Below are 56514 nucleotides of genomic sequence, written 5' to 3' on the forward strand. Positions count from 1 at the left end.
TTTTAGCTAACTGGACCGCTTTCTTCGTGAAGCGGGCAATCTTCGACATAGAGCATCGGCGGTTTCCCGCTTCAACTTCCTAGTTCTGACGGTCGAAGCCGACGCTGTCCAGCGATTCACCAGAGCCCACTCTTGTATATTGACTATACCGAACAGAATCTCGGTTGCTCTGGTTCCTGACGCGCTGGCCGGTGCGTGGCTAAGGCCTACGGACAGAGCGCAGAGGGTATGTTGTTGTCGTCAGGAGTATTCCCCGCGCTAGCAAGCAAGCCCGATTCGGAATTAACGAACATAGCTAAAATTCAAGTCGCTCGAAGGGGTTTCAGGGGGATTCACAGCACTCGCCACGACCGGTTGACTCAGGTAGAGGGCGTCTGAAACGCGACTCCACATCGGTGAGTCGCCGGTGCTGTCTCTGGGACATATACCTGTAACAACGCTCTGCAGAAGTGCCCATAGTATTTGAGATATGTGAATACTACTCACCGCTGGCGGCTGCGGACTCCAAATTGATCTCGATGATGTTTGCTGCCTCCATTACCGATTCAGGGAGGTCATTGTAGAGGTAGTCACCGGAGAGCCGCGTTTTCGGTGCGGTCACACTGATTGCTCCACAGACCGTACCGTCCACGTCTTGAATCGGAGCGCCTACAGACCGCATGCCCCGAATTTCCTCCTCATCGTTTACCGCGTACCCCCGCGCTCGAATTTCTTCGAGTTCTTCCCGTAGCTCGTCGGGGTCAGTGATTGTCTGCTCTGTCTGCTGAACAAGTCCTTCGGTAGCCACTGTTTCAGTGACCCGATCGTCATCGAAATATGCCAGCAGCGCTTTTCCGGTCGCAGTACAGTGGAGGTACTGTGGGGATTCCCTGGTTCGCCGTTGATAGTCCACAGCGACAGTTTCGCCCCCATTATGCTCGTACAGCGTCACCTCTCTGCTCCGGTACGCAACTGTGAGATGGACCCATTCGTTTGTCTCTTCGGCTAGGCGATTTACTTCCTCTTTTCCGAGCTGATAGAGGTCGATCCGATTCCGAACGCTTTCACCGAGTGGTATGAACCGCAGCCCCAACCGATATACCCCGTCTGACTTATCGATAAAGCCCTCAGCAACGAGTGTCTGTAGGTACGTATGTAGTGTACTTTTGGCAACATCTATATTCCCACAGAGATCGGAAAGCGTCGCCTCAGACTGTGACTGAAGTTCACGCAGGACCTCACTGGCAGTCTGCATTGACTTGATTCGTCGGGTTGGTGGCTCGCGTTCAGTCATGTGCTGATTCTCGTTTATCATGGTTATATGATTTTGGTATATCGAATGCACAGTCTATTGCTGTAGCCCTCTTCGTCTAAGATATATGCGCCAGATTGGGATGGTCCGCCCCAGTGGACTGGATCTCGAAGCACAATCCAATCCGACCCGGATATATCGACTGTCAGCAGCACTCCCCTACATGAACTTTTATTAATTATGATGTCGATGGAGCAAACGACATGCGCTGTTGCCATAGTCGGTGTAGTCGCCAAACTGGCCGTATAGCGACTGAAAAGCCGATACGGACCTCATTGGCAGGAACAGATTTTGATGCAGATACAGCATTGCGCAACGAGCGGAATGGCGATACGTAACCGAATCAATAAGAATGAGTTCTGAATTCGACATCAAGCTGTACGACGACATTGACCCCGAGGACCGACCCTCTCTGGTAGAGGCGCTGATACCGATTATTGGGATGCTAACCGCACTGGGTATCGGGATTGGAATTTACGGGCTTGACCCGCAGTTCCCCCTCCTCTGGGGGATTGCCTTCACTGGCCTGTTCAGTTACTTCCGATTCGACATCTCCTGGGACGAGATGTACTCCGGGATCACACACACGTTGCTGATGGGCATTCAGGTCGTGTTCATCCTGTTTATTGTCTATGCGCTCATCTCGACCTGGATACAGGCCGGAACGATTCCGACGCTCATGTACTATGGCCTTGACCTGCTGCACCCGATAGTGTTCCTCCCGCTCACAGCGATCATTACTGCGGCGATAACGTTTGCTATCGGGTCATCGTGGACCGCGGCGGGGACGCTCGGCGTTGCCTTCATCGGAATCGGTTCTGGACTTGGACTCCCTGAACCGATGACTGCAGGGGCAATCCTCACCGGCGCATACACGGGTGACAAGCAGTCACCGCTCTCGGACACGACAAACCTCGCTTCGGCGGTGACGAACACTGATCTGTACGATCATATCAATGCGATGCGGGCAGGGACGTTCCTTGCCTTCTCCATCGCTGTCGTCCTATACGCCGGCCTCGGCATCCGCGCATCAGGGGCTATTCCTGTTGACCGGATCGCTGAGATCCAGACGGCGCTTACGGGCTCGTTCACGATCTCACCGCTTGCTTTCTTCCCGCTTCTCGTGACATTCGGACTGGCCATCTACGGCATCTCTGCAATTCCAGCTCTCGGTGCTGGTGTCTTTGCCGGCGCGATAACCTCGGCCGTGCTTCAGGGCAACTCGTTCACGTCGGTCTGGACCGTCGCACAGAGTGGGACAAGCCCGGAAACAGGGATGGAACTCGTAAACGGCCTCCTCGCAAGCGGTGGCATGGTTGGCGGTGCATGGGCCGTAACAATTGCCATCGCCGCACTCGCACTGGGTGGGCTGTTTGAGTGTACTGGAATTATCGCCGTTCTAGCCCATCACCTCGGCCAGCTCAGCAAGAGCGTTGGTAGTCTCACTGGTATTACGGTCCTGTCGTCAGTCTCGATGAACGTCCTTGCGGCAGAACAGTACATAAGTATCGTTGTTCCCGGCGTGACGCTGGGCAGTCTCTACGAGGAGAAGGGGCTCAAGACAGAGAACCTTTCGCGGGCGATTGAGTCCTCCGGGACCGTCACAAGTGCGCTCATTCCATGGAATAGCGGCGCAGTGTTCATGGCTGGCACGCTTGGTGTCAGCACGTTCCAGTATGCGCCGTATTACTTCCTGGGCTTCCTCTCGCCGCTCATCCTCATCCTCATGGGAGTTACCGGCTGGCAGATCACATACACTGAGGCCGAGGCTGACGACCATATGACGAGTAACGTGGCTGCACCGGCAGATAGTGACTGATCACACTATTCGAAGAGTGACCATGTGAGAACCCAGATCCTATCTGGAATACACAGTGCACCTCCGGTCTCGCAACCTGCTGCCTACTGGGTCGAGTGTAGCAGTGAGTGAAATACAGTAACTGACACAGCCTGATCGAAAAGGTTGGAAAAACTGAAAATATAGGTTTTGATACTATATCTGATTAATTGAGAAATGCACTAAACACGCCTTCGACGTGTAGAATTAAGCGGCTATTCTTTGAAGATTAAAACCGCAGCATCTCACAATCTAGCGTCCTACTGCCAACTATTACGAGTTTTACGCTCAGTATGCCGATTTAAGCAACTCAATAGTACAATGCCACTAGGTATAGTGGAAAAGTAACGTTGTGAGCAAATCTGTATAAAAAGAGCACGAGGAGCGCTAAACGAACTGAATGACGCAATCTCATTCGGTGCTGATAGACCAGTTGAACTTGAGTTAGTGTCTCGTCGCGTTACGGGAGACGGCACAATGAACGGAACTGTTCTCCAAATAATAACATATCTTACTTATATTGGAATATTACACGACTACAGAATGGAACGTGCTGCTTGAAGGAGGCTGTGTTTTACTCATGCCACTGCTTTGTGGCTGGTGGGTCGACACCTGTAAAGTGTTCGCCGCGTGAAAACGCCTGATGTAGGTGGCAGTAGCACTTGAATGGGCCGCACTGACAGTAGCTACTGCAACCCAGTTCACAACACGTTACCGGGCACTGGTTCAGTTGCTGCCCCGTTCAGACCACCACAACACGGTCGGTCTGCCAGCAGCCTCGAAACTCACCGACGGACTGCACTGACAGACCGAACTCGTACGTGGTTGTTCGGCCATCCGGCCCTGTCACCGTCACCCGCTGTTCAGCATAGTTCTCATCCCGCTCGACAGGGCCCCGCACAGCCTCCTCAAAGTCGATCATCGGCCGGTACTGTGGTGACTGGACCATGGCTATGAACCGGTCAAGCGGGCCAGTAGAGCGGCGGTTGGCCGGGGAGGCGAAGTTGTACGCCGTCATGATTCCCGCGTTCTCAAACGGGTCGTCATTTGTTTCCAGCGCGTCAAGCTGCAGGGAAATGGCGTCGCCGGGGCTGTACGTCTCACGAGGCGTCGGAAGGTCGGCCACCGGATATTCGCGTTCAGACATTGGTATCGTAGGGACGAGCGCGTACCTGCAACAGGTGCTGTATCAGCATGAATGGCACGCCTGAGCAGCCATAGGCCGGACATCGACGGGAGTTTGTGTTACCGCTAACTACAACAGCCAACTGCGAACATGGCCCCACTCAGGGACGCACTTATCGACTGTATGCTGCTAGATGAGGAGAGATTTCGCCGTCGGCTTCCAGACATTGTCGAAACACACAATCTCCAGAGTGTTGACCTGGAACTCGCTGACGAGTCACCGACTGACATCCTCCAAGACCTCGATGGGTTCGAGCCCAGCTCTGTGACGGCGTTTGAGCGGGAACGCATCGCCAGAATGGTGCGACTCGGGACGGTCCCGCTGGGTCTGACGCTCACTGGCCCGGCGTATCAGGATAATCCAGTCCGATACGCGACACAGACGTTTCAGGAGATGACCGGGTACTCGCTAGCAGCGCTTCGCGGCGAGAACCTTCGATTGCTGCAGGGGCCAGCAACTGACGCCGATGCAATCGCAACGCTTCAGGAAGGGATCGATATCTGGGAACAGCGGACCGTCGAACTGTGGAACTACCGAGCGGACGGGACACGCTTCAGAAACCGAGTGACGATAGTGCCGCTTACCGGCCCCGATGGTTCCATCACGAACTGGCTCGGGGTGCAGAAAGCTATCGACACGCCGGACACCTGACTGTCGGTGGCACCGCTCAGAACGCGTCTCTGACCGGTTGGCCGGTCAGCTTGCGATGTAGAGGAGATGCACCAGCACAGCTGTCATCCCGGCAGCAATCATCAACGCCCATCCAGTCCGCCGGACACGCTGCCCGTACTCGCTTAGGTCGTTGTCTTCAGTTCCGAGTATCGTGATGAGCCGACTCGGATGCCTGAATGGACTCGGCGGCTTCGGGTCTGGGAGTCGCCGCCGGAGTTGCTGGTACTCGGCGAACGACCAGCCGCCGTACAGGCACAGTGAGAGGATCATCCCGACCCAGAAGCTGAACCCCGCGAGCATCGGGAGCCCGATCGGCCCCAGAAGTTCTGCCTGAATCTCCTGTGGCGGGCCTCCAAATTCACCGGGGGTGTTGAGAAGGCCGAACACCAGCGCGACCATCGAGAGCCAGAACCCGACGAAACAGACACCGAGTCCCTGTTTCGATAGCCGGTGGAGTATCTCGCCGTGACTGTCAACCCACGTCTCTCGTGGCGCTGGCTGCCCCTCACTTGCCGGACGGAGCTCTTGCTGACCCGGGTTCTTCGCCCCCAGCCCGGCCAGTACCCCGATGACGGAGAGGAAACCACCGACTGCAATGGCTCGCAGTGGGAACGGCGTCCGCTCTCGAATCAGGAACGCGTCGTCCGGGTCGGCTGGTGAGACGTATGCGCGGGCCGTCGTTCCCGGCTCGTAGGACTCGACCACCGACTCTGCTTTCGACCGGTCGGAGTACGTCCGGACGCCTGTGCTCGGGAACACCTGCTCGCTGGTGTAGGTCTCCCCCTGATATTTGTACGTGTACTGAATTTCCGGTTCGTAATCGATTCCTCGCCCGCCGTCCATTCGATCGACACTGGAATCGGTGATGGTTGCCTGGACGGCAACGGCGTTGTCGACCGCCTGTGACTGCTGGACGTAGTCGTACCCGCCGAACCCGAGCAGACCGGTGGCAAGGAGCAGCAAAAGTGCGCTCTTCTGTGAAAGGTGGAGGGTCGTGATTCCGACCGGGACCTTCATATCAATACACAGTATTGTATCCCATTCGTATGAGCGTAGCGCTCGAAACACGCCACTCCACAGCCCGGTCGCGTTCTATCAGGGAGCAACCGAATCGAGACGCTACCCCTCGTCTGCCTTCCCATCGCGTCGGTCACGCTCTCTCGCTTCCGGGTCCCGCTCTGCTGGGTTGCCGTGTCCGCCGCCGCCGGGCGTTCGGACGGAGACGGTCGTCCCAGCCTCGACATCAATGGAGGCCTTGGCAGGGACTGGCTCGCCGTCGACCAGATTCTCCCCTGTTGTGCCGTCCTCGCCGCCAGCGATTCCAGCAGGGGCCGTCCGCCGGCGCTCCGTCAGCAGTGACACGGTGGCGTCGGTCTCGACGGTGACGGTGCGTTCGAGCCCCAGCCCGCCGCGGTATCGACCGTCGCCGCCGCTTGACGGACGCAGCGCGTACCGCTCGACCCGGAGCGGATACTCTGTCTCCATCGCCTCGACGGGCGTATTGAGCGTGTTCGTCATGCCGACCTGCACGCCGTCCATCCCGTCTTTCTCGGGTCGGGCACCGAACCCACCGCCGATGGTCTCGTAGTAGGTAAACTCACCAGTTCGGTCGCCGATGATGAGGTTGTTCATCGTTCCCTGTCCACCGGCGGGAACTCTGTCGGGGACTGCCCTGGCGAGCGCCGCCAGTGTGACGTCCATGACTCGCTGGCTCGTCTCGACGTTGCCACCGACAACTGCGGCTGGCGCATCCGGGTTGAGCACCGACCCCTCGGGTGCGGACACAGATACCGGCTCGTAACAGCCGTGGTTTGGCGGGATTTCCGGGTCGGTGATGGCTCGGACGACAAAGTAGACCGCGCTCTTTGCGACCGAGAGCGGCGCGTTCAGGTTGCCCGCCACCTGGTCGGCAGTCCCGGTGAAGTCGACAGCTATCGAGGCCCCATCGATGGTGACGGCCACGTCAATCGGGATGTCGGTATCGGTCACACCGTCACCTTCGAGGATATCCTTCGCGCGATACGTTCCGTCCGGGAGAGCATCGAGTTCAGCCTCGACCCGCTCGCGGGAGTACTCGATGACGGCATCGAACGCGTTGAGCAGCGTCGGCCCGTGTTCTTCGAGGAGTTCACCGACGCGTTCCTCGGCCCGGGCGTTGGCGGCGCGCTGGGCCCGGAGGTCTGCCTCACGCTCGTCTGGCGTCCGGACGTTGGCACGGATGAGGTCGTGGACCGCCTCGTTGGGTTCCCCGCCGTCGACGAGCCGAACTGCCGGCAGTCGGAGTCCCTCCTCGTAAATCTCCTGTGCGCCCGGTGGCATACTCCCCGGCGAACTCCCGCCCACGTCGGCGTGATGAGCCCGCGAGACAGCGTATCCAATCACCTCGTCGTTTGGTGCGATCGTCGAGACGAGCGTGATGTCCGGAAGGTGCGTCCCGCCGGCGAACGGGTCGTTGACGATGAACACGTCGCCCGGTTTCGGGTCTTTTTCGAGGACAATATCCACCGCATCGGGCATCGCGCCGAGGTGGACCGGGATGTGTTCCGCCTGTGCGACCATCCGACCCGACGCGTCGAAAAGCGCCGTCGAACAGTCCTGTCGCTCCTTGATGTTCGGGGAGTACGCCCCGCGGATGAGCACGTGGCCCATCTCGGTTGCGACACTCTCCAGCTGGTTCCTGAGGATTTCCAGCGTTACAGGGTCGATTGTCTCCTGTCCGTCACTCGATGTCGTAGCTTCGTCGTTCATATGTCGCTCACCGCCGCTGTCAGTGTCCCGTCATCGCGCACCTGGACGTTCCACGCCGGTGGAATGACGATTGTGCTCTCATCGCCCTCGACAATCGCGGGGCCGTCGATGCTATTCTGTGGTTGCAGTTTCGCTCGCTCGTAGACCGGGGTTTCGCGGACCTCGTCGGCGAACACCGCCTCCCGAGAGCCCTTCTGTGGGTCGCCTTCGGCAGTGTATTTGACCGGCGGCGCGCTCCGTTCGACGGTCGTCGTCACGCGACAGTTCACCAGGTCGACCGACTCGTCCGCCCGATAGCCGTAGGCAGACTCGTGGGCTTCGGCGAACCGCTCGCGGGCGTCTGCGGTGTCAAACGGTCGGTCGACATCCACGGTAAGCTCGAAACTCTGGCCGGCGTACCGGAAGTCGGCGGAGTACCGTACTGTCGCCGCCTCGCGGTCACTGACCTCAGCCAGCAGTTCTTCGGACAACTCCTCGTAGACTGTGTCAACATTCTCTGGGTCGACCGCGTCGAGTGACCGCTGATACGTCCGTACTGCGTCGCGCTTCTCGTCGGCCGCGAGCAGGCCGTATGCCGACAGCACACCTGAGGCGCGTGGAATCACCACCCGGTCGATATCGAGGCTATCCGCGATGGATACCGCGTGCATCGGCCCGGCACCCCCGAACGCGGCGAGCTCGAACTTCCGCGGGTCGTACCCACGCTCGACGGTCACAGAACGGATGGCCCTGGTCATGTTCGCGTTTGCGACGCGGTAGACGCCACGGGCGGCTTCTACGGGCCCGTCGAAACCCGCCTCGTCGGCGAGATCTGCAAGCGCGTCGTAGGCCGCATCCGAATCGAGCGAGAGTTCGCCACCCAGACTCGTGCTCTCACCAATATAGCCCAGCACGAGATTCGCGTCGGTGACCGTCGGCTCAGTTCCGCCCTTCCCGTAGCAGGCAGGGCCGGGGTCGGCTCCGGCAGAGCGCGGTCCGATGCGGAGTGCGCCCCCGGCGTCGACCCAGGCGATGGACCCGCCACCTGCACCGACTGTTTCGACGTCGACCATCGGCGTCTTGATCGGCCGCTCGTTGATGACGCCCTCCGTCGTCCGTTCGGCTTCGCCATCGCGGACGAGACTCACGTCGCTGGAGGTCCCGCCCATATCGAACGTAACGAGCCCGTCCTGTTCGTCGGCTGCCATCGACCCTGCCCCAACGACCCCGGCGGCAGGGCCCGAGAGGACGGTCGTCACGGCGTTCCGCCTGACAGTGTCGGCATCGGTGATGCCGCCGTTGGCCTGCATAATTCGGGGCTGTGGGACTCCGAGTTCCCGCGCTCGGTCGGTGAGGCGACTGACGTAGTGGTCAATTGCCGGGCGTACGTATGCGTCGACGGCCGTCGTTGACGTTCGTTCGTACTCGCGGAACTCAGCGAGGACTTCGTGGGAGGCTGAGACGGGAACATCGAGTTCGTCGCGCAGGATTTCTGCCACCTGGCTTTCGTTTTCCGGGTGCGCGTATGCATGCAAGAGCGAGACGGCAACGGACTCGATATCTATTTCGCGCAACTGCTCGGCGATTGACCGCACTTCGTCCTCGTCGACGGGCTGTTCGACGCCGTCGGTGGTCGTCCGCTCGGACACTTCGAAGCGTCGGCGTCTGGGAACCAGCGGTGTTGGCTTTTCGGCGGATAGGTCGTACAGCGACGGGCGGTCTTGGCGGCCGATTTCCAGAACATCCCGGAATCCATCGGTTGTGACGAGTGCCGTCTTTGCGCCGTTCTCTTCGAGGAGCGCGTTGACTGAGACGGTCATCGCATGAGAGAACTCGCTCACAGTCTCCGGGTCGATGTCGGCCGCGTCACAGGCCTTCTCGATCCCGGCGATAACGCCCTCGCTCTGGTCTTCAGTGCTCGGGACTTTCGCGGTCACGAGTTCGCCGTCGAGCGACAGCGTCACATCGGTGAACGTTCCACCGACGTCGACGCCGATCCGCCGGTCTCCCATCTACAGCACCCCCGCGACGCTGAGCAGCGTCCGAACGCCGAGCCACACGACGATGAGCGTCACAATCGCGCCGAGGGCGTTCGCTATCGACCCGTTCGTGTACTCGCCGAGGAGGTCCCGCTGGTTCATCGCGTATATCAGGAATACCGCGACGATCGGCAATAAAATCCCGTTGACCACCTGTGCAAACACGATGATCTGGACGGGGCTGCCGCCCAGCAACACCGAAAGAACCCCGACACTGAGGATCGTCCCCCAGACCGCACGGAACTGTGTGCTCTGCATATCCGAATCCCAGCCGAGTGCACCTGTGGTCGCCCACGCGCCCGCGAGTGGTGCTGTCGTCGCGCTCGTGAACCCGGCGGCAAAGATGCCGATGCTGAAGAACAGTTCGGCGTACGGACCCGCGATGGGTCGCAGCTGTTCGGCCATCCGGCCGATATCGCTGATCTGGGTTCCTGGCTCGAACGCTGCAGCCGCGGTGACCATAATCGTAATCGTGATCACGCCGCCTGCGACGATCGAGAGCACCGTGTCGATGCGGGAGTGGCCGATATCGTCGGGACCGCTCCACCGCTCCTGGACGTTACTCGCATGCAGGAACAGGTTGTACCCGACGATGGTCGTTCCGATGAGGCCGGTGATGAGGTACAGCGACCCCGAGGGGATACCGGGGACGAACCCCATCGCAATCGCACCGGGATCGGGACCGATGAGGATCGCCGATGCTACGAACGAGAACGCCATCACGGCAACCAGACCAATGAGCGCTCGCTCGATCAGCTTGTAGCGCCCAGTGTAGAGCAGGAGTCCGGCCACGAGTCCCATCACGACCCCCCACACCGTCGAGTCGATACCAGTAATCGTCGCGAGCCCTGCGGCACCGCCGAGGATATTCCCGGCCTCGTAGGCGGCGGTCCCGACGCCGATCGCGCCGACAACGAGGAATATACTCACGTACTCGACGATCTGATTGTCGAACCGCTCTCGAAGTGCTTCGCCGAGCCCCTCCCCCGAGACAAGACCCAGTCGCGCACTCATTTCCTGGAGAACGATCGTTGCAACAATTGAGAAGACCATTGTCCACAGGAGTGCGTAGCCAAACTCCGCCCCGGTAACACTCGCAGTCGTGACCGTGCCTGGGCCGATGAACGCGGCGGCGACCATCGCTCCCGGGCCGACGGCTTTGAGTCGTTTTGTAATGCTCATGATTGTTGGTTTTGATAGCCACTGTCACGGTCCCAGCAGGTAATGAAAAACATTGTTAAGACCTGTGTGTGGCCGGAACATCGGTCGTATGAACCCTGTGTCTGTGTCACCAAGTGTGTGAACTAGTAAGAACTCCCACACCCACCGATTTGAGTCTGTTTACGTCCCGTGCCGGGGGTATTCACGGTTCTCGCTCTCTCAGTAGAACTTTCGAAACACTCTCGTCGACTTCAATTTCGAACGGGAGGTCGGCGATGCTACCACGGATGAACCGAATCATCAACCACCGCACCGACTCGGATGGGAACACCACGTGGAAACTCCCTTTTTCGTCCCGCCGAACGGTCAGGAACCCACACAGCGAGAGCCATTCGAGAACATCTTCGAGCGAATCGAACCGCTCAGCGTATTCCTGAGCGTGGTACTGTGCCACCTGATCGATCATCTCGAGAACCTCCTCGTCCTGTTCTGCCGGATCGCTAAACTGACTCAGGAGTGCGTGAAGCAAGTCGACGTCCAGCAAGACGTGCTCGCCCGTCGAGAGCATCTCGTAGTACGTCTGGAGGTGGTCGCTGTCACTCGCGTGTGCCGAGTCGAAGTTTGCCGCGTAGAATGCGATTGCCTCGCGGATCAGCTGGCTCTGGCTTTCCCCAGTTCGGTCGGTCAGCCCCTCTAACGTCGCCTTGGTCTCCTCGTCGAGAGAGACGGTGACGCGGTCGGTTGGCATAGTGCCCCTCCTCACTGGATGGCCTTAATATCGTGTTGTTTGGTGACAGAGCGCTCTCAAGCATGGCAGCGAGACCAGTGCGTCAGTGTCTGCGGGATGTCCGTGATGTGTCTTCGTGAGGCCCAGCCGCCGGCCCATGGCGCTCACCCGAAATCAGCGCAGAAATAAGTAAATATTAAATCATTCACCAACAAATGAGTTCAGAAATCTGGTGTTTATTATTGAACCATTCATCCAGCACGCGGCAACTGAACCATACCTCTCCCGACAGGTGTCGACGTCCCGAACGAGCGGCCACGCTTAGCGCCACCGTTCATAGCGATAGCTTCGCGCCCGGGAGCAGCAGATGAGAGACGCCGGGAGTCCACTCGACACGGCTCAGGTTCTTGTTGTCGGTTCGACGACCTGGAGCGAGCCGTTCTCAGAAGCTCTCACAGCAAGCACCGAGGCCACTATCCGCACTGTTGAGACGACATCGGAAGCCCTCGATACCGTTCGGCAGCGCTCGGTCGATTGTCTCGTCACGGGAGCGTCACTCGATGACGAAAGTGGGATTGGGCTGGTCCGACAGCTCCGAGAGTCGGCTCCGGCCCTCCCAGTCGTTCTCGGGACCACGGATGGAAGCGAAGCCCTAGCGAGTGAGGCAATCGAGGCCGGCGTTTCCGACTACGTTCCCCTCACAGGAACGGACGGCCTGCGGATAGACGAGTTGATTGAGCGAACCGGGAAGGCGCTCCAGTCCGCTCGGCAAGCGATCACGCAGCGCGAACGGGCACGGCAGTTCGACGCCGTCTTTCACGACACACAGACGGCCACGTGGGTCCTCGATCCGGACGGCTCGCTCACCCGTGTGAATCAGACGGGACGAGCAATGCTTGATGCGGACGCAGACACGGTCATCGGTGACCTGTTCTGGACGCTGCCGTGGTGGTCACAGTCCGACGCGACAGAACGCGACATCCGGAACCTCGTCGCGGCCGCACGCGACGGGCAGTTCGGTAACGCAGTCGTTCACCGGCCGGCCACGGCTACGGATCGCGTTATCGAGCTTTCAGTCCGGCCGGTCGAGAACGACTTCGGCGAGGTCACCTCGATCGTGATTGAAGGGATCGACATCACGGAGCAGGTCACCCTCGACCGTGACCTCCGTCAATCTGAGGAACTCCACCGGGTCACGCTCAGCAATATGACCGACACCGTCCTCATGACGAACGAGGCCGGGGACTACACCTACGTCTGCCCGAACGTGCACTTCATTTTCGGCTACACCGACGAAGAGATCCGCCAGCAGGGAACGATCGACACGCTCCTTGGTGAGGACCTGTTCGACCGAGCGGAACTCGCCGAGAAGGGCGTTCTCAAAAACATCGAGTGTACCGTCACCGACAAAGCGGGTCACGAGCACACGTTGCTGGTCAACGTCCGCGAAGTCTCCATTCAGGACGGCACACTGCTGTATAGCTGTCGGGATATCACGAAACGGAAACGGCGTGAGGAAGCGTTGACAACGCTACAGGAGACCGCACGGAAGTTCCTCTACACGGAAACCAATCAGGAAATCGCCCAGCACATTGTCGATGACGTCCTCAGTGTGTTCGACGTTTCCGCGAGTGCCATCTATCTGCACGACGCCGAGACGAACGAACTCCGCCCGGTCGCACAGTCACAGGCGATGACCGAACACCACGGGCCGCTCCCGGCCGTCCGAACGAATGCCGACACACTTCCAAGCCACAGCTTCGTCAAGGATGAGACACTCGTGTTCGACGATGTCCACACGTCGGACCGACTGGAAAACCGGGCAACCGACCTCCGTAGTGTCATGTTCATTCCGCTCGGCAACCACGGCGTGTTCGTTGCTGGGTCGACGGCCGTCGGGGCGTTCGACGACGTGACACAGGAACTCACCGACCTGCTTGCCGCCACCGCCGAGGCTGCCCTCGACCGGGTCGCCCGGGAATCCCAGCTCCGGAAACAGGACCGCGAACTTCAGCGACAGAACGAGCAGCTGACTGCTCTGAATCAGATCAACAATACGATTCGGGAGATCGACCAGACGATTGTCAGCGCCGAAACGAAGGAAGAGATCACCCACACTGTCTGTGAACGGCTCACTGACACAGACCGATTCAAATTCGCGTGGATCGGGAGCGTCAATCCGGGCGGTACTACCGTCGAACCGCGAGCGTGGGCCGGCACCGAACAGGGGTATCTCGACAGTCAGTCAATCGCGGTCGCGGCCTCCGAAACCGACCCCGCGGGCCAGACGGCTGCGACCGGCGACGTGACGATGATATCCAACGTCGCCGCCGATCTTCGGAACGCGCCGTGGCGGTCGGACGCGCTCACGCGTGATTTCCTTTCTGTCCTGAGTATCCCGCTGGTGTACAACGACCTCAGGCACGGGATTCTCACCATCTATGCGGACACGAAAGACGCGTTCGATGAGACAACGCGCACAGTGTTACACGAACTCGGCGAGACGATCGCCTCGGCACTCAGCGGCATCGAACGGAAACACGCGCTGCTCACGACGTCGGTGGCCCGCGTCGAGTTCGTCATCGATGACGAGCGGTTCCTCCTGTCGCGACTCGCCCAGTCAACGGGATGTACTATTGCCTACGAAGGCGGAATCCAGCACGCACCGGCCGGTAACAGCGTGTTTGTGACGGTCGAAGACGCTGACGTGCAAGCGGTCGCGGCGGCTGCGGCTGACATGACGACGATCGACGACGTGACACAGATAAGTGACGACGACACTGACAGCGGCGTCCTGCGGCTGGAGCTGTCACAGCCGTTCCTCGCGCTGGAACTCGCCGACCACGGCGCTATCTTCCGGGAAGCGACCGCAGACCCGGAGGGAACGACACTCGTCGTCGATGTGCCCCAGAGCGTTGACGTTCGAAACATCGCACAGTTGGTCGACAGCACGTTCTCCGGCGTCAAACTCAAGCGCAAACAAACGCTTGAACGGGGTATCGAGCAGGACCGCAGTTCGGAGTTTCTCACGGACCTCACGGAGCGACAGCTCGAAGTGATTCAGACCGCCTACTACAGCGGCTACTTCGAGTCACCGCGTACAAACTCCGGTGAGGACATCGCATCGATGCTTGCGATTTCGCCACCAGCGTTCTATCAGCACGTGCGGACCGTCCAGCGGAAACTGTTCACAGCACTGTTCGAAGAACGGAGCGTTTCGGGCCGGGAGTCCTAGAGGGGTTCAATAATGAACAACCAACTCTACCCCTGCCCCTTTGTTTAACCTCTGAATATTCCTTTGATGTCCTTCTATTCCTTAATCGAGTACTGGCGGTCGGACACCGCCACTCGTGAATACATATGAGAGATGTAGAGCAAGACCACGGCGAGAAGACACCGTACGAGTGCTTTGCGTGTGGCAAAGTCATCACTGCAGTGAGCCAACCGGAGAACTGTCAGGACTGTGGCGGCGAAATGCGCAACCGACTGACACCACTTGAATAACGATGGGACCAGAACTGAGCTCCGCCTCTTCGTCGGACAATTCGTCGACGCCGTCCGAGCCCGAATCAGCGCTCGAAACAGCCCGTCTGCAGCTCCACCGGGCCGCGGACCACCTCGATATCGACCCGAACATCGTCGAACGACTCAATCATCCGCAAAACGTCCATGAGGTCACTGTCCCGATCGAGCGGGACGATGGCACAGTGGAAGTGTTCACCGGCTATCGGGCCCAGCACGATAGCGTCAGGGGACCGTACAAAGGCGGGCTTCGCTATCACCCCGACGTGACGAGGGACGAATGCGTCGGGCTCGGAATCTGGATGACCTGGAAATGTGCGGTGATGGATCTCCCCTTCGGCGGCGCAAAAGGGGGTATCGCGGTCAATCCGAAAACGCTGAGCCGAGACGAAAAAGAACGGCTCACCCGCCGGTTCGCACAGGAACTCCGTGCGGTCATCGGGCCAAACCGGGACATACCAGCCCCGGATATGGGAACAGACCCACAGACGATGGCCTGGCTGATGGACGCCTACTCCATGCAGGAGGGTGAAACGATACCGGGGGTCGTCACCGGTAAGCCACCGATTGTCGGTGGGAGTGAGGGGCGTGAAGACGCGCCCGGCCGGAGCGTCGCGATTATCACACAGCAGGTCTGTGAGTACTACGACCAGCCGCTGTCTGAGACCACGGTCGCAGTACAGGGCTACGGCAGTGTCGGTGCGAATGCCGCACGGTTGCTCGACGAACAGGGCGCGACTGTCGTCGCGATCAGCGACGTGAACGGGGCAATGTACGACCCCGCCGGTATCGATACGGCGACAGTGCCATCACACGACGAGGAACCGGAGGCGGTCACCGAGTACGCCGACACCGTGATTTTGAACGACGAACTGCTGACGCTGGATGTCGACGTCCTCATTCCGGCAGCGCTCGGGAACGTCATCACCGAGGCAAACGCGGACGACATCGCTGCGGAGTACGTCGTTGAAGGGGCGAACGGCCCGACTACGTCTACCGCTGATTCGATCCTCGCTGACCGGGACGTCGTCGTGATTCCGGACATTCTGGCGAACGCCGGCGGCGTCACGGTGAGCTACTTCGAGTGGCTACAGGACATCAACCGCCGGTCGTGGTCACTCGAGCGAGTGAACGACGAACTCGACGAAGAGATGCGAGCGGCCTGGGACGCAGTCCGAACGGAGTTCGAAAACCGCGATATCACGTGGCGCGATGCGGCGTACATCGTCGCCCTGTCCCGCATCGCGGAGGCCCACGAAGCACGGGGGCTCTGGCCGTAACACTGGGTCCGCTGATTTCATACGGGGGCCACACCGTCAGTCGGGGGTGAGAAACCGCTACCGGCGCTTCCCTCAGTAGCAAAACTCGAATCGTGCCCCGCCAGCAGCCCCTTCCGTCACACGGACGGTCCAGCCGTGCGCTTTGGCGATGTCCTCTACGATCGAGAGCCCGAAGCCAGTGCCTCCCTTGGTAGACGTAACGCCGTGTTCCAGTACGTCCCCACGCTTTGCCGGGGGGATCCCATCGCCGTCGTCCGCGACGTAGAACCCCTCACCGCCGTCTAGCTGCCCGACGGTTACCGTGACAGCTTCCCCGCCATGCTCGATAGCGTTTCTGAAGAGGTTCTCGAACAGTTGCGTCAGCCGGCCGGCGTCACCAGCCACTGTCGGGACCGTCTCAGCAACCGTCAGCGTTGCTTCGACGGTGTCGACGTATCCCCAGGCCTCCGTCGTCACGGTCGCAAGGTCGATCTGTTTCGTATCCGTAACCGTGGTCTCACCACGCGCCAGCGTCAGGAGGTCGTCGATCAGCCGCTCCATGCGGTCATGTGCCGCCTCGATCCGGTCTACGTGACTGAGGTCGCCCGACTCCTCGATGATGTCGAGAAATCCGATGGCGATGGATAGCGGATTCCGGAGGTCGTGGGCGACGACACTGGCGAACTCATCGAGCCGCTCGTTCTGTCGCTGTAGTTCGGTTTCCCGGCTTGCGCGGGTGAATGCCGCCTCGACGGTCGCGCCCAGTATCTGGAACAGGTCTACGTCTGCTTCAGAGAAGATCTGTTCCTGTGGCGTTCCGACACCAATAAGCCCAAACTCTCCCAGTGGCACGAACAGGCCACTTCTGAGGCTCCTGTCAGCTTCGCCGACCGACGCCACGGACTGGATGTCGTCGTAGCGACGCATTTCTGACGCCGCAAACGCCTCCCAGGCAAGCGACTCATCGGACTGCAACCGTGGCAGTTCACCGAGCAGTTCGCTCGTGGCAGCACTCGCCGTCAGTGGAACAAGCTCGTCTGTCTGGTCGGCGTACTCCCAGATCCCGGTGAGTTCGAATCCGAGCGTCTCGACAGCAGCCTCGATAGCGATGTCGCCGATTTCCGCACTCGACTGTGCGGCACTGAGCCGCTGTGCTGTTTCCTGCAGTGAGCGGAGCTTCGACTCTAATTGCTTCTGTTCAGTGATATCCTCTAGAACAGCTAGTACGTTCGTTATTTCCCCGTCGGGAGCAGCGATCGGGGCAACCGACAGGAGCAGATCTAGTTCCTCACCGGCTTTCGTCTTCCGTCGAACCTCCTTGCCCCGAATCGGCTCGCCGCTCAATACGCGCTCTCGGTGGGATTCAAACTCAGCTTGCTGCTCGTCCGGGACAATCGGATTGAACTCGCCAAGCACCTCCGCCCGTGACCAGCCGAACATATTCTCGGCCCCGTCGTTCCAGCGGGTGACCGTTCCGTCCGTGTCGATTTCCATGACAGTGAGTGGCGTCGCCTCGATGAGTGATTCAAGTCGCTGGTTCGTCGTCTCAAGTTTACGTTCCCGCTCGACCTGTTCAGTTACGTTGCGGGCGATACCGACGATCCGGACGATCTCATCGTCAAGGATAACTGGCGCGAGGCTCGTGTCCCAGAACCGTGCGTCGTCAGCGATATCCAGTTCTTCCCGATACGAAATCGGCGCACGCTCCTCGACACAGCGCGTGTAGTTCGCCGCGAGTTCAGCACCACGTTCATCACCGAAGATGTCTCGTGGCGTCCGTCCTCGAACGTCCTCGGTTGTGAGTCCTGTCTGTGACTCGTAGCCGGGGCTGAGTCGAGCAAACTCGAACGCTCGCTCGTCACCCGCCGTATCGACGTCAAGCATGAATATGGCGTCACCGGAACTGTTGAGCAGTGCCTCGTACTCTTCAGCAAGTTCCTGGTGCGCTCGTTCCCGGGCTTTCCGCTCCGTAATATCCTGAAAAACGCCTCGAAGAACGGGCTCATCGTCTTGTGGGTCGTCGACGCGTTCTCCCCACGCCCGAACGTCGCGCACGTCGCCGTCGGTCCGAACGATCCGGAGATCGATGTCATACGGTTCCCGGTCCGCAATCGTCTGTTCCACTGCCTTCGAAATCTTGTCTCTGTCGTCAGGATGATAAAAACCAAGTGCGTCATCAAGTGACGGCTCGTACTCGTCGGCAACACCGTGAATCCGACGGACGCCGTCAGACCAGTCGAGGCTGTCCGTGGCCGGGAAATACTCCCACACACCGATATCCGCGATGTTCTGCACCCGCTCGAACAGGAACTCCTGGCGCTTAAGATCGGTCTGGTCCTGCATCCGGGATATTTCGGCGCTTACAAGCTCTGAGAGTAGCTTCACAAACGTTCGCTCAAGCGCCCCGAAGGGTGCGACTCGTGTTGTCGGACTCGAAAAGTTGACTGTCCCGTACCGGACCCCATCGACGATGAGTGGCACGCCGATATACGATTCCAACTCCAACTCACGATACGCAGGGTGGGTCTCTTTCCCTTCAGTGACAGCGTCTGCGAACGAACAGACCGCATCTGTTCCGACCACCTCCGCGCAGTACGTCGATTCGAGGTCGAACTGGTCCCCGGATTCGATTTCCGCATCTGGGGCGTGTACTGCTCTGACTGTGTAATCGTCGCCCTGAACGTGTGAGACGATTCCGATGTCGAGCCCGAGTGTCTGACAGCCCAGATCGAGCAGTTCTTCGAGGCGCGTCTCGGCCGAGATATCACCCTTTGCCATGACGGTCTGGAGTTCCCGCAGTGCATCCCGATCCTGCTCTAACTGTCGTTTCGCCCTGCTCTGTTCGGTAATGTCTCGGGCAACGACGAGCACCTGCCGGTCAGCGTTGCCCCGGAACGGTGTGACGCGGACATCTAACGTCCGCTTGCCGCCGTCGGTCGTCACATCGAGTTGCAGGTCCGTGTCGTACAATCCTGTCACGCCACCGTCGGTCTCGATATCATCGACCGTTGATTCGACCGCCGTTGTGAACCGCTCCGTATCGGATTTGGACATCCGGTCTCCAACGACCGCTTCCAGCTGTTGTCCCGTTATTTTGGTCGCTCTGTCTCCGCTAACCAGTCGTCTCGAAGCGGTGTTCGCGAACTCGATTGTCCCTTCGTCATCGAGAACGAACACAACGTCGTGGATATTTTCGAGGATGGCTTCACTGCGCTCTAACTCCAGTTCTCGTTCCCGCTCCGCCGTGGTCTCTTGTGAAAAGACGGTCAGACCGTCATCGTCGGGAAAGGCTCGTATTTCAACCCAGTAATCCAACGGCTCGCCAAGGTACTGTTCGCACGACACCGGGTCGCCGGTCTCCATTGCGGTTCGGTATTTCTCTTCGAGTTCCGTTCCAACTATGGAGGGAAACTCTTCCCAGATGACTGTACCGACGACAGCGTCGGGGTCGCGGTTGACGCGCTTTGCCATCTTCTCGTTTATATATTCGATACGCCATTCGTTGTCGACAGCATAAATCCCGTCAGTTGCCCGCTCAAGCGTTCGTTGGAAGCGGTCTGACAGTCGCTCGGCGGCCGCTTGCTTGCGAGCGGCCTCGGTGAGCGTCTGGATACGGCTCGCGAGCAACTCGAAACTGTTCTGACCTGCGTGGACCGGAACGTAATCGGAGACACCCGCCTGTGTCGCTTCGCTGGCGATTCGCTCGCTCCCCCGGCCAGTAAACAGGATCGTCGGTCGTTCGTCCTGTTCCGCTTGTAACCGGTCCAGAAGATCAATTCCCGTCCCGTCCGGCAATGAGTACGATGTGACCACACAATCGATAGCCGAAGTTGCAAGCAGGTCGAGAGCAGCCTCTATAGTCCCGACTGCTGTGACGTTAAAGTCAGATGAGATATTCCGGAGTTTCGTCTGCGCTAACTCAGCAAAGTCGCCATCGTCGTTTACATACAAAACGTGAATGGTATCGGGAGTCCCGTCACCGGCATAAGCCATTATTACAACTATGCATCGAGATTTTATGAATCAACCGCGCCAGTTTTTATATATGATATTCGGGTGCCCCATATAGCTCTGTACTGCTCGGTTTAGTTGGATATTCGGGTCCAGCATGCCACCGGCTCATACCGCTACTGAGTCACACTATGACACCATCAAAGTATATAATCTGATACTTGGGTCAGCAAGTTTATCGTTCGAAGTTAGGTACATCCGATATTGTGTCAGAGATGACGAGTATCCTTGTGCTTCATATTGATGATGAACCCGATTTTCTGGACGTGGCATCGGAAATACTTGCACAGCAATCCGATCAACTCAAGATAATAACCGCAGCGAGTGCTGCTGAAGGGCTCGATAAACTTGCTACACGTTCTGTTGACTGTATTATCAGTGACTACCGGATGCCTGAGAAAGACGGTATCGAACTCCTCAAAGCTGTCCGTGCAGAGTACCCTGACCTACCGTTTATTCTCTTCACTGGGGAGGGGAGTGAAGCGGTCGCCAGCGACGCAATTGCTGCCGGTGCAACCGATTATCTCCGAAAAGGGCACGGAACGGAACGATACGAACTCCTCGCAAATCGTATCGAAAACGCCGTCGAACAGTACCGCACCAATCAGCGCGCTGTCGAACTTGAACGGGTTCGCGCGCTCGTCAGCAACATCGACCAGGCTCTCATCCGGGCGAGTTCGCTCTCGGAGATCAAAACTCGGGTCTGTGAGATCATTAGCAACTCTGAACCCTATCGTTTCGCATGGATCGGCGAGCGTGACCCTGAGACAGACCGAATCGAGCCACAGGCCTGGGCCGGCGTCGAGGACGTGTATCTCGATACTATTGTTGTCACTGCGGATAACTCTCCGACTGGACAGGGTCCTGCAGGCACGGCCGTCCGCGAACGACGTATTGCGACGTCGCAGAATATTCAAGCTGACCCGGCGTTCGAGGTCTGGCGAGAGGAAGCACTCGACCGCGGCTATCGAAGCACCGCTGCGGTTCCGCTAGAATACAATGACACGCTGTATGGTCTCCTGTGCGTCTATTCATCCCGTTCGTTTGCCTTTGCTGAGGACGAACAGGCATTACTCAGCGAACTTGGGAATAGCATCTCACACGCCATGCATTCGCTGAAGATCCGAGACGAACTGCGTGCAGAGCGGACATTTATCGATCAGGCGCTCGATTCGCTTGCCGACATATTCTACGTGCTCGATTCCGAAGGCAACGTCCAGCGCTGTAACGAACAATTCGAAAGGCTGGCCGGGTACGCCGACGAGGAGATATCTGATCTCGACGCACTCAGTCTTTTTCGGGAAGAAGAACGAGAGGGAGTCTCCGAGGCGATTGAGGAGGCGCTCACAACGGGGCAATCAACCATCGAAGCGGAGTTCCGTACCGCAGCGGGAAAGCGCGTTCCCCACGAGTTCACTGCTGACCGGCTAACTGATCAGGACGGTGACCTGATAGGGCTCGTCGGCACCGGTCGAGATATCTCCGAACGGACAAGACGTGAACGGGAACTGCAGGATCAAAAAGAACAGCTAGAGCAGTTTGCTGCAACTGTCAGCCACGACCTTCGGAACCCGTTAACGGTCATACAAGGTCGCCTGGCGCTCCTGCAGGCCGAACAGTCAAACGAGCATCTCGCTGTGATCGAGACAGCGACCGATCGGATGGAACGCATTGTCGAGGACCTCCTCTGGCTAGCGCGAGAGCAACAAGAAATCGGGTCACTGGAACCTGTCTCGATCGACACAGCCGCTGAGGCCGCGTGGAAGCTCGTCTCTGACCCTGCAGACGAAGCCGAACTGTACTGTGATTGTGGGGCCGATACCCAGCCACTGGTCAAAGCTGACACCGATCAGTTCCGGCATCTGCTCGAAAATCTGTTCAGGAACACGATTGACCACGCAGGCCGGGATGTCACTGTCGTTGTGGGCGGGATTTTCGGTGACGCCACCGGATTCTACATCGAAGACGATGGCCCTGGAATCCCTGCCGAGGACCGCGAAAAGGTGTTCGAGGCTGGCTACTCGACTTCCGAATCAGGGACTGGGCTGGGTCTCAACATCGTCAAACGAGTCGCTGACGCCCATGGCTGGGATATCTGCGCAACTGAGAGTTCGATGGGTGGGACACGATTTGAGATAACGGGCCTCGAACTAGTGGAATAACTCATTATTTAGAACCGTACTGTTTCGAACCGGTCATCGGGCTTCCTGTGCGCTGGTGGATTCACCCCTACTGAGTTACTTACCCCCACCGAGCTGGCTACGATTTCCCACTTCTCTGCCACGTGCTGCTGGATTGAATTGCCCTTCCGTTACACATTCAGGGACTCGGAACTACAGGAACTAGTACAGATGCAAGTGTCCGGTCATCGTCCACCTCGATGCCGCAATTGCGGACGCTCAGTGACCGCATAGCTAATAAAATGGCATAAAACGTCACAATCGTTATTTCGTACCAACTGTATGTTACTTAATGCGGTTCTGGTCCCCGCGCCACCTCCCCCACTGAATCCGATCACGTTCATCAAGCGGTCCGGGTCCAGAACCCGTCGACGCGGATACCGACTCCGAATGGTGCGGTGCACACCACTCCCCCCGGCTGCCCACCATTCCTATGCTATTGCATGGGGTGTACTTCTCACGTTATCAGATGGAAACAACGCCAGTAAAAATGAGCGGCTTGTAACCAAATCAACAGACGGCGTGGGGATATCATAAATACTTTATATACACTCGTATCCGAGCTAGGTGGGTTCTGTGCCCTGCCCAATCGCACTGGATTCACCCACACGATTGCTTCGGGCTGGAATCCGTCGTCGAAACCGACGACTTCCGATGGGACGTTGCACCCCATCTCTCCCACCCCCACAGCAACGTCCCATCCTTTTACGGGATTGGCGGAGCCGTGCGTTCCGGTGATGACTGCACTGAAATTACCACTATGCTAGGAGTTACCACAAAAAATATGTCGAACGGTGAATTACAATTATACGGGTTCTGGTCCCCGCTTTGGGCCCTTTCCTACTTTGCGCCCACTCGCCCCACCCCATGTCTCGGGTCCAGAACCCATCCGTGCCTCTGACTGCAGTGGGTGGCACACACGGTGCCCATCGCCACCCGTCATCCGCTTTCCTGCAGGAGCGCAACACCTACCTTTTCCAACCATGCTTCTGAGGGAACTGCTGTTACTGTGAGTCGGTAGCTTCGCTCGATCTAGTGAGGATATCCGCGAGTTCCTCGCGGTCGAACAGCTGTTCGCCTTCGGGAATTCTAATCCCAGACCTTTTGTGCTAGGAGGAGTTCCTTTAGCGGGGTATGAACGAGTTACGCACTGGATTGAGTTATGGCGACGTTCTTCTCGTCCCGAAACGATCACCGGTCGACAGTCGGAGCGACATCGACCTCTCAACGCCGCTTACTCCGACCGTCGAACTGGACACGCCGCTCGTCTCCGCGGCGATGGACACCGTTACGGAGGCAGAACTGGCAATCGAGCTTGGACAGTCTGGCGGATTCGGGGTACTACACCGGTTCCTGACGCCCGAGGAACAGGCCGAGCAGGTCGAGCAGGTGACGGAGGCAGGTGAACAGGTCGGCGCAGCCGTCGGCATCAATGAGGATTACGTCGCACGAAGCGCGGCCGTGATTACGGCCGGTGTCGATGCGCTCGTCGTTGATGTGGCTCACGGTCACCTCAACCGCGCGCTCGACGCCGTCGAAACCCTTGCAGACGAATTTCCTGACGCCGATATCATCGCTGGCAACGTCGCGACGCCAGCGGGTGTCGAAGACCTCGCTGCCGCCGGGGCCGACTGTGTCAAAGTCGGTATCGGACCCGGGTCCCACTGTACCACCCGGAAGGTCGCGGGTGCTGGCGTCCCCCAACTGACCGCCGTTGATGACTGTGCCACGGCCGCCGAAGACCTGGATGTCACTATCTGCGCGGATGGCGGGATTCGCACGTCCGGTGATGCGGTGAAGGCCCTCATGGCCGGGGCAGACACCGTAATGCTCGGGAGCCTCTTTGCCGGCACAGAGGAGGCCCCCGGTGTTGTCGTTGAAGTCGATGGGACGCGGTACAAGCGGTCACGCGGGATGGCGACCACCGCGGCGGCCGAGGACCGTGATGACAAGCAGAACAACGTCAGCGCCGACGAAGGCGTTGAGGCACTGACCCCGTACAAAGGCTCGGTCGCTGCTGTGGCCGAGGAGTTCTGTGCTGGCATCCGCTCCGGGCTCTCCTACTGTGGCGGGCATACCATCGCTGCGGCTCGCGACAAGGCGGAGTTCATTCGTGTCGCCCAGAGTGCGAAAGAACGCGAAGGGTTCCACACGGACCACGATTGGGAAGGCGTCAACGTGGAGAGTGAAGCGACACAGGTCCGCGACGCCGGCACCGAGGCGACAGTCGACAGCGACGACTGAACTGCTAGCAGGCTGTTCCAGAAGCGCGCCGACCCACCGCTGTCGGTGTAGCCGCCGTCGTTACTCGCTGTCTCCACCAGTCGCTGCCGGGCCATCGTCCGCTTCCTCAGCGCTCTGTAGCAAGAGATCGGTCCCGGCTGCGGCGACCATCCCGACACCAACCGCGCGCAACTGTCGGCGATACGCTGGCTTCACCGTGAGCTGGGACGCGTTCTCGAAGTTCTTCCCGATCATACGCTTGATAAGTTTGACACTGATCTGTGGGAAGAGCGCAGTTACGACGCCCTGAACGAGTACCACTGCCGCACTGAGTTTCCGGTTCTTTTGACTGCCCATCATACGTATAACTATAGTTGCAAGTGGGATTACCATTGCGCCTAATCCACTGCCGTGAGAAACGTAGAAATTGTTTTACCTCCCTTACAGCGAGCCAGTAGCTCTAGTACTCCGCAGGCTGGCTCTCTGTCTACCGACAGCTGTCTAATAGTGGCTTCTATCTGTCATTTCTGCATCGACCGTACTACGCCGTGCGGTCGTCCCGACACCCAGTTACAGCAATCAGTATGAAACCACACCGCTGGAACTCACCGAGTTGGATGCTACTCTCCAGACCTACGTCTTCGCCCCTCTCAGGCGTCTTCAGAGTTTCTCCAGAGCGTCTCCGGACCCGTTAGTTATCGTCTGTGCTAGCCGATGACTTCTGCACCTGCACCGCCGAATGCTTATATTCTGGAATTTCGGCGACAGGGTCGAGGGCATCGCCGGTCAGGGCGTTTGCGAGCGGATCCAGATAGTGGAACGTACAGAACACGACCCCGGGCCGAATAGCCGCCGTCACGGCCGCCGACACCGTCACTCTGCCGCGCTCGCTCTCGACGACGACAGTATCGCCGTCCTCGATATTCCGAGCGGCGGCATCGTCCGGGTGGATTTCGAGGACGTCCTCTCCACGCATTCGCATAAGTGTCTCCGACCGGCGGGTGAGCGCGCCGCTGTTGAACTGCTGGAGCGCGCGCCCCGTCGTGAGGACGAGTTGCTCCCCGGAGACGGCATCGGCTGGCGGCGTCGGCGAGACCGGGCGCAGCGGCGCGGTTTGCTGGCCCGAAGCGAACGTCTCCGTGTGGAGAACGTCGGTGCCGGAATCGGCGTCCGCCGGGAACGGCCACCGCTGGTAGCTGTCGCCGATGCCGTCGTAACTCATGCCGGCGTACAGCGGATTGACCCGCGTTAGCTCTTCGAACACCGCTTCCGGACCGTCGTAGTCGAACGCGTCTGACTGGCTGACCAGCCGCTGGCCGAGGCCGGTGAGGATGTCGAGGTCACGGCGAGCGTTTCCGGGCAGGTCAGCGTTCGGCCGCATCCGCATCACCCGCCGGTCAGTGTTGGTCACCGTCCCTGCCTTCTCCGCCCAACTGCTTCCCGGGAGCACGACATCGGCGTGGTCGACGGTCGCTGTCTCGAAGAGGTCGATGACGACGCAGAAATCGAGGTCGTCGAAACCGGCCCGGACAGAACTGGCGTTCGGTTCCGTGACAGCCGGGTTCTCACCGAAGACGACTGCAGCTTTGACGGAGTCACCGAACTGGTGTGTTGCAGTCGTCTCCGTCAGGCCGGGCTCGCTCGGCGGTTCGACGCCCCACTCGTCGGCGAGACGCTGTCGGGCATCCGCATCAGTAACGGGCTCGTATCCGGGGAGCACGTTGGGAAGCGCGCCGACGTCGCCGGCCCCTTGGACGTTGTTCTGGCCACGGAGCGGGTTCACGCCCGTGCCCGGGCGACCGACGTTGCCGGTCAGCAGCGCGAGGTTCAACAGCGCGTGCACGTTGTCGGTCCCACACGTGTGCTGGCTCATCCCCATTCCGGTGACAATCGCCGCGCTATCGGCCTCGGCGTACGCCCGGGCTGCCCCCCGAACGGTTTCCGGGTCGGCGCCGGCCACGTCGGCACCCGACCCGACGTCGACATCATCGAGATGTGCTGTCAGGTCCGCATAACCGGTCGTCCGTTCCTCGACAAAGGACTCATCGACGAGCCCCTCATCGAGGACGACCTTCGCCATCGAATTGAGCAGTTGGATATCGTATCCGGGGCGAACGTCGAGGTGGATGTCGGCGGCCTCGGTCGTGTCTGTCTCGCGCGGGTCGATATGAATGAGCGTGGCGCCGTTGCGAATCGCCGGTAGAAAGTACGAACGGAAAATGACAGGATGCTGTTCGGCCGGGTTCGCGCCGGTGACGAGCAGGCAGTCGGTTTCGGCGAGGTCATCGAGTGTGTTCGTCATCGCCCCGGCACCGAGGCGCTCGCTCATCGCGGCCACGGTCGACGAATGACAGAGACGAGCGCAGTTGTCGACGTTGTTGGTGCCGAGCATCCGCGCAATCTTCTGAAAGACGTAATTCTCCTCGTTCGTGCAGTTCGATGACGCGAAGAACTCGACGGCGTCTGGCCCGTGCTGGTCGATGACTTCCCCGAGCTGGTCGGTCACGCGAGAGAGGGCGGTCTCCCAGAGTGCGGTGACGAAACGCCCATTCTCCCGGACCAGTGGCTCGGTTAGCCGGTCTTCGTGTTCGACTACGTCGAATGCGGCTCCGCCTTTTGGGCATATCTCTCCTTTCGTGTTCACTGGCCCCGCTGTGCCGGTCGCCTTCCCGTTGCCCGCGTACTGTATCGTACAGCCAACGCCACAGTACGGACAGACTGTCTGCTCGGCCCGGGGATTTCGGTTCTGGTCGGTGCCCATTTCTATGTAACATAGTAGAAGCGCAGCTACAAGTAGTCAGGCGGTAAAACGTGGGCGATTTTATCACCGTGAGGATACCCATACCACTCGGACGCTGTCAGAGCTGGGGTCTGGACTGGTGTGGCTGGCCCTGTGTGCAGGTGCGCCGCCAGTTTCGAGAGCCACACCACATACTGTAATGGGACCTCGCTCGTAGTGCCGGTAGATGCGACCAGCTCTGACGACTGTGCAAGTTTTCGCGCTACTCGCGGTAGCTCTCAGTACACTGGTCTTCGCTGCGTCGTTCGCCGTCGACACCACCAGCGCCCGCCCCGAACCAGTGGCGTTCGATAACACTGTGCAACGCGGTGTTACGGCGGCCGACGAACAGATCGCCCGGAATCGGAGTATCAGCGTCCCCCGCGCGCAAGTCTTCTACTCACAGTACCGCTACGTCGTCAGCTACGTCGGTATCGGTCAGGCCGTGACCGCGCTTACGGAACCGGGCCACGAGCAGCAGTTCGGCTATCCACTTGCGGTGTACGTTTCAGACTACAGTGACAGGCCGGTCAGGTGCGGCGACGATGGCTCGCTCCGGACCGCCACACCGCCGGACTGGGTCGAAGCCAATCAGGCCCACTACGTTGTCGATGGCTCGGCGCGAGTCCCGTCCGGACCGGCAGTTGTGCCCTTCGCTGACCGGGACGATGCCGCGGCGTTCACCGAGACGTGCGGCGGGCAAATAATCGACTGGGAGACGCTCAAGACCTACTCGTTTGACCTCAAACAGGCGGCAGCAGTCCGAGAACAGGTTGGCCCGCGACGAAGCGATGCGGACGCCACTGTACAGGCGGCACGACAGCACCGAAACCGACCTGTCTCGGTCGAAGTTGGAGCAGACGCCCCGACGGTTCAGGCCGCCGTCGATGCGGCACCGCCGAATACGACCGTCGTTGTCCCGGCTGGCACCTACAACGAACAGGTGATGATAGACAAGCCACTCTCCCTCAGCGGTCCCGGAGCGACGCTTGACGGGGGCGGCAACGGAACTGTCGTGACCGTGACTGCCGACCGCGTCGGCGTCACTGGGTTCGAAATCACTGGCATCGGCAACACGACGGTCGGCGACCCGACACAGAGCAACGACAGCGCCTGGGACGCCACCGTCACGACCGCCTACGGCAACAGCGATGCCGCCGTGACCGGCCGGAACGCGTCCGGGCTCTACGTTGCGAACATCACTGTCGAGACACCCGCCAGCGGCGTCGTGCTGCGGCGGACACCCGGCGCGGTCGTCGAGAATGTCACGGTCAACGGGACGGCAGACTGGCAGGACGGGTTCATGGGCGTTATCGGGATGCACGGCCCGATTGTCGTGCAGGATTCGGTCTTCAACGGCGGGCGTGACGGCGTGTACCTCCACCGGGCCGATGGGACCGCCGTCCGGAACAACACGTTCAGGGACAACCGCTTTGGCGTCCACCTGATGTACACCTCCCGGTCGCTCGTTTCGGACAACGTTGCTCGGGGACAGGAGTACGCCGGCGTCGTCGTCATGACGAATCCCGTGGCAAACGCCATCGTCGGGAACGACGTGCGCCACTCCGGCAGCGGCGTCATGTTAGCCGGGTCCCGGAGCTATATTGCGCACAACGTGGTAGTCGACACTACGCAGGCGATGTCGACAAACGCCGACCGGTCACTGTACGAGCACAACGTCCTCTACGGGAATGACATCGGGGTGCGGGCCTCAACAGTCGTCCCGTCGAACATCGTCACCGAGAACGATTTCATCGCGAACGACCGTCACGCTATCTCGGGACCGGGGCCGCTGCGCGTGTACACGCACGACGGCAGGGGGAACTACTGGAGCGGCGCGTACGATCTCACTGGCGGGACTGGCCCGGTGTTGGCCCAGTCCTACTCGCCCACCGATTCTGTCGACCGCCGTCTCCACCAGACCGACGCTGCGGTCGTCCTCAGGGCGGCACCGAGTGTCCGGGGGCTCCGGGCGCTCCGCGGCACCACGCCCGGATTCCGCCGGGGCAGCATTGTCGACAGGGCTCCGCTGGCAGACCCTGCGAATCCTGAGACCGTCAGGCGTCTTCGAAACGAGACATCGATGGAGGGGGCAGCATGACTGGCGAGACGTACCTCACGGCAAACGAAATCACAAAAACGTACGGTGATGTGACAGCCGTCTCGGAAGTGTCACTCGACGTGCCGTCCGACGCCGTGACCGGGTTCATCGGCCCGAACGGGTCCGGGAAAACGACGCTTCTGCGCATACTTCTGGGCGTCGAGCGACCCACCAGCGGCACCGTCTCGTACAGCGGACCTGATGCCGAGCGGCAACTGGGTTACCTGCCACAGCGGCCGACCTTCCGGCCCGGGTTTAGCGTCCGGGAGACTGCCGCGTTCTACGCGGACCTCGTCGACGACGACCCGGACCGACTGCTGGAACGCGTCGGCCTCGAAGAAGTGGCCAGCCGCCCCGTGTCCGGGCTGTCCGGGGGCATGACGCGCCTTCTGGGAATCGCACAGGCGCTGGCCGGCGACCCGCCGATTGTGATGCTCGACGAACCGGCAAGCGGGCTCGACCCGGCAATGAGCCGACTGATATTCGACATCATCGAGTCGATTGCCGACGCCGGTCGTGCCGTGGTTCTTTGCTCGCACGAACTGCCGCTCGTCGAGGAGACAGCCGACAGGCTGGTAGTCCTTGAATCCGGCCGTCTCGTGCGGACTGGGTCGGTAGAATCGCTTCGGGAACAGACCGGCGGGCCGCTCCACGAGACGTTCACAGCGCTTCTGGAACAGGACCGAGCCACTATCGCTGCGCCGGAGGGAGAGCAGGCATGACGGAGGGCAACCGGTTCTGGACCGTTTTCGTGCGGGAAGTCCGCAGTGCGGTCAGGACACGCACCTATCTCGCACTCGGGCTGGTCACGGGGATTGTCCTGTTCGGGCTCGCTCATGCCGGTGGCGGCCCCGCCGGCGGCTACGTTCCCACCGTCGTTGATACACTCGTTGCCGTCGAAGTCCTCGTACCGACGCTTGCCTTCGCTGTCGGCTATCGCGCCATCGCCGACCCCGCCGTCCGGGGAGAACTCGACATACTTGACACCTACCCGCTTTCGACGTGGTCGTACGTCGGCGGGGTGTACGCGGGCCGTGCCCTGCTGTTGCTCACCATTGTCGTCGTCCCGTTGCTGGCGCTGGGCATCAACGTAGCGACGACTGCAGGACCGGAGACGACGGTGTTTGCGAGCCACCGCGGTGTCGATTCCCCGTTCCTGTTCATCCGATTCATCGCACTAACAGTCCTGTACGCGCTCTCGTCGCTGACTATCGCGTTCCTGCTGTCAGCGCTCGCCGGCAGCCGGGGCCGAGCACTCGTGCTTGCACTCGCCGGGCTGCTTGTCCTCACTGTCGGAAGTGACCTCGCGGTGTTCGCGGCGCTTGACACCGGCGTCACCACGGGCACGCTCGGCGGCGCGCTCGCCATGACGCCGGCGGGGGCGTACCGCGGCCTCGTGTTCGATCAGGTCCTGTACGTCGCTGTCCCGGGCCGCTCAGCGTTCGTCCCGACGTGGGTCGCCGCCCTCTCGCTCCTGTTCTGGTGGGGACTCACGTTTGTGGGGGCGATGCTTGCGACGGATGCGGCCTGATACTGACGGCTGTAAGCCCGGAAAGAATGACGTCCTCTGAATATCCCGCAGTAGTTACGGCCGAGAGTAGCAGTTCAGTCGTCGTCCGAGGCGGCTGCGAGCCCTTCGTCGACCAGCCGCGTGAACCGGTCGATGAGACGGTCCGTAAGCGATGGTCGGACCACCGCGAGCAGCCGCTGTGTCGCGTCCGGATCGCTCAGAGCCACGACAACACGCCCCCGTTCCCCGTACGACTTTTCGAGTATCGCCGCGTCGGCCAGTGCCGAAACGTGCCAGGAGACAGTACTCCGGGCGACGCCCAGTCGGTCGGCCAGTTCGTCTGCCGACAGGGACTCCGCTTCCAGCAGATGTAGAAGAATCGTCCGCGCGGTCTCCCGCCGGGCAAAGGCAAGCACACGTCGCTCCCAGGGGTCGTACTCCCGGCTGTAATAGTGCGTTTTACCCTGAATCTCTTCGGCGACGATATCGCCGGCACGGCGCAGTTTCCGCAGGTGATACTGTGCCTGCCCGGTCGCAATATCGAGGTCGGCCGCAAGTGCGTTGAAATGGACTCCCGGTTTGGAATCGACATGGGAACGCACTTGCTCAGTAACCGTGGACATAGTCTTCAAGATAGCTTTCCACCCACCGAGACAACAGGGTATCGGGCGTTCTCACCGCGTGGGAACTCGCCTACATCCCGCCAACCAGTTCTCGCGATATGTCTTCTGCGGGGAGGGTCTGACCGCCGTACTCTTCGGCAAATGACTCGGCGTCTGCGCTGTCGCTAAACGGAACGATAGCCGTCCCCATCGCGCCCTCCACGTCGGAGTTCGCAACGACGGTGAGTTGCCCCACCGGCGCGAACGCCTCGGCCTCCAGATGCCGGGAGATAATTGTCTTGCCCCCGTCGGTCCGAATCTCGTAATCGGTTGTGCTGTAGTCGGTCAGGAACGTCTCCGCGGGGGTCCACCCCGATTGCTCTTTGGCGAATCGGTGGCGATACGTGCAGGTCGTACTGCAGAACCGTGCCGGCGGGTCGTGGCCCTCGGGCGTGTTGTCTTGGTAGTACGTCTGGCCGACCGGACCCGGGTGCTGGTCGATGACCATCCCACACTGGTCACAGTTCTGGCCGCTTTCGATGCTGACCGGGTCGATTTCTTCACTGTTTCCCAGGCATCCAGAGAGTGACACGACTGCCACAGTCCCAGTCCCGGTCAAGAAGCATCGCCGTGTGAGGCCTGTTGCATGTTCAGACATACTAGATGCTACGCTGAACGACACCAAATGGTTCATGGTGCGACCGTCGAAACGCGGTCAGTCGGGGAGGCTCGGCGGCGCGACTGAATAGATCGCACTCAGTACCAGTAGCGCGATGAGGAAGTCGAACCCGTGTTCAGTGAGGTGGTGTACGACCATTGGGACAGCACCGAGGACGGTCCCGATGCCGACCACAGACCGAAATACCAGCAACCCGATAGCGACGGTCAACAGCACGTACGGCCGCGACCGGCGGCGGTATGTACTGACTGCGGCGATGGAAAACAGCGCCAGCGTTCCGAGCGCAGAGAGGCTCAGCACGGCGATCAACAGCGCCGTTTGACCGGGGCCGATCCAATCAGCCGTGGGTTGGAGCATCTTTCAAGAGTACGTTTCGAGCGGTCGCACTGGAATCGGTTTCGGTCGCAGTCGCTGTCGCGCCTGAATCCCAGTCTAGGATGTGTTCTGGACACCGATATCCCAGTGACTACCCGTTCGAACAGGTGTGTGGTCCTCTCAGGTCGCCACCAGAACCGGGCGTCCCGCGTTCTGGACGACCCGGTCGGTCACACTTCCGATCTGGTCGCCTTTGCTGTGGGAATGGCCGTGGTATCCGAGCACTATCAGGTCGGCGTCGACTTCGTCGGCATAGCTGATAATCTCCACGTACGGTTTCCCGTGGCAGCAACGAGTCGTGACCTCAACGTCAACTGCGTCGCCTCTTTCGGCGACTTCTGCGAGTTCATCGTTCCCCCATTCCTCGACCTCGATGGTTTCCAGCTCCATACTGCTCAGGGCCGGCTCCGCGTGTCGGTCCGTGTCGACAACGAAGACGGCGTGAAGCTCGGCACCGTGTTGCTCAGCCTGTTCAAGTGCGTGTGTCGCTGCGCGGTTCGCGTCAGCGCTCCCGTCGGTCGCAACCACAATCGTGTCGTACATACTAGAGTAAGGGGCGCCATCCTATTTCAATCCGCTGACGAATCTCAAACGATAATAATCTGTTGTCACATACTGCGGCCGTCTACAGATCAGCGGCTAGATTTCGTCGAGATGCTGTCTATCGAGCTTTCAAGAGCGCATACGGCCTTTTGTCATGAGCCAGCGCAGTCATGGTTCGATATTTTCCCGAAAGTCGGGCGCCAATCCGGTCTGTCGGATACCGGCAAGCTCCGTTATCTCGAACTCGTAGAGTGCGACCCCGCCGGAGGTGGTAGCCGTCTGGAGCGTGTTGGGCCGCCAGGCGTTCTGTGTCATCGCCGTGATCTCCGACCAGTCGTCCTCTGGCACACTGCTGATATCGCCAGCCAGCATCACGCTCTGCCACTCAAACGCGGTGTCGATGTCATAGACGAGAAACCGGCCGCGGCCGGCCCGCTCAGTCAGTTCCGCTTTCTGACTTGATTCGCCCAGCAGGTAGGTGAAATACAGGCACGCCCCGTCGTCAAAGCCATACGATAGCGGCAGCAGATACGGAACATCTGCCGTCGGAAGCCCCAGAACTCCGGTTGAGTGTGTCGCGAGAAATGCCTGAATCTCGTCCTCGTCCATCTGTTCGAGTCCGTACTCCGCTAGTTGGTCGATTGTCATAGGTCGCGTCTGATCATCCAGTTACGTATCACGAATGCAACCCCACGCTAAAAAAAGTAGAGCGGGCGATTCAGGGCAGTTTGTCATGTGGCAGAGACTGCTGGACCGACAAAACCGCCCGTTACTCGTCGACCGGTAGTACGTATGCCCACTCATTTTCATGCAGTGGGAAGTTTCATGCGCCTCTATAGTGTCGGAATCCCAACATTAGCGCATGGACTACGATGAGTTCACCGGTGAAATACAGCACAGGCTCGAACTACCCGGCACTGGTGAGGCCGTTCGTGCGATTCGCGCGACACTGCTGCCGCTGGGACAGCGCATCCCGGAGGAAAACGCCGAGGACTTTGCCGCCTCGCTCCCGATGGAAATCAATTGGTACATGACCGGTGCTGTCCACGACCACGGCCAGCGGTTTGACTGGACGGAGTTCGTCGAGCGCGTTGCCGACATAGAGGGTGTTGACCCGTCGGACGCAGCGTATCACGCACGCGTCGTTGTTGACCTGACGCACGCTGTGGTTCCAGCCGCTGACTTTCAGGACCTCCGTGACCAACTGCCTGAAAGCGAGGGCGCTGAAAACTGGCGTGAACTCTTCAGAATGGTTGATGCCGGTGGCTGGGGTGAAGCCGAAGAGGCGCAAACTGGCGGTGGCCCGCAATAGTTCGCTGAAGACTATCAGATGGACAACCAGTAGCCCATCTCATGGTATTTTCCAGATGACTATTTTTCTGATACATTCTGCTCTTCTCTGTCCGATTGTTTCGTTCGCTCAAACTCTGGGAGACATACCAACAAAAACTGTTGTAAACGCGTGCGAGACACTCGAGACGCCGCCCTCAACAACTGGATTTCTAATAGCGTGAGAATCGCGACTGCAGTTTATTTACTGACAGCAACAAGGTGTAAACACAGCGATGTTTAATTCAATTCTGGTTCCGACCGACGGCAGCGAACACGCGACCCGGGCCGCTGAACACGGGGCAGCGCTTGCACGTGCGTTCAGCGCGAGCCTGCACGTCATGGCTGTCATCGATACACGAACAGCAGGCGGGCCATTCAGCGGCGGCGATCTCGAAGACGAGACACTCGACCGCATGACGGCCGACGCCGAAGACACAGTCACGGCCATCACAGACGCAGTGGACGCCGCTGGAGCGATACAGACGACTATCCGCACGGGTAATCCCGCCGACGAGATATGTGCATACCGCGACGACCACGATATAGACCTGATTGCAATGGGCACACACGGTCGCACAGGTGTCGGGCGATATCTCGCCGGGAGCGTGACAGAGAGCGTTGTTCGGCACGCCGATGTCCCCGTTTTCACTGTCCGCGTCACCGAACAGAGTCGCAAGACCGACTCCTACGATGATATTCTCGTCCCGACGGACGGAAGCACAGCCGCAACAGCCGCTGTCGAACCGGCCTGCGAGATTGCGGCGCAGTTCGATTCCCGCCTTCATGCTCTGAACGTCGTCAATCTTGGCGATGTTGCGACCGGTTCGGAATACACGTTGCCGACAGACCTGATTGATATGCTGGAAGCACAGGGTGAGAAAGTCACCGAGCGGATTGCAGCGCGAGCCCGCGAATCCGGCGTCGAAACTGTCACACAGGTCGTCGATGGATTCCCGGCGGCGGATATCCTCGATTACGCCGAGGAGAACGACATCGATCTGATAGTGATGGGGACGGCCGGTCGAACTGGGCTCAATCGGTTCATCATGGGAAGCACGACAGAACGGCTCATCAGACACGCCGACATGCCTGTGCTGGCAGTCAACGCCCGAGACCAGCGTGTCGACGAGGCCTGAAACAGGGACACTCGTTTCTGTCTGTCAGCGTCCGACTGCGTACGCTGTCCGCCATGTCCCCAGCGGGGCGGCAGGCAGATACGACACGACCATGCACTTATTGTTGTTCCTGTCGTGACAATAACTATGTCCGCGGAAAACCCGGTTACGATGACCGACGAGGAACGGGACGCGCTTCTGGACAACGGGGGGACGGGCGTCCTCTCGCTCGCCGACGGTGACGCGCCGCCACACTCGGTTCCGGTCTCATATGGGTACGACACGCCGACCACCATCTTCTATTTCCGGTTGGCTGTTGGGACGGAGAAGTCGAAAGGCGAACTCAGCGACCGTCCAGCGACCTTCGTGACCTATCACGAGACGGAGACCGGATGGCAGAGTGTGGTCGCCAGCGGTCGACTTGAAGACATCGAGCGGGAAGGAATCGAGACGGAAACGCTAGCGGGGCTCGAACACGTCGAAATTCCGATTATCGACATCTTCGAACGCCCACTCCGCGAAGTGGACTTCGGATTCTACCGTCTCGTGCCGGATGACCTCACGGGACGGACCGAACCCTAGTGCGAGACGGCCCCCCACGAATCACTCATCACTGGGGGTTACATTACACGATTTCAGGACTCACCGTCACATCGGCGTCTCGAAGTTGGTCTTGCTCGCTCATTTTGATGCGGCTGTCACGAACCAAACACGACCGTCCAACCGTCGAAACCAGCGTCTCAGCGCAGAACCGCCGTACTGTGGAGGCAAACACATATCAACACAGCGGCAGATCAGAGTTCCATGTCCGAAGCCGCCCACACGCAACCAACTACCGACGTTCTTTCGCGGCTCGACAGCGAGTCTGCTGGGCTCTCGGCATCGGAAGCCCGAACTCGACGCGACAGATACGGCGAGAACGAGATTACACGGGGGAGCGAACGGACACCACTCGACATCGCTGTCGCCCAGTTCGATAGCGCCCTTATTTTGGTTCTCGTTGCGGCCGCGATACTGTCCGTGTGGGCGGGCAACGCAGTCGACGCAGTGTTGATAGCCGTGATTGTGGTCGGGAACGGGCTGTTCGGCTTCGTTCAGGATTACCGTGCAGAGGGCACGCTCGAATCCCTGCGAGAATTGACCGCACCAACAGCGACAGTCCGACGCGACGGCCAGTCCGTTGAGGTCGACGCGACCGAACTCATCCCGGGCGACGTTATCGAACTGGAGAGCGGCGATGTCGTTCCAGCCGACGCTCGGCTGATTGACTGTCAGTCTCTGGAGGTCGACGAAGCAGCGCTCACTGGTGAGAGTACCCCGGTTTCGAAGGGAACTGACCCAGTAGACGCCGATGCACCGCTTGCGGAGCGTGAATCGATGGTGTACAAGGGCACGAACGTCACACGCGGTTCGGGCGTGGCCGTCCTCACGGCAACCGGGATGGATACCGAGGTCGGGGCCATCGCTCGCCAACTCGCGGGGACGGAGGAAACCGACACACCGCTGCAGACGGAACTCGACACGCTCGGGCGCACGCTCGGCATCGGCGTGATAGTGCTTGCTGCACTTGTGGTTCCACTCTTAGTCTTCCGGGGGACCGAACTGGTTCAGGCGGCACTCACCGCGATATCGCTCGCTGTGGCCGCGGTTCCCGAGGGACTGCCAGCGGTTGTGACGCTAACGCTGGCCCTCGGTGTCCGGAAAATGGCCGACGAGAACGCGCTCGTACGGCGCTTGCCCGCCGTCGAGGCGCTGGGCTCCGTCGATGTCATCTGTACGGACAAGACCGGGACGCTGACCGAGGGGCGAATGTCAGTCAGTCGGATCTGGGTCAACGACGCCGTTGTCGACAGTGACGAAATGTACGGGGACGCCCTGCCGGACCGCGTTGCTACGGTGCTCCGCGCAGGGACACTGTGCAGCGATGCGACGCTCGAAGCAGGCGACCCGACGGAGCAGGCCATCGTCACGGCGGCTACCGAGTCCGGAATCGATGTCGAACGCCTCCGTGAAGCGAACCCGAGAACGGACGAGATCCCGTTCTCGTCGGAGCGCAAGTGGATGGGCACTGTTCACGATGACACGGTCTACGTCAAAGGCGCGCCTGAAGTCATCCTCTTGAAGTGCGCCCGCGTCCTCACCGATACCGGTCCGGCGGACCTCACCCCTGATAGAGCTGAGCAGATCAGAGAACAGGTCGGTACGTTCGCTGACGACGCGCTCAGGGTGCTCGCAGTGGCGTACACAGAGGATGTCGACGTAGTGGAACGGGATGACACAACTGGCGATGCCGACGATGTCAGTGACGACCTGACCTTCGCTGGGCTGGTCGGTATGATCGACCCGGCCCGCGAGGAAGTCGCCGACGCGATTGTGGCGACCGAGCGTGCAGGCGTTGGTGTGAAGATGGTCACCGGTGACAACGTCAGGACCGCCGCAGCCATTGCCGGCGAACTCGGTCTGGGCCAGCGCGTGATGGAAGGCGGCGATGTTGAGGACTGTTCCGAGGACACGCTCCGCGACCGTGTCGAGTCTGTCGACGTGTTCGCACGCACGTCCCCGGAGCACAAGGTCCGGATTCTGCAGGCGCTGCAGGCAAACGGTCACACTGTGGCAATGACGGGCGACGGGGTCAACGACGCACCCGCGCTGAAAAACGCCGATATCGGTGTCGCGATGGGCGTCCGTGGGACTGACGTGGCTAAACAGGCCAGCGACGTTATCTTGCTGGATGATAACTACGCGACAATCGAGCGGGCAATCGAGCGCGGGCGAGCCATCTTCGATAACGTCTGGAAGTTCGTCGGCTACCTGTTGAGTGCCAACGTGGCCGAAGTCGCCATCGTCTTCATCGCCTCGCTCTTTGGCTACCTCGTCCTGCCGGCAGTTCAATTGCTGTGGATTAACCTCCTGACTGACGGGCTGCCAGCACTTGCGCTTGGGGCCGACCCCAAAAGCGGTGACGTGATGCAGCGACCGCCTAGGGACCCGGATCGCGGTATCGTTGACCACGATATGCTCGCCCTCATCGGGGGCACAGGGGTCATCTCGACACTGGTAATGCTCGGCCTGCTACTGGTCACGCTTGCCGGCGCATCCGCAGTCACGCCCTACGCGATGACAATGGTATTCACCGGCTTCGTCTTCCTCGAATTCGAAAAGCTGTACGTGATCCGCTGGCTCCGAGAGACACCGACCCTCTCAAATCGCTGGCTGGCGTCCGCAGTCGGTGGATCGATACTCCTGCAGCTTGCCGTCCTGTACACCCCGCTCAACGTCTACTTCGGGACGGTCCCACTCGGACTCGTCGACTGGGGGCTGATCGGTGGCGTCCTCTTACTCGCCTTACCGCTGTATCTCGCGGTTGCCAGCGGGGTGAAGCGGCTGTAACGGGTCGGGCCGCCCTCACTCCAGCTGTCCGTTGAGCACTTTCGCGGCGACTAGCACCGGGTCCCAGACGGGGCTGAACGGTGGGGCGTACGCCAGGTCTAGCCGTTCGAGTTCGTCGATAGTCATGTCTGCCTCGATGGCCGTCGCAAGCGTGTCGATACGTATCGCCGCCCGGTCTTCCCCGACGAGTGCGCCGCCCAGCAGGCGACCACTATTTCGATCGGCGACGAGGGTCACGTCAGTGTCGTCGCCGCCGGGGTAGTACCCTGACCGGGACCCAGCCGTGACCGTCGTCGACACCGGGTCGAAGCCGGCGGCGCTGGCCTGTTCGTGGTCGAGGAGGCCCACGCGGCCACATTCGAGGTCGAACGCCTTCACGACAGCTGTTCCGGCGATGTCGCCGACAAGTGAGGGGTCGCCGGCGACGGTCTGCCCGATTGCGCGACCAGCCCGGTTCGCGGTCAGTCCAAGGGGAACCCAGTCAGGCTCGCCGGTCACGGCGTGGCGGTCTTCGGCGCAGTCCCCGGCGGCGTAGACCCTGTTGACGCTCGTCGCCCCGTACTCGTCGACCGCTATCGCGCCTGAATAGCCAAGGTCGACCGGCGTGTCCGCGAGGAGGGCCGTGTTCGGCCTGATGCCGATACCGACCAGCGCGAGGTCCACATCGGTGGTGCCACCGTCATGGGCAACCGCCGTGACGCGCTCGTCTCTGTTTCCGACAATCTCCTCAACGGCGGTGTCCAGATGCAGTATCACGCCTTGCTCCCGGAGCTGGCGGGCAACGCGCTCGCCGACTGCTTCCCCGAACGGCGGCAGGAGGTGGCCCGACCGCTGGAAGAGATGTGTCTCGATGTTGTGAGCCTGGAACGCCTCGGCCATCTCGACGCCGACGTAGCCGCCGCCGACGATGGCGACTCGCTCCGGTGGTTCCCAGTCGGTGTACTTCTCGACGAGCGCCGTGTCGACGTACTCGATACTCGTATCGACGGCGAATTCCCCCGGCTCGGACAGCGCGGCACGAACCGAAGCAGCCGAATCAAGTCCGTGCATCGTGAACGCACCATCGAGTTCTGTCCCCGGTATCGGTCCAGTCATCGCGCGTGCCCCTGTCGCGACCAGCAGGTCGCCATATGGCTGGCTAAACGTCTCGCTGTCGTGGGCGACGGCAACCGTCTCGGCGTCGGTGTCGACGCCGACGACTTCGTGGTTCCGGCGGAGGTCGATACCCCGCTCGGCCGCCTGTTCGGGCGACAGCGAGAGGAGGTCCGTCAGCCGCTCGACAGTCCCCTTCACGTAATACGGTGTCCCGCAGTGGGCATAGGACACCCACTTGCCTTTTTCGAAGACAATCACGTCACGGTCCGGTGCCTCGCGGGCGAACTTGCTCGCAGCGCTGAGCCCGGCTGCGTCACCACCGATGACCACGAACGGGTCAGTCATACAGACTCTCGTCTCGCTACGGTACTAATGGTTGAGTGTGGTGTAGGTAACCCGTGATGCCGCTGTGCCCGACACGGATTCAACGCTATTCGTTGGTCTTTCCGCGCCGCAAAAACTGCCTGTCTCCCGCTGTCACGACTGCATATGGACGAGGTGACCAACTCTCACGCTTCCAGAGCCAACGATGACGAGCCCTGTGTGTCACCGGTTCGTTATTCCGCGTAGGATTCGATAAGCGCCCGGAGGTCATCTTCTCCTTTGACGCCGACGACTTCTTCGACCTGCTCACCGCCGGCAAACAGGATGAGCGTCGGCACGCCCCGGACGCCGTACGACTGAGCGAGTTGCTGGTTGGCGTCAACATCGACTTTGGCGACAGCCGCGTCAGTTTCTGCGGCCAATGTCTCGACGACGGGTTCGAGCATCTGGCACGGGCCACACCAGTCGGCATAGAAGTCCGTGAGGACGAGGTCGTACTTATTAACGACATCATCAAGCTGGTCTGCTCCGTCGATGTGAAGTGGCTCGTTTGTCGTGGTGGTTCCAGCGTCGGATGCAGTATCAGTTGCCATCACCTGAATGTACGCGGCAGCGTCAAATAAGTCTTTGTACAGATTGCACAATACTATGAATACTGCTGCCCGGCCAGACGAAGTGGGTCAGTTACCGCTTCACAGAGAGAAATCCGCCTGGGTCGGGGGCGACAGAGTATGATAGAGAGAAGGACGCGGCGTTAGCTTTCGACGGTCGGGGCTGTGGACTCGGACTGTTCGTACTTGTTCTCGAATTCCTGAATGAGCTGGCCCATCTTCGCGTACCAGTCGTTGAGCATCCGCTGCATCTCGTCTGCTATCTGCGACGGGTCTGTTGGCGAGTAGACGTGGTAGTAGCCGCCCTGGTCGTAGTTGATCTGATCTTTTTCGATGAAGCCCGTCTGGAGAAGCCGCTGGACGGCGCGGTACGCGGTTGAGCGCTCACGATCGACTGCATCGGCGAGTTCGTCGACGGTCAGTGGTTCCTCAGCCTCGACAAGCGCCCGAAAGCACTCCTTGTCGAGTTCCTTGAGTCCGTGGAAACATTCTAATAGGCCCTCACACTGCATATCCCGCCGGAGCTGTTCAGACATCGAATCTGGCATCGTTATCACCTTTTTCTACCCGCTACGCAGTTATAAGACTTGTGTACGGTTCGCACAACTGCACGCAAAAGCTGCCAGCGAACGGTTCGCTGGAAGCCTCGGCCAGCTTGTAGAATGAATGACACAAAGTATTTCTGCGGTAGCTCCCTCCTCACTGACAGAAATAGAAAACGAGGCCCTCGGAAATGATATACGATCACACTGCTTTGGCAGCCACGCGACACATGCGGCCCAGTGAGGTATGAGCAGGTCTGCATCTCGGACACCTTCCCCGGGCGTCACAGGGTTACTCAGGAGTGCGATCCGCACGGGTATCGCTGTATCCTTCGCCGAGGGAATCCGGAGGCGGAGCCCTGGGGCGGTTGTGAATGCTCTCATCGCTTTCGGGGGAGCGTATCTGCCAGACATCTTGGAACGGCGGTGTTCCGTTGAATTTCGGCCGTGGCAGCGGATTTACGTAGAGACAGCGATGCTGACACACGCTGTCGGGATGCTCGGCCCGTACGACGATATCTGGTGGTGGGACAATCTGACCCATATTCACTCGGCGACGGTTCTTGGTGGGCTTATTCACGTACTCTCGCGGCGGTTGGGCGTAGACCCGGAGCAGCGGGTCATTACCGGTGTCGTTACCATGGGCATCCTCTGGGAATTCATGGAGTACATTATTCACGCTTCGTCGCGCCGAGTCGGTCTCGAACCAATACTCGTCTCCTACGGAAAGACTGACACGCTGCTCGATCTCGTCTCCAATCTCGTCGGCGCAATTCTCGTTCTTGTCTTCGGCGACGCTCTTCTCGGGAACCTTGTTCGACGCGAGACTGAATGATTGTCTTCTCTCGTCGATCTCCCTCTGTCTTCTCTATGTTGAACAGTCATCATCCTCATCTGACCGCATCTGGAGATTGGTGACTGTATACCCAGCATTTACGACTCTATTCCTATCAACTCTGGAGTGTTTCTACAGCGCCACGTAACCGTCTCTCTGGCGCTGCTTCCGGACAAGTTATTTTTGCACACTATTTACACTACTAGCCCACATTAAGAGGGTTAGTACGGGGTCCAAGAGTGAAGCGGCTCCGACCGCGGACTCCCGCTATCGGCGTCCCGAGTGTGAGACTCCTCGAACGCTAAATGTGCTGGACAGTCACATGTAAGCCACCGGGGAGGCGTGCGGGATTCCATGGGCGGGCTCGGCTCAGAGCCCGTGGAAGCACTCGCTACCGGCGCAGTTTCCGTGCTACTCTCTACCCGTGTCGGTCCCGAGGAATTGGACACTAATCCACATTCAGCCTACAGGCTACAGTCGCGTCTTCGACGCTTAGCCGCCCTTCTGTTCGATTCCGTATTTCCGAGATCGCGCCACACTACTGAGAGTGTATCCGAAGAGATTTTGCTCTATAGGCACAATACAATACACGAATGACGCTCCCAATCGACCCGAGCCAGATCGACCCTGAAGACATCGGCGAACAACAGGCGACGCTCGAAATGAGCCACGAGGACGCGATCGAACACGTCCGGGACGTGTTCACTGACGCCGGATTTGGTGTCCCCGTCGAGTTCTCGCCCTCCGAAATGCTCAACGAGAAGATCGACGCGGACCGTGACCCATACTACGTGCTGGGGGCCTGTAACCCCGAAGTTGCCGACCGTGCCCTCGATGCGACGGATAACAAACTCGGCGGCCTCATGGCCTGTAACGTCGTCATCTGGGAAGAAGAGCCCGGGCAACAGCGTGTCTATCACGTCTCGATTATGCGTATCGCTCGCCTCGTCGGGATGGCACCCGACAACGAGGAGATGGCAGATATCGTCGCCGACACCGGTGAAATCGTTGACGAGGCGTTCCAGAACCTCTAATGGGCTATCACACCTTTGATGCCGGCCGGGCCGACAAGCTCGAAGACGCTCAGGAACGGTACCGTTCCCTCTCCGCTGAAGAGCTCTGCTGGGCGCTGTCGGCCAGTAGTGACGAGACGGTCGCAGACCTCGGGAGCGGGACCGGCTTCTACACCGACGATGTTGCACCGGCCGTCGACCACGTGTACGCCGTGGATATCCAGGAAGCGATGCACGACTACTACCGGAAGAAAGGCGTCCCCGACAACGTCGACCTCGTGACGAGTGCGGTTGACGACCTCCCGTTCGACACCAGCAGTCTCGACGCGGCGTTCTCGACGATGACGTACCACGAGTTCGCTAGCGACGGGGCGCTGCGCGAGGTCGCACGAGTGCTCAAGCCTGGGGGGACGTTTGCTATTGCCGATTGGGCGGCTTCTGGAAGCGGTCGCAACGGCCCGCCCGTCGATGAGCGGTTTTCCGCTGCCGAGGCGACGGATGCGCTCCGCCAGCACGGGTTCACGGTCGAGTTTGAGGCGGTGCGACCGGAAACGTTCCTGCTCGTTGTTAGTGCTGACTAACGGGGCGGCACTGGCCACCGGACACGCCCGGTTTTTTCCTCCAAGAGCCGGTTCGGGAACAGGACTGGTCGGACTGTTACGCTCGAACCTGTTGGGCGTTAACTGGCGAACAGCCGGCGCTCTGCCCGCTCATGCTCGGCGGCTAATACGTCTACCAGTGGGGCGAACGGCGTCATCTCATCTATTCCTCGGTCCGCGCTATCATCGACTGCAGCCGTCATCACTGGCTGCAGGTCGTTCAGGATTCGCTGGGCATCCGTGTGGCCGAGTGAGAGGAGACGCTGAGCCGCGCCCAGCAGTCCGGTGACGAACCCGTGACAGCACAGCAAGCAGGCCTCCCGGACAGCCACGTCGGCCAGCCCCGTCGCAACGCCGAGTACGACGGCGTAGTTCCCGGGTGCGTCGTCGGCATCAACGCGCTCCGCGTAGCGGTTCAGGAGCGCCTCGTCACGTAGTTCCGTCTGGAGCGAGAGCAACCGGTCGCCGGACTGTTGGGCGCTCTCGCGGAACTCTGCGGCCAGCGTCACGGCCGACAGGCGCTGGTCGGCATGACAGATCGCCTCGATATCACCGTCGGTCGCAGCGGCGTGTGCTGCCCGGAGCGCGACGAGTTCGGCGGGGCCGATTTGCCGTCTGAGGTACGTCGACAGGAGCCCTTCGAGGTCTGTCGCGTCTTCGACCCGGTCGTCCTGAATGAACTGTTCCAGCCCGTAGGAGACGGTGTAGGTCCCGACTGGCAGGAACGAATCCGCGAGGCGGAACGATTCAAGCGTTGCGACGTCGCTCATTGGTCCCCTCCGTCAATAGTACGAACGCCGTGGTCATGGGCGTGACTGGTCCCGTTGTGACTGTGACCACTACCCTCGTGGCCTGTCCCGTCACCGTGGGTGTGGTCGACCCCGTCATCGTCGAACGTCGTCGGCGGTACGTGCTCGTACCGCATCGGTACGTCCCCGGGGAGCAGGTCGGCGACCGTGTCTTCCATTCGTTCCTTCGAGTCGGTCACAGGGAATAGGGCCTCCTGCTCGCGGACCGCGAGGTTCCAGTGTTTGTTCCCGACCGCGTGCCCGAGCTCCAGCGCCGCGGCCGGTGAGATATCGCTGTCGGCGAAATCGAGCACGAGGGCCTCGATTTCGGCGAGTTCGACAACGACGAAAGTGCCGTCCTCAGCTTCAAGTACGTCGCCGTCCGCGAGGTCACGGGCAACCACGATACCGAGGTCCCGGCCGGCTGTCGTTTCAGTCCGGACCCGCGAGCGCTGGCGTTCGGTGTCCGAGAGCACGACAGTAGCGTGGGCCGATGCCTCGACGGTTTCAGGGATAGCATCGTCATCGCGATGGCCGAGATAGGTGTCTGCGACCAGCATCAGTACTTCCTCCCGGACGGCGCAGGGGCGTCCAGTAGCTCAATGCGCGCGTGGTCCCAGGCCGCGTGGAGCGTTGCCTGAACGGTCTCAGCGCGGTCGCCAAGGGCACGGACTGCGACCCCGGCACCGTTCGGCAATGCTGTTGCACCGGCCCGAGCATCACCGTCGGTGACGACCGCGTGGAGCGCATCGCTCAGTTCGGCCTCGTCGTGGTCCGGCGCGAGGACGAACGTCGTCCCGTAGACGGTGAACTCACCGAGGACGCCGGGGGCTGTGGGGTCCTCGTCTCCCGGCGTCAGGTGTGTCGCGTCCTCGAACAGGTGCCCGTCAGGTCCGGTCGCTCGCACGCGCGAAAGGTACCGTTCGAATTCGAAGCGCTCGCCTCTGGCGAGACGGCCCGGGACGACTACGTCGCTGACCACGGCAGTCGCGCCGGGGGCCAGATCGACCGAAAGCTCCTGCAGGTACCGGGAGTCAGCGTGGAGGATTGTCGGCTCGGGCACGTAATCCAGATGACCGCCAGCGCCGACGCTAAGCGTCGTGTCGGCGGCGGCGTAGTTACACGTCATCGTCTGGACCTTCGTCGAACTCTGGGTCGAGACGTGTGCGATGGCCTCGTCCCCGACGGTTATCGACACGTCATGGCGGTCACCCTGCGCGACGCCGCCGGTCGGTGACTGGATGAATACGGTGTCGGCCTCGGGGAGTGGGTCGTAGCCCAGCGTTCCTGAGATGTGGAACGGGACTGTCGCGTAATCGTGGACAAGGGTCGTCCCGTCGGCTGTCCGTTCGAAGGTCAGTTCGAGCACGCCGTCTTTCCCGGGGGACCCCACAGCGGCCTGTGGCACGGCCTCGGTCGCATACCCCTCGAACGCCGGATGGGGCGCGTCAGCGGCCATCAGGCGAACAGCACCCCGTCACGGACGTGCGACAGCACCGTGTCGATGTTCGTCTCGTCTTTGCAGTTGGTGAAGACGACGGGTCCGTCCCGAACCTCGTTTGCGTCGTGTTCCATCACGTCGAGGTCAGCGCCGACGTGGGGCGCGAGGTCAGTCTTGTTGACGACGAGTAGGTCACAGTCGACGACCCCCGGGCCGCGTTTTCGGGGGATATCTTCACCTTCCGCGACCGAAATGACGTACAGCGAGTAATCGGCGAGCTCGGGGTTGAACGTCGCCGCGAGGTTGTCGCCGCCGCTCTCGACCAGCACCAGGTCCAGCTCTGGGTGGTCTGCCAGGAAGGAATCGATTTGCTGGAGGTTCATCGATGGGTCTTCGCGGATACCTGTGTGCGGGCACGCGCCTGTCTCGACGCCAGCGACGAGGTCTTCCGGGACGACCCCGGCGAAGCGCTCGCGGAGCACGTCTGCGTCTTCCTGTGTGAGGATGTCGTTGGCGATGACACCCACATCAAGCCCCTGGTCGCGCAGTTCGGGAACGAGCGCGGTCAACAGCGAGGTTTTTCCGGAACCGACCGGCCCGCCGATACCGACCGTCGCCACGTCGCGGTGTGTGAGACTCATTCGTCTGTCCCCGCCGAGTCCCCGCCATCGGTCGCCGCCTCTGACTCCGTCGTTTCGTCGTCAACGGACCCAACACTGTCGGACCGAATCGGGTCGTGAACCGTGACCAGTTTGGTTCCGTCGGGGAACACCGGTTCGACCTGAATCATGTCTATCATCTCCGGCACGCCGTCCATCACGTCCTCGCGGCCGAGCAGTTTCGACGCACCGGACCGGATTTCGGCGACCGACTGGCCGTCACGACCGCGTTCGATGCACCAGTCGCTGATGTAAGCGACGGCTTCGGGGTGGTTCAGCGGGACACCGCGTTCCTTGCGGCGCCGCGCGACCTCTGCGGCGGTAAAGACCGTGAGTCGTTCCTGTTCTTTGGCTGTGAGTTTCATAGCAGGTATCGCTGCGCAAGTGGGAGTTCGGAAGACGGTTCACAGGTGACGTGCTCGCCGTCGACCCGGACCTCGAAGGTCTCCGGGTCGACCTCGATGTCATCCGGACAGTAGCTGTTGTACACCATGTCGTCTTTGCCGGGCGTCCGTGCGCCCTCGATTGGCACGACGCGGGAGTCGAGCCCGTACTCCTCGTCGATGCCGGCCTCGGCGGCCGCCGGAGAGACGAACGACAGCGAAATGGCGTGCTTGGCTTTGCCGACCGCACCGGCGCGTTCGCGCTGGAGAATCGGCTCGCAGGTCATCAGTGACCCGTTGGCTTCGCCCATCTCCGAATGGACCGGGAAGCCGCCCTTGAACGTCATCGCCGGCTTGACGCCGAAGAACGCGGGGTCCCACAGGCAGATGTCGGCAAGCTTGCCGGGTTCGAGTGTCCCGACGTGCTCTTCGATGCCGGCGCTGATAGCAGGATTGACGGTGTACTTGGCGATGTAGCGCTTGATACGGTGGTTGTCCGCGCCCGTCCCTTCGTCTTCGGGCAGCGGGCCACGCTGGGATTTCATCTTCGAGGCTGTCTGCCACGTCCGCGGGATGACTTCAGCCATCCGCCCCATCGCCTGGGAGTCGGAGGTCATCATCGAAATCGCGCCCATGTCGTGGAGCACGTCCTCGGCGGCGATGGTCTCCGCACGAACGCGGGATTCGGCGAAGGCCACGTCTTCCGGCACGTCAGGGTTGAGGTGGTGACACACCATCACCATGTCCAGGTGCTCGTCGAACGTGTTGTCGGTGTACGGCATCGATGGATTCGTCGACGACGGCAGCATGTTCGGCTCGCCGACCATCTCCATGATGTCCGGCGCGTGACCACCGCCAGCGCCCTCGATGTGGAACAGGTGCATCGTCCGCCCGTCGACAGCCCCGAAGGTGTTCTCGAGGAAGCCGGCTTCGTTCAGCGTATCGGTGTGCATGCACACCTGCACGTCCTCGTCTTCGGCGACTTCGAGGCAGGTGTTGATGGTTTCCGGGGTCGACCCCCAGTCTTCGTGGAGTTTCAGCCCACAGACACCGGCCTCGACCTGCTCGCGGAGCGGGCCCGGGTCGGAGGCGTTGCCCTTCCCGTAGAAACCGACGTTGACCGGCCACGCCTCGGCGGCCTGCAGGAAGCGCTTGACATTCTCTGGCCCGGTAGTACAGGTGGTTGCGCCGCCGCCGTACCCCCCGCCGAGCATCGTCGTGATACCGCCTGACAGCGCGTGTTCGTGAAGCTGTGCGGAGTTGAAGTGAATGTGGATATCGAGGCCGCCGGCGGTTGCTATCTTCCCCTCAGCCGGATAGACATCCGTCGACGGGCCGACGACCATGTCGACGCCGTCCATTGTGTCGGGGTTGCCGGCTTTCCCGATGCCGGCGATTTCCCCGTTTCGAATGCCGATATCGGCGGCAACGATACCCAGTATCGGGTCGATAATCGTCGCGTTCGTCAGCACCCAGTCGAGTGCGCCCTCCGCCTGTGTGACGCCGGGAGCCATTCCCAGCCCGTCCCGGAGCGTTTTCCCGCCGCCGAACACTGCCTCGTCGCCGTGGGTGCGTAGGTCCTCTTCGACCTTGGCGAACAGCTCCGTATCGCCCAGCCGGACTTTGTCGCCCGTCGTCGGCCCGTACAGTTCGGCGTAGTTCTCGCGGTCAATGTCGCGTGTCATTGGTCGGACTCCGTGTCGCCGTCGTCCGGTGCCGCCTCGCCTGTGTCTCCAAATCCTGCCGCACGCATGCGTTCGACCGCGTCGCCCGTCTCGCCGTCGACGCTCCCGTTGACAAGTCCGTTCATCCCGTGGGCGCGTCGCTTCCCACCGATTTCGACGAGTTCGACCGTTTGCTCGTCACCAGGTTCGAACCGGACAGCCGTGCCGGCAGGGATGTTCAGCCGCATCCCCATGGCCGCTTCGCGGTCGAACTCCAGCGCCGCGTTGGCCTCGAAAAAGTGGAAGTGCGACCCGACTTGTGAGGGTCTGTCGCCGGTGTTCCCGACAGTCACTTCCGTCGTCTCTCGGCCTTCGTTCAGCGTCACTGTCCCTTCACCTGGAATGACCTCACCGGGCACGAGTCCATCGCTCATCGCGCCACCGCCCCAAGTGTTTCTGACTGTTTGTCTATCATCTGCCCTTCTCTTTGAATACACATACTAAAATGATTGCTCTCTGCGCAAGTGACGCCTCTATATCGAGAACCGGATTAAATGCTAAAGTTTCGGCCCTACATAAAGGGGTTCGACTATCGAACTGTCCTACTTCCCGAAGCCAACACGACTCACGTCCAGTCTGCCGGTGGTTTCGGTGACCGGCGACACTTACAGCGCGGGCGAGCATACAGCGGGTGATTTCGGGACGCAGAAGCCAGATTTGACTGACATCGGTCGTACAGGTCACTGCACCGGAACAACGCCAGCAGTTTGTTCTTTTGTCTCATTGACCGACAGCGGCACAAAATAGCGGAATAGTTCAAATTTTATCGGCAGCACTGCTGCTTTCGCTGACTATTCGTCATATCCTTTGACGACCTTATACTATCAAGACTATATGGTGGACAATATAAGATAAGAGTGGTAAACCTTATTTTCCCCCTCCCAGACGGCAACACTGTGAACGAAATCATGGACGAACGTTTGGATATTGTGAGTAAAGAACGAGAGATGGCCAAAGATAATGGACATGATAATCCTAACAAGAACCTAGTATCGGAGGGAGACGCATGAATCGCTCGTCTGTCAGCCGCCGTCAGTTCCTCGGCGCGAGCGGGGCCGCACTCGTTACCGGCCTCGCCGGCTGTTCTGCCGGTGAAGGCGGGACCTCGACGGACACCGCGAGCAGTACCGACACGCTCAAAATCGGGGTGCTGGAGGACCAGTCCGGGAACTTCGCCCTCGTCGGCGACCCGAAGGCAAAGGCGTCGATGCTCGCCATCGAGGAAATCAACGCCAACGGCGGTATCGACGGGAAGCAAATCGAGACGTTCCAGCGCGACCCACAGTCGGACAATCAGCGCTATCAGGAACTCACCCGCACGGCGATCAACGAGGAGAACGTCGACGCCCTGTGGGCCGGCTACTCCTCAGCAACCCGGGAGGCCATCCGCCCGATAATCGACCGCAACGAACAGCTCTACTTCTATACCACGCAGTACGAGGGCGGCGTCTGTGACGAATTCACCTTCGCGGTCGGCCCGACCGCCCGCCAGCAACTCGGCATCGTCCTCCCGTATCTGGTCGAGGAGTTCGGCCCGGACATCTACACCATCGCGGCCGACTACAATTTCGGCCAGCTCTCCGCTGACTGGGTGAAGGTGCTGGCAAACGAAAACGACGCGAACGTCCTCGGTGAGGAGTTTATCCCGCTCAGCGAGTCCTCCTTCGGTTCGACGATCAACCGGATTCAGGAGGCCGACCCGGACTTCGTCATGTCGATGCTTGTCGGGGCGAACCACACGTCGTTCTACGAACAGAAGGCCTCGGCCGGTCTCGACGTGCCAATCGGCACTTCGACGGCAATGGCACAGGGATACGAGCACCGACGGCTCGACGCCCCGGCGATGGCCAACATCTACGCGGGCGTCAACTACATGGAGGAGGTGCCGACCGACAGCAACACCGGCGATGGCGGCTTCGTCGACCGATACTTCGAGATGTACCCTGATGCCCCGTACCTCAACGAGGAGGCCGAGACCAACTACTTCTCGACGTATATGTACAAGAAAGCCGTCGAGCAGGCCGGGACCACCGAACAGCCGGAAGTCATCGACGCTCTGGAGTCGGGCATCGAACTCGGCACCGAGGAGGCACCTGAAGCACCGGAGGGTGAGACAATCCGTCTTGACGGCGCGACCCACCACGTCGACCACCACATGTGGATTATGCGCGCCGACGACGACCACAACGTCGAAGCCGTCGAGAACCGCCAGATCCCCGAGACGTTCCTCTCGGAGACGGCCGGCTGCAACCTCCCCGAGAACCCGGAGCAGACCCAGTACACCCCGGTGGACTACTACGAGGAGGCCGAGTAGGGATGGTAAACGGGATCAACCTCGCGCTTCAGTTCCTCGATAGCTTCGCGTTCATCGTGCTCGCCGCGGCGGGGTTGGCCATCATCTTCGGGATTATGGGCGTCATTAATCTGGCACATGGGGAGTTCATCCTCATCGGTGCCTACACCGCGACGCTGGCCGTGACGCAACTCGGCCTCCCGCTCGTCGTGGCGATGCTCGTTGGCGGTCTGGTTACCGGCCTCTTCGGGATTCTGACCGAGCGGGTGATTATCTCCGGAGCCTGGCCCAATTACATCAGTCAACAGACCCTGGGCCGCGATATCATCGAACCGCTGTACGACCGGCTGGCCGATTCCATGGTCGCCACGTTTGGGCTCAGTCTGATACTGACTCAGGGAGCTCGAATCAGCTTTGGCAACTCAATCGACCAGATAGCCACGCCGTTCGGCGCGATCTCGTACGGGGCGTTCTCCTACTCAACGTACCGGATCGTCTTGGCCGGCGTTAGCATCGGGCTGCTCCTGGCTACCTACTACCTGTTCACCCGGACCGACTTCGGGATGCGCGCCCGGGCGACGATACAGGACAAGGAAACGGCACAGGCCATGGGCGTCAACACCGACCGGATGTACATGCTGACGTTCGGCATCGGCTCGGCGCTGGCCGGGCTGACCGGTGCGCTGTTCGCCCCAGTCATCTCGATGCAGCCGACGCTTGGCGACCAGTTCCTGGTCGAGGCGTTCGTCGCCGTCGTCGTCGGCGGGCCGAGCGTCGTTCTCGGGACCGCGCTGTCGGGGGGCGTCCTCGGGGCGATTCTGGCCACGTTCTCGAACCTCTACGGGACGTTCATCGGCCGTATCGCGCTACTCGTCGCTGCGCTCATCGCCCTCCGGTTCCTCCCCGACGGCATCACCGGGTTCATCGAACAACTGCGGAAACGGAGACAGGAGAGCGACTAGATGTCGAGAAACAGTGCAAACAGCGAGGCGAACAGGTCGCTCCCGGGTCGGCTTCGCAGTCGGTTCGAGGGGCCAAACACTATCGGGGAATCGCGTGGGTTCTGGGTCGGCTTCGCCGTCGCTGTGGCGGCGCTCGTCGTCTACCCGGCCTTCGGTGACGGCTCGCAGTTGTCGCTGTTCATGGTGCTGGCCCTGCTGGGGCTTTCGCTGTCGGTCGTCTGGGGCTACTCGGGCGTACTGAGTTTCGGGCAGGTCGTCTTCTTCGGTATCGGGGCCTACACGTTCGGCGTCGTCTCGATCAACTTTGCGACCCCGGGGGGTATCACGGCCGCTGTCGTCGCCGGTATCGTCGGCGGCGGTGTCAGCGCAGCCATACTGGGCTACTTCATGTTCTACGGTGGCGTGCGGGATGTCTACGTGACCATCATCACGCTCGTCTCGACGATCGTCATGCACACCTTCATGGCCCAGACCGCCGGGTCCGAGTGGGCCATCGGTGAGGCGGCACTGGGCGGGTTCAACGGGATGCCGGACATCCCGCTGCTGACGCTCGGCATCGAAGGTGCCTCCTACCAGTTCATCTACAACCCGTTCCCGATGCGGATTATCGGTATCGGATCCTTTGAAATCAGCCCGTTCTACTATCTCGTCCTCCTCCTGCTGGTCGGGACGTACCTCGGGTTGCGGGTCCTCGTTAACTCCGACTACGGCCGCGTGATGGTCGCTGTCCGGGAGGATGAGGACCGCACCGAGATGTTCGGTTACAACGTGACCCGCATCAAGTTCGTCGTGTTCACGCTGGGGGGCGCGCTTGCGGGTCTGTCCGGTGTGCTGTACGCCGCACGGAACGTCTACATCGACCCGACCGTGTTTTCGCTGCTGTTCGCGACCCTGCCGGTCATCTGGGTGAGTATCGGCGGCAGAAAGAGCTTGCTCGGGGCCGTTGTCGCCACGCTCGCCATCGAATACCTCCGCATCTCGATGGCGGGTGAGCTGGCGCTAGTCCTGCTTGGCACCCTGTTGCTGGTGACGATTCTGGTCCTTCCGAGCGGCTTCGTTCCGTGGCTCCACGAGCGGATTGTCGAAACTCGACTCGGTCCGGGCGAAGCTGGCGGGGCCGACGCACCCGACGCGCCGAGTGAGGTGAGTGACTAATGAGTGATACTGAAACCGAATCCGACATCGACCCGCTTGGACCGAACGTCCGGCAAACCGCTGCGGAACTGGCAACGGGTGACAGAACGGAGACACTGCTACAGACCGACGGGCTCGTCAAGCAGTTCGGCGGGTTCACCGCCACTGACGACGTGGACTTCTCGGTCGCCGAGGGGGAACTACGCTGTCTCATCGGCCCAAACGGCGCTGGCAAGTCAACGTTACTGAACCTGATTACCGGGACGTACGAGGCCAGCGACGGCAGTATCTACTACAACGGCCACGACATCACTGACCTCGACCCACATGAGCGGGTTTCTCGCGGTATCAGTATGAAATTCCAGGTCCCGTCCGTGTACGGTGACCTGAGTGTCAGAGAGAACGTCAGGCTCCCCGTCCAGCAGTTCGCCGACGGGGAGGAGCGACGGCGGCTGGTCGCCGAGGCTATCGAGGCTGCGGGCCTTACCGGCTACGAGGACGTTGCTGCGTCGCAACTCTCACACGGCCAACAGCAGCAACTGGAAATCGGGATGGCCGCCGCGCTCGAACCCGAACTCCTCCTGTTGGACGAGCCGGTCGCCGGCCTCGACGTGGCCGAACGCGAAGCTATTGCCGAGCGGATCAGGCGGCTCAACGAGGAGGAAGGGATCGCCTTCATTGTTATCGAACACGACACCGACTTCGTCGCGAGCATCGCCGAAGAAGTGACCGTCCTGCACAACGGTGAGGTGTTCCGCGAGGGACCGATTGAAGAAATCGAATCCGACCCAGAGGTCCAGCGGATATATCTGGGAGGTGAGTCATGATGCTCGAACTCGACGAGGTTTCTGCAGCCTACGACACAACGCCGATACTGCGGGATGTGGACCTCTCCGTCGAGGAGGAAGAAATCGTCGGGGTGATGGGGAAAAACGGCGTCGGCAAGACGACGCTGCTGAAGACGGTGATGGGCTTGCTGGAGCCCAGCGAGGGGACCATCAGCTACGACGGCACGGACGTGACTCACGCGAGTGCTGACGAGCGCGCCCGGGCCGGAATCGGCTACATCCCGCAGGGCCGGGACGTGTTCCCCAAGCTAACCGTCGAGCAGAACATCAAGATGGGCGAGACCATCCGGTCGGAGAGCGACGAAACGCTGTACGACCAGATATACGATTACTTCCCCGTGCTCGAAGAACGGGCCAGTCAGGAAGCCGGAACGCTCTCGGGCGGGCAACAGCAGATGCTCGCCATCGGCCGCGCACTGGTCTCGAATCCTGACTTGCTCTTGCTCGATGAACCGTCCGAGGGCATCCAGCCCTCTATCGTCGACCAGATCAGCCAGGATATGCAGACGATCAACGACGACCTCGGGACGACGATTCTGTTCGTTGAGCAGAACCTCGGGGTCATCCGCGAGATGGCCGACCGCTGTTACGCGATGGAGCGTGGCACGGTCGTTGACGAACTCGGTCCGTCGACTATTGCCGACGAGGACGCGATTGCGGAGTACCTCGCGGTCTGAGACGGACTGCCGTCGCCGTTCCACGCTGCTGGCACCCGCTTTCGGACGGTCGCCTGCGGAATGACGCGTGGCGGTTCGGACGCGGGTGGACTGTCGGCTACCTAATTCCTTCCTGATTACACGCAAGCAACCGAATCAACAGGAACTTGAGTACCCACTGAACAGACCTGTACACGAATGTCCGATCGTGACTCATGGATATCGAACCTCGGTTTCGTGCTTGCTGCCGTCGGCGGTGCGGCAGGTCTGGGGAACATCTGGCGGTTCCCGTGGCTGACCGCCGGAAACGGTGGCAGTGCGTTCCTCATCGTCTACCTGCTCGTTGTCGTCGGCATCGGCGTCCCGGGATTGCTCGCTGAGTTCGTCCTCGGACGCTGTGGCCGACAGACGCCAACCGCGGCGTTGCGCTCGCTCACCGGCTCCCGCTGGGGGTCGTGGCTGGGCGCGTTTAACGTCCTCACAACGCTCGTCATCCTCTCGTTCTACTCTGTCGTCGGCGGGTGGATCCTTCGCTACACGCTCGTCTCACCGGTTGGGACGTACTTCGGGCAGCCCCAGCAGTACTTCGGGGCAATGAGCTTTGGCCTCGAAGCGGTCGCCTTTCACCTGCTGTTCCTCGGTATCGTTGCCGCCATCGTTTTCTTTGGCATAAGCAACGGTATCGAACGCGTCTCGAAGGTGATGCTTCCCGGTGTTGTAATTATCTTGCTCGGCCTCGCTGTGTGGACAGCCACCCAGCCGGGGACGGCCGCCGGCTACGCGTTCTATCTCAGTTTTGACGCCGAATACCTCGCCGTGAACTTCCTGAGCGTTATCGGGCCAGCGGCAGGCCAGGCGCTGTTCACCCTCTCGCTCGGTGCTGGAGTGATGCTGACGTACGCCTCGTATCTCGACGACAACGCATCTCTTCCGCGAGATACGCTGGTCATCGCTGTCTCGAACACGTTCATCGGTGTCCTCGCCGGCTTGGTCGTCATTCCGCTGTTGTTTTCCCAGGGTGTCGACCCCGGACAGGGCGGCCCTGGCGCATTGTTCGTCGCGCTCGCGACGGCATTTGCGACGCTTCCGGGCGGGGAGCTCGTCGCGACGGCGTTTTTTGCGACCGTGTTGATGGCCGCGGTGACCAGCGGTATCAGCCTGCTCGAAACGCCGGTGGCAACGCTCGTCGATAGCTTTGGCGTCCCGCGACGCCGGGCCACGGTACTGGTCACGGTCCTGCTTGCGGCCACTGGGAGCGGGCTGGCACTCACAAGCTCGGTGTTCCAGTTCGTCTCCGGCACGCTCGCAGACCTGATGTTGACCGTCGGGCTGTTCGCATTCACTGT

General features: G+C 60.5%; 48 protein-coding genes. 23 read left to right on the forward strand and 25 right to left on the reverse strand.

The genetic code is table 11. The features are described 5' to 3' along the window. Positions 1-478: 478 nt before the first annotated feature. The gene (locus G9463_RS09545) at positions 479-1273 is read right to left on the reverse strand and encodes an IclR family transcriptional regulator (protein WP_049919377.1); all 795 of its coding nucleotides are present in this window, start codon (positions 1271-1273) and stop codon (positions 479-481) included. Positions 1274-1643: 370 nt separating this feature from the next. Between G9463_RS09545 and nhaC the strand changes: the two genes are divergently transcribed. Then, positions 1644-3110, forward strand: a complete 1467-nt coding sequence (gene nhaC / locus G9463_RS09550) for a Na+/H+ antiporter NhaC (protein ID WP_004965630.1) — start codon at positions 1644-1646, stop codon at positions 3108-3110. Between the two features lie 760 nt (positions 3111-3870). Here the strand turns inward: nhaC and G9463_RS09555 are convergent. After that, on the reverse strand, positions 3871-4275 hold the full coding sequence (locus G9463_RS09555; RefSeq protein WP_165896567.1) for a DUF4864 domain-containing protein: 405 nt from the start codon (positions 4273-4275) through the stop codon (positions 3871-3873). Between the two features lie 129 nt (positions 4276-4404). Between G9463_RS09555 and G9463_RS09560 the strand changes: the two genes are divergently transcribed. Further along, the gene (locus G9463_RS09560; protein ID WP_165896568.1) at positions 4405-4965 is read left to right on the forward strand and encodes a PAS domain-containing protein; all 561 of its coding nucleotides are present in this window, start codon (positions 4405-4407) and stop codon (positions 4963-4965) included. Between the two features lie 45 nt (positions 4966-5010). On the opposite strand, the gene G9463_RS09565 is transcribed toward G9463_RS09560, so the two are convergent. The 5 genes from G9463_RS09565 to G9463_RS09585 all read right to left on the reverse strand — a co-directional run bounded on the left by G9463_RS09565 (position 5011) and on the right by G9463_RS09585 (position 11661). Further along, complete coding sequence (locus G9463_RS09565; protein ID WP_165896569.1) at positions 5011-6003, reverse strand: DUF3592 domain-containing protein; 993 nt, start codon at positions 6001-6003, stop codon at positions 5011-5013. Between the two features lie 102 nt (positions 6004-6105). Further along, positions 6106-7734, reverse strand: coding sequence for a hydantoinase B/oxoprolinase family protein (locus tag G9463_RS09570; protein WP_165896570.1), 1629 nt, complete (start codon positions 7732-7734; stop codon positions 6106-6108). Next, entirely contained in the window at positions 7731-9725 is a 1995-nt protein-coding gene (locus tag G9463_RS09575) for a hydantoinase/oxoprolinase family protein (RefSeq protein ID WP_165896571.1), read from the reverse strand. The genes G9463_RS09570 and G9463_RS09575 overlap by 4 nt, the downstream gene beginning before the upstream one ends. Further along, complete coding sequence (locus G9463_RS09580) at positions 9726-10934, reverse strand: Nramp family divalent metal transporter (RefSeq protein WP_004965643.1); 1209 nt, start codon at positions 10932-10934, stop codon at positions 9726-9728. Between the two features lie 181 nt (positions 10935-11115). Next, positions 11116-11661: a ribbon-helix-helix protein, CopG family gene (locus G9463_RS09585; RefSeq protein WP_004965646.1), complete on the reverse strand. Its 546-nt coding sequence runs from the start codon at positions 11659-11661 to the stop codon at positions 11116-11118. Positions 11662-12007: 346 nt separating this feature from the next. Here G9463_RS09585 and G9463_RS09590 point away from each other — a divergent pair, with 346 nt between their 5' ends. The 3 genes from G9463_RS09590 to gdhB all read left to right on the forward strand — a co-directional run bounded on the left by G9463_RS09590 (position 12008) and on the right by gdhB (position 16442). Further along, complete coding sequence (locus G9463_RS09590) at positions 12008-14875, forward strand: bacterio-opsin activator domain-containing protein (RefSeq protein WP_165896572.1); 2868 nt, start codon at positions 12008-12010, stop codon at positions 14873-14875. Between the two features lie 125 nt (positions 14876-15000). Beyond that, a complete protein-coding gene (locus G9463_RS09595; protein ID WP_007190230.1) occupies positions 15001-15144 on the forward strand; it encodes a rubrerythrin-like domain-containing protein in 144 nt (47 codons plus the stop codon). Positions 15145-15146: 2 nt separating this feature from the next. Continuing rightward, positions 15147-16442 (forward strand): glutamate dehydrogenase GdhB, encoded by a 1296-nt coding sequence (gdhB, locus tag G9463_RS09600; protein ID WP_165896573.1) that lies wholly within the window; start codon positions 15147-15149, stop codon positions 16440-16442. A 72-nt stretch (positions 16443-16514) separates the two neighbouring features. On the opposite strand, the gene G9463_RS09605 is transcribed toward gdhB, so the two are convergent. After that, a complete protein-coding gene (locus G9463_RS09605; protein ID WP_165896574.1) occupies positions 16515-20414 on the reverse strand; it encodes a PAS domain S-box protein in 3900 nt (1299 codons plus the stop codon). A gap of 233 nt (positions 20415-20647) precedes the next feature. Between G9463_RS09605 and G9463_RS09610 the strand changes: the two genes are divergently transcribed. After that, complete coding sequence (locus tag G9463_RS09610; RefSeq protein ID WP_165896575.1) at positions 20648-22594, forward strand: response regulator; 1947 nt, start codon at positions 20648-20650, stop codon at positions 22592-22594. 1152 nt (positions 22595-23746) lie between these two features. After that, positions 23747-24856, forward strand: coding sequence for a guanosine monophosphate reductase (locus tag G9463_RS09615; protein WP_007188435.1), 1110 nt, complete (start codon positions 23747-23749; stop codon positions 24854-24856). A gap of 60 nt (positions 24857-24916) precedes the next feature. Here the strand turns inward: G9463_RS09615 and G9463_RS09620 are convergent, their stop codons facing one another. Both G9463_RS09620 and fdhF read right to left on the reverse strand, forming a co-directional pair. Continuing rightward, on the reverse strand, positions 24917-25195 hold the full coding sequence (locus tag G9463_RS09620) for a hypothetical protein (RefSeq protein ID WP_165896576.1): 279 nt from the start codon (positions 25193-25195) through the stop codon (positions 24917-24919). Between the two features lie 331 nt (positions 25196-25526). Continuing rightward, complete coding sequence (gene fdhF / locus G9463_RS09625) at positions 25527-27596, reverse strand: formate dehydrogenase subunit alpha (protein ID WP_165896577.1); 2070 nt, start codon at positions 27594-27596, stop codon at positions 25527-25529. A 205-nt stretch (positions 27597-27801) separates the two neighbouring features. Between fdhF and G9463_RS09630 the strand changes: the two genes are divergently transcribed. The 3 genes from G9463_RS09630 to G9463_RS09640 are packed head-to-tail and all read left to right on the forward strand — an operon-like array spanning position 27802 to position 31246. Continuing rightward, positions 27802-29715, forward strand: coding sequence for a NosD domain-containing protein (locus tag G9463_RS09630; protein WP_165896578.1), 1914 nt, complete (start codon positions 27802-27804; stop codon positions 29713-29715). Continuing rightward, the gene (locus tag G9463_RS09635; RefSeq protein ID WP_004965665.1) at positions 29712-30437 is read left to right on the forward strand and encodes an ABC transporter ATP-binding protein; all 726 of its coding nucleotides are present in this window, start codon (positions 29712-29714) and stop codon (positions 30435-30437) included. The genes G9463_RS09630 and G9463_RS09635 overlap by 4 nt, the downstream gene beginning before the upstream one ends. Then, positions 30434-31246 (forward strand): ABC transporter permease, encoded by an 813-nt coding sequence (locus G9463_RS09640; protein WP_165896579.1) that lies wholly within the window; start codon positions 30434-30436, stop codon positions 31244-31246. The genes G9463_RS09635 and G9463_RS09640 overlap by 4 nt, the downstream gene beginning before the upstream one ends. Positions 31247-31320: 74 nt before the next feature. On the opposite strand, the gene G9463_RS09645 is transcribed toward G9463_RS09640, so the two are convergent. The 5 genes from G9463_RS09645 to G9463_RS09665 form a co-directional block, all read right to left on the reverse strand. Then, positions 31321-31848, reverse strand: coding sequence for a helix-turn-helix domain-containing protein (locus G9463_RS09645; protein WP_007188442.1), 528 nt, complete (start codon positions 31846-31848; stop codon positions 31321-31323). Between the two features lie 70 nt (positions 31849-31918). Continuing rightward, positions 31919-32485: a nitrous oxide reductase accessory protein NosL gene (locus G9463_RS09650; RefSeq protein ID WP_165896580.1), complete on the reverse strand. Its 567-nt coding sequence runs from the start codon at positions 32483-32485 to the stop codon at positions 31919-31921. A 57-nt stretch (positions 32486-32542) separates the two neighbouring features. Further along, positions 32543-32863, reverse strand: coding sequence for a hypothetical protein (locus G9463_RS09655; RefSeq protein ID WP_004965673.1), 321 nt, complete (start codon positions 32861-32863; stop codon positions 32543-32545). Positions 32864-33001: 138 nt separating this feature from the next. Continuing rightward, a complete protein-coding gene (locus G9463_RS09660; RefSeq protein WP_007188444.1) occupies positions 33002-33424 on the reverse strand; it encodes a universal stress protein in 423 nt (140 codons plus the stop codon). 168 nt (positions 33425-33592) lie between these two features. Next, positions 33593-34072 carry a pyridoxamine 5'-phosphate oxidase family protein gene (locus G9463_RS09665; RefSeq protein WP_004965677.1) on the reverse strand — a complete coding sequence of 160 codons (480 nt, stop codon included), beginning with the start codon at positions 34070-34072 and terminating at the stop codon, positions 33593-33595. A 214-nt stretch (positions 34073-34286) separates the two neighbouring features. Between G9463_RS09665 and G9463_RS09670 the strand changes: the two genes are divergently transcribed. The 4 genes from G9463_RS09670 (at position 34287) to G9463_RS09685 (ending at position 39261) form a co-directional block, all read left to right on the forward strand. After that, positions 34287-34736 carry a DUF2267 domain-containing protein gene (locus tag G9463_RS09670; RefSeq protein WP_004965680.1) on the forward strand — a complete coding sequence of 150 codons (450 nt, stop codon included), beginning with the start codon at positions 34287-34289 and terminating at the stop codon, positions 34734-34736. Between the two features lie 253 nt (positions 34737-34989). Beyond that, positions 34990-35892: a universal stress protein gene (locus tag G9463_RS09675; protein WP_165896581.1), complete on the forward strand. Its 903-nt coding sequence runs from the start codon at positions 34990-34992 to the stop codon at positions 35890-35892. Positions 35893-36018: 126 nt separating this feature from the next. Next, a complete protein-coding gene (locus G9463_RS09680) occupies positions 36019-36453 on the forward strand; it encodes a pyridoxamine 5'-phosphate oxidase family protein (protein ID WP_165896582.1) in 435 nt (144 codons plus the stop codon). 222 nt (positions 36454-36675) lie between these two features. Further along, entirely contained in the window at positions 36676-39261 is a 2586-nt protein-coding gene (locus G9463_RS09685; RefSeq protein WP_165896583.1) for a calcium-translocating P-type ATPase, PMCA-type, read from the forward strand. Positions 39262-39276: 15 nt separating this feature from the next. Here G9463_RS09685 and G9463_RS09690 read toward each other — a convergent pair whose 3' ends face one another. From G9463_RS09690 to G9463_RS09700, 3 genes are all read right to left on the reverse strand, one after another. Continuing rightward, the gene (locus G9463_RS09690; RefSeq protein ID WP_004965688.1) at positions 39277-40701 is read right to left on the reverse strand and encodes an FAD-dependent oxidoreductase; all 1425 of its coding nucleotides are present in this window, start codon (positions 40699-40701) and stop codon (positions 39277-39279) included. 212 nt (positions 40702-40913) lie between these two features. Continuing rightward, positions 40914-41273: a thioredoxin gene (trxA, locus tag G9463_RS09695; protein ID WP_004965691.1), complete on the reverse strand. Its 360-nt coding sequence runs from the start codon at positions 41271-41273 to the stop codon at positions 40914-40916. Positions 41274-41434: 161 nt separating this feature from the next. Next, positions 41435-41839 carry a helix-turn-helix domain-containing protein gene (locus G9463_RS09700; protein WP_011222592.1) on the reverse strand — a complete coding sequence of 135 codons (405 nt, stop codon included), beginning with the start codon at positions 41837-41839 and terminating at the stop codon, positions 41435-41437. Between the two features lie 241 nt (positions 41840-42080). Between G9463_RS09700 and G9463_RS24480 the strand changes: the two genes are divergently transcribed. The 3 genes from G9463_RS24480 to G9463_RS09715 all read left to right on the forward strand — a co-directional run bounded on the left by G9463_RS24480 (position 42081) and on the right by G9463_RS09715 (position 44262). Then, positions 42081-42668 carry a hypothetical protein gene (locus tag G9463_RS24480; RefSeq protein WP_011222591.1) on the forward strand — a complete coding sequence of 196 codons (588 nt, stop codon included), beginning with the start codon at positions 42081-42083 and terminating at the stop codon, positions 42666-42668. A 593-nt stretch (positions 42669-43261) separates the two neighbouring features. Beyond that, positions 43262-43702, forward strand: coding sequence for a DUF302 domain-containing protein (locus G9463_RS09710; RefSeq protein WP_004965704.1), 441 nt, complete (start codon positions 43262-43264; stop codon positions 43700-43702). Continuing rightward, entirely contained in the window at positions 43702-44262 is a 561-nt protein-coding gene (locus tag G9463_RS09715) for a class I SAM-dependent methyltransferase (protein WP_011222590.1), read from the forward strand. Before G9463_RS09710 ends, G9463_RS09715 begins: the two co-directional genes overlap by 1 nt. A 98-nt stretch (positions 44263-44360) precedes the next feature. Here G9463_RS09715 and G9463_RS09720 read toward each other — a convergent pair whose 3' ends face one another. From G9463_RS09720 to G9463_RS09750, 7 genes are read right to left on the reverse strand one after another with little or no spacing between them, the layout of a single operon-like run. Beyond that, positions 44361-45050, reverse strand: a complete 690-nt coding sequence (locus G9463_RS09720) for an urease accessory protein UreF (protein ID WP_011222589.1) — start codon at positions 45048-45050, stop codon at positions 44361-44363. Next, complete coding sequence (locus G9463_RS09725) at positions 45047-45628, reverse strand: urease accessory protein UreE (RefSeq protein WP_165896584.1); 582 nt, start codon at positions 45626-45628, stop codon at positions 45047-45049. The genes G9463_RS09720 and G9463_RS09725 overlap by 4 nt, the downstream gene beginning before the upstream one ends. Then, complete coding sequence (gene ureD / locus G9463_RS09730) at positions 45628-46527, reverse strand: urease accessory protein UreD (RefSeq protein ID WP_165896585.1); 900 nt, start codon at positions 46525-46527, stop codon at positions 45628-45630. Before ureD ends, G9463_RS09725 begins: the two co-directional genes overlap by 1 nt. Next, positions 46527-47150: an urease accessory protein UreG gene (gene ureG / locus G9463_RS09735; protein ID WP_004965716.1), complete on the reverse strand. Its 624-nt coding sequence runs from the start codon at positions 47148-47150 to the stop codon at positions 46527-46529. Before ureG ends, ureD begins: the two co-directional genes overlap by 1 nt. After that, positions 47147-47533, reverse strand: a complete 387-nt coding sequence (locus tag G9463_RS09740; RefSeq protein ID WP_165896586.1) for an urease subunit gamma — start codon at positions 47531-47533, stop codon at positions 47147-47149. Before G9463_RS09740 ends, ureG begins: the two co-directional genes overlap by 4 nt. Further along, positions 47530-49236 (reverse strand): urease subunit alpha, encoded by a 1707-nt coding sequence (ureC, locus tag G9463_RS09745; RefSeq protein ID WP_165896587.1) that lies wholly within the window; start codon positions 49234-49236, stop codon positions 47530-47532. Before ureC ends, G9463_RS09740 begins: the two co-directional genes overlap by 4 nt. Further along, the gene (locus G9463_RS09750; protein WP_004965721.1) at positions 49233-49649 is read right to left on the reverse strand and encodes an urease subunit beta; all 417 of its coding nucleotides are present in this window, start codon (positions 49647-49649) and stop codon (positions 49233-49235) included. Before G9463_RS09750 ends, ureC begins: the two co-directional genes overlap by 4 nt. Positions 49650-50281: 632 nt before the next feature. On the opposite strand from G9463_RS09750, the gene G9463_RS09755 reads away from it, so the two are divergent. From G9463_RS09755 to G9463_RS09780, 6 genes are all read left to right on the forward strand, one after another. After that, positions 50282-51589 (forward strand): urea ABC transporter substrate-binding protein, encoded by a 1308-nt coding sequence (locus tag G9463_RS09755; RefSeq protein WP_004965723.1) that lies wholly within the window; start codon positions 50282-50284, stop codon positions 51587-51589. Between the two features lie 2 nt (positions 51590-51591). Further along, the gene (gene urtB, locus G9463_RS09760; RefSeq protein WP_007188457.1) at positions 51592-52530 is read left to right on the forward strand and encodes an urea ABC transporter, permease protein UrtB; all 939 of its coding nucleotides are present in this window, start codon (positions 51592-51594) and stop codon (positions 52528-52530) included. Further along, complete coding sequence (urtC, locus tag G9463_RS09765) at positions 52531-53685, forward strand: urea ABC transporter, permease protein UrtC (RefSeq protein WP_165896588.1); 1155 nt, start codon at positions 52531-52533, stop codon at positions 53683-53685. Then, on the forward strand, positions 53685-54491 hold the full coding sequence (locus tag G9463_RS09770; protein ID WP_165896589.1) for an ABC transporter ATP-binding protein: 807 nt from the start codon (positions 53685-53687) through the stop codon (positions 54489-54491). The genes urtC and G9463_RS09770 overlap by 1 nt, the downstream gene beginning before the upstream one ends. Next, positions 54491-55189 (forward strand): ABC transporter ATP-binding protein, encoded by a 699-nt coding sequence (locus G9463_RS09775; RefSeq protein ID WP_049938626.1) that lies wholly within the window; start codon positions 54491-54493, stop codon positions 55187-55189. Before G9463_RS09770 ends, G9463_RS09775 begins: the two co-directional genes overlap by 1 nt. Positions 55190-55366: 177 nt before the next feature. After that, positions 55367-56514, forward strand: a 1148-nt coding sequence (locus tag G9463_RS09780) for a sodium-dependent transporter (RefSeq protein WP_165896590.1), incomplete at its 3' end; no start/stop codon positions are given.

The sequence above is a fragment of the Haloarcula sp. JP-Z28 genome (assembly GCF_011440255.1).
In the GTDB taxonomy this organism is placed as follows: Archaea; Halobacteriota; Halobacteria; order Halobacteriales; family Haloarculaceae; genus Haloarcula; species Haloarcula marismortui.

Coding starts and splice junctions, on each gene's coding strand:
- G9463_RS09545 (WP_049919377.1), bottom strand. CDS start 1,273: ATGACTGAACGCGAGCCACCAACCCGACGAATCAAGTCAATGCAGACT.
- nhaC (WP_004965630.1), top strand. CDS start 1,644: ATGAGTTCTGAATTCGACATCAAGCTGTACGACGACATTGACCCCGAG.
- G9463_RS09555 (WP_165896567.1), bottom strand. CDS start 4,275: ATGTCTGAACGCGAATATCCGGTGGCCGACCTTCCGACGCCTCGTGAG.
- G9463_RS09560 (WP_165896568.1), top strand. CDS start 4,405: ATGGCCCCACTCAGGGACGCACTTATCGACTGTATGCTGCTAGATGAG.
- G9463_RS09565 (WP_165896569.1), bottom strand. CDS start 6,003: ATGAAGGTCCCGGTCGGAATCACGACCCTCCACCTTTCACAGAAGAGC.
- G9463_RS09570 (WP_165896570.1), bottom strand. CDS start 7,734: ATGAACGACGAAGCTACGACATCGAGTGACGGACAGGAGACAATCGAC.
- G9463_RS09575 (WP_165896571.1), bottom strand. CDS start 9,725: ATGGGAGACCGGCGGATCGGCGTCGACGTCGGTGGAACGTTCACCGAT.
- G9463_RS09580 (WP_004965643.1), bottom strand. CDS start 10,934: ATGAGCATTACAAAACGACTCAAAGCCGTCGGCCCGGGAGCGATGGTC.
- G9463_RS09585 (WP_004965646.1), bottom strand. CDS start 11,661: ATGCCAACCGACCGCGTCACCGTCTCTCTCGACGAGGAGACCAAGGCG.
- G9463_RS09590 (WP_165896572.1), top strand. CDS start 12,008: ATGAGAGACGCCGGGAGTCCACTCGACACGGCTCAGGTTCTTGTTGTC.
- G9463_RS09595 (WP_007190230.1), top strand. CDS start 15,001: ATGAGAGATGTAGAGCAAGACCACGGCGAGAAGACACCGTACGAGTGC.
- gdhB (WP_165896573.1), top strand. CDS start 15,147: ATGGGACCAGAACTGAGCTCCGCCTCTTCGTCGGACAATTCGTCGACG.
- G9463_RS09605 (WP_165896574.1), bottom strand. CDS start 20,414: ATGGCTTATGCCGGTGACGGGACTCCCGATACCATTCACGTTTTGTAT.
- G9463_RS09610 (WP_165896575.1), top strand. CDS start 20,648: ATGACGAGTATCCTTGTGCTTCATATTGATGATGAACCCGATTTTCTG.
- G9463_RS09615 (WP_007188435.1), top strand. CDS start 23,747: ATGAACGAGTTACGCACTGGATTGAGTTATGGCGACGTTCTTCTCGTC.
- G9463_RS09620 (WP_165896576.1), bottom strand. CDS start 25,195: ATGATGGGCAGTCAAAAGAACCGGAAACTCAGTGCGGCAGTGGTACTC.
- fdhF (WP_165896577.1), bottom strand. CDS start 27,596: ATGGGCACCGACCAGAACCGAAATCCCCGGGCCGAGCAGACAGTCTGT.
- G9463_RS09630 (WP_165896578.1), top strand. CDS start 27,802: ATGCGACCAGCTCTGACGACTGTGCAAGTTTTCGCGCTACTCGCGGTA.
- G9463_RS09635 (WP_004965665.1), top strand. CDS start 29,712: ATGACTGGCGAGACGTACCTCACGGCAAACGAAATCACAAAAACGTAC.
- G9463_RS09640 (WP_165896579.1), top strand. CDS start 30,434: ATGACGGAGGGCAACCGGTTCTGGACCGTTTTCGTGCGGGAAGTCCGC.
- G9463_RS09645 (WP_007188442.1), bottom strand. CDS start 31,848: ATGTCCACGGTTACTGAGCAAGTGCGTTCCCATGTCGATTCCAAACCG.
- G9463_RS09650 (WP_165896580.1), bottom strand. CDS start 32,485: ATGTCTGAACATGCAACAGGCCTCACACGGCGATGCTTCTTGACCGGG.
- G9463_RS09655 (WP_004965673.1), bottom strand. CDS start 32,863: ATGCTCCAACCCACGGCTGATTGGATCGGCCCCGGTCAAACGGCGCTG.
- G9463_RS09660 (WP_007188444.1), bottom strand. CDS start 33,424: ATGTACGACACGATTGTGGTTGCGACCGACGGGAGCGCTGACGCGAAC.
- G9463_RS09665 (WP_004965677.1), bottom strand. CDS start 34,072: ATGACAATCGACCAACTAGCGGAGTACGGACTCGAACAGATGGACGAG.
- G9463_RS09670 (WP_004965680.1), top strand. CDS start 34,287: ATGGACTACGATGAGTTCACCGGTGAAATACAGCACAGGCTCGAACTA.
- G9463_RS09675 (WP_165896581.1), top strand. CDS start 34,990: ATGTTTAATTCAATTCTGGTTCCGACCGACGGCAGCGAACACGCGACC.
- G9463_RS09680 (WP_165896582.1), top strand. CDS start 36,019: ATGTCCGCGGAAAACCCGGTTACGATGACCGACGAGGAACGGGACGCG.
- G9463_RS09685 (WP_165896583.1), top strand. CDS start 36,676: ATGTCCGAAGCCGCCCACACGCAACCAACTACCGACGTTCTTTCGCGG.
- G9463_RS09690 (WP_004965688.1), bottom strand. CDS start 40,701: ATGACTGACCCGTTCGTGGTCATCGGTGGTGACGCAGCCGGGCTCAGC.
- trxA (WP_004965691.1), bottom strand. CDS start 41,273: ATGGCAACTGATACTGCATCCGACGCTGGAACCACCACGACAAACGAG.
- G9463_RS09700 (WP_011222592.1), bottom strand. CDS start 41,839: ATGCCAGATTCGATGTCTGAACAGCTCCGGCGGGATATGCAGTGTGAG.
- G9463_RS24480 (WP_011222591.1), top strand. CDS start 42,081: ATGAGCAGGTCTGCATCTCGGACACCTTCCCCGGGCGTCACAGGGTTA.
- G9463_RS09710 (WP_004965704.1), top strand. CDS start 43,262: ATGACGCTCCCAATCGACCCGAGCCAGATCGACCCTGAAGACATCGGC.
- G9463_RS09715 (WP_011222590.1), top strand. CDS start 43,702: ATGGGCTATCACACCTTTGATGCCGGCCGGGCCGACAAGCTCGAAGAC.
- G9463_RS09720 (WP_011222589.1), bottom strand. CDS start 45,050: ATGAGCGACGTCGCAACGCTTGAATCGTTCCGCCTCGCGGATTCGTTC.
- G9463_RS09725 (WP_165896584.1), bottom strand. CDS start 45,628: ATGCTGGTCGCAGACACCTATCTCGGCCATCGCGATGACGATGCTATC.
- ureD (WP_165896585.1), bottom strand. CDS start 46,527: ATGGCCGCTGACGCGCCCCATCCGGCGTTCGAGGGGTATGCGACCGAG.
- ureG (WP_004965716.1), bottom strand. CDS start 47,150: ATGAGTCTCACACACCGCGACGTGGCGACGGTCGGTATCGGCGGGCCG.
- G9463_RS09740 (WP_165896586.1), bottom strand. CDS start 47,533: ATGAAACTCACAGCCAAAGAACAGGAACGACTCACGGTCTTTACCGCC.
- ureC (WP_165896587.1), bottom strand. CDS start 49,236: ATGACACGCGACATTGACCGCGAGAACTACGCCGAACTGTACGGGCCG.
- G9463_RS09750 (WP_004965721.1), bottom strand. CDS start 49,649: ATGAGCGATGGACTCGTGCCCGGTGAGGTCATTCCAGGTGAAGGGACA.
- G9463_RS09755 (WP_004965723.1), top strand. CDS start 50,282: ATGAATCGCTCGTCTGTCAGCCGCCGTCAGTTCCTCGGCGCGAGCGGG.
- urtB (WP_007188457.1), top strand. CDS start 51,592: ATGGTAAACGGGATCAACCTCGCGCTTCAGTTCCTCGATAGCTTCGCG.
- urtC (WP_165896588.1), top strand. CDS start 52,531: ATGTCGAGAAACAGTGCAAACAGCGAGGCGAACAGGTCGCTCCCGGGT.
- G9463_RS09770 (WP_165896589.1), top strand. CDS start 53,685: ATGAGTGATACTGAAACCGAATCCGACATCGACCCGCTTGGACCGAAC.
- G9463_RS09775 (WP_049938626.1), top strand. CDS start 54,491: ATGCTCGAACTCGACGAGGTTTCTGCAGCCTACGACACAACGCCGATA.